Genomic DNA, 57,671 nt, shown 5'->3' with positions numbered 1-57,671 from the left:
GGTTATTATCTATCGCATAGCCAACCACTCCTGACTCATTTTGTTTTAGTCACGGTGCAGCACCATTCAACACCATTGAATTTGTGACTATCACCCCCAGATTCAAACCAGAATGCGGCGCTGTCCCCAAAAACCGACATTCAGTGGCGCTGTTACCCCTTAATTTTTCCCTCTCGTTGAGGATTCCATGAGCGAAAACATCAAATATGTAAGCGATGCTTCATTCGAAGCAGACGTATTAAAATCTAACGTACCTGTATTGGTCGATTTCTGGGCTGAATGGTGTGGTCCTTGTAAAATGATCGCCCCTATACTGGAAGAAGTTGCCAAAGAATATAGCGGCAAAATCATCGTAGCCAAGATGGACGTAGATGCAAACCAGGCAATTCCTGCCAAGTTTGGCATCCGTGGCATCCCTACCCTGATCCTGTTCAAAGATGGTGCTGCTGCAGCGCAAAAAGTTGGTGCATTGGCAAAAGGCCAATTAACCTCTTTCATTGACAGTAATATTTAAGGTATTATTGTGGTCTGAAGCTTTAAAGCTGAAAACAACAAGATTGTTTACAGCTTTAAAGTGAAGAAAATGAAGAGACAGCTGCCCCGGTTGACAACCCTCAACTGCTGCATGCAAATTCAGACCTGAATTACATAATATTAAATAAAACGAAACCAAGACAGAAATTCTTTCTATCCTGTTTAATCCGTAGTTCCTCTGCTCACTCCCCCACCCCATAATCCCATCCCGGGACACTCACCATGCATCTATCTGAACTAAAGGCCTTACACGTATCCGCTTTATTGGAAATGGCCATAGGACTCGATATCGATAACGCTGCGCGTATGCGCAAGCAGGAATTGATGTTCGCGATTCTCAAAAAACGTGCAAAATCAGGCGAACAAATTTTTGGCGATGGCGCCCTTGAAGTATTGCCTGACGGCTTTGGCTTCCTGCGCTCACCAGATGCCAGTTACATGGCCTCGACTGACGATATTTATATTTCTCCTTCGCAAATCCGCCGTTTCAATCTGCATACTGGCGATTCCATCGAAGGTGAAGTGCGCACACCAAAAGACGGTGAACGCTATTTTGCATTGGTGAAGGTGGACAAGGTCAACGGCGAATCGCCAGAAGCCTCCAAGCACCGCATCCTGTTTGAAAACCTGACGCCGCTGCACCCGAACAAGGTATTGACACTCGAACGCGAAATGCGCGGCGAAGAAAATACCACTGGCCGCATCATCGACATGATCGCCCCTATCGGCCGTGGCCAGCGTGGCTTGCTGGTAGCGTCGCCAAAATCCGGTAAATCCGTCATGCTGCAACACGTAGCACACGCGATTACCACCAATCACCCTGACGTGACCCTCATCGTTTTGCTGATCGATGAACGTCCAGAGGAAGTGACCGAGATGCAGCGTTCGGTACGCGGTGAAGTGGTGGCGTCGACTTTCGATGAACCAGCTACCCGTCACGTACAAGTTGCTGAAATGGTGCTGGAAAAAGCCAAGCGCCTGGTAGAAATGAAAAAAGACGTGGTCATCCTGCTGGATTCCATCACCCGTCTGGCACGCGCTTACAATACCGTCATCCCTGCTTCTGGCAAGGTATTGACAGGTGGTGTGGATGCAAACGCGCTGCAACGTCCAAAACGATTCTTCGGTGCGGCACGGAATGTAGAAGAAGGCGGATCACTGACCATCATCGCGACAGCCCTGATCGAAACCGGCAGCCGTATGGATGACGTGATCTATGAAGAATTCAAAGGCACAGGCAATATGGAAGTTCATCTGGAACGCCGCCTTGCTGAAAAACGCGTCTACCCAGCTATCAACCTCAACAAATCCGGCACCCGTCGTGAAGAATTACTGATCAAGCCGGATCAGTTGCAGAAGATCTGGATCTTGCGCAAATTGCTGTATAGCATGGACGAGATCGAAGCGATGGAGTTCATCCTCGACAAGATGAAAGCCACGAAAAACAACGCAGAGTTTTTTGAAATGATGCGCAGAGGCGGATAAGTTTCCGATCTTGTTTTCAGGCTATAAAGCCGTCACGTTTGTGACGGCTTTTTTTATGCCTACTCGGGCTGAATGGCTTACTAGAATGGCTTACTAAGCTACAGCTTTCAATAAAACTATCGTCACCAGAAAAGAAGTATTGCTGATCGCCAGAACTGCGTGCGGCAAACCGGCGGCAAGATACAACAAGTCACCGGCACGCATGGTCTTTGTCCCCGCCTGCAATTCGACTTGCACTTCACCAGACAGGCACTGTATGGTGAGGGGGCCATGGACGTGATGGGAAGGCAGACTCTTTCCCTGTGCCAAGTTCATGCGTATGACTTCAAGATGCTCGTCTTTAAACAAGGCGTGCGCCGGTACAGCTAGTAATTGCCCTTCAGGCACCAGCAAGTTGCTCACTTCTCCTGAGTGTAAATGTGGTGTGGCCATTTTATTCTCCTCGTATTGCAATCAGGCACAGTGGCATGAGCAGCAACAGATCAAGTTGCCACATGAAAATCAATAATGATTTCGCCTGGCTCTTGTGAAACATAGGCCACCTTCACGCCAGTGCCAAAGTGTTGTGCGATTTGTGCCAGCAATGGCAAGGGATTATGGTCATTGCAAAAACGCATGGTTTCCCCTGGTTCTAATGCCGACAAGGCACCAAAAATCGCTGCATGGCGAAAGCGCTTGGCAACGCCACGTGCATCAAATTCATACACACCTTCAGCCAATACGGGAATGGAACAATCGTGAGCCATGATGAAACTCCTTTTAATATAGATTAAATAAGCAAAAATCACAGGGAGAGCCATTTCTGCTCTCCCTTAAATAAATAACTAAGCAATGGCTAAGCCTTGTTGGGAACTTTGGCATAGCTCATATCAGTCGCGCTGGTTTGCACACGCTTTTTGCCAATGAGCAAACGCAGGGCAAATACAGCCAGGCAAACAACACCCATCGAGAACACAATGTCACCAGGAACCCGTAGCCAAACCAGGGTTTCCATGAATTGTGAGTGTATGACCTCTGATGAACGTGCAAACCACATACCTTTGGTAATGCTGGCTACGGCCTGATAAATACCCGCTGGCACAAGTGACATGAACACCATCATTGCCAGTCCAGCATTGAGCAGCCAGAACATCGCCTGCAACAATTTATCGGACCAGAGAGCACGATCAGACAAGCCTCGCAGGCAGAACAACAGCAAGCCTATGCCCAGCATGCCGTAGACACCAAACAATGCGGCATGACCATGTGCAGCAGTCATGTTCAAACCTTGCATGTAGTACAGCGCTATCGGTGTATTGATGGAAAATCCTAGCAAGCCAGCACCAACGGTGTTCCAGAACCCAACGGCAATAAAGCACAATATCGACCACTTGTAAGCCTGCACCCAGGGCGCAGCTTTTGAGCGCTGGTAGTTGCGGAAAGCCTCAACACCTATCAGTGTCAGTGGTACAACTTCAAGCGCTGAGAACATGGCACCAATCGCGATGACAAAAGTCGGTGTCCCGGTGAAATACAGGTGATGCAAAGTACCCAGGATGCCGCCAAACAGGAAGACGATGGTTTCCAGAATAATTGCGCTATTGGCAGTTGCTGCATGTATCAAACCCAGACGGGTGAACAGCAAGGCGATGACTGCGGTGGCGAACACTTCAAAGAAGCCTTCTACCCACAGATGCACCAGCCACCAGCGCCAATATTCAATCATGGAGTAATGCGTGTGTGGCCCCCAGGTCAGTGAGGTGGCATAGAAACCACCGATACACATCGCGGCCAGGAACACCATCGCAATCAAACCACGGCTCTCTGATGGTTTTTTCAGTGCGGGCAATAAGCCACGTCCCAGCAAGGTCACCCAGAACAGCAGACCGACAAATAAAAGTATTTGCCAGACCCGGCCCATGCTGGTGAATTCCAGCCCTTGATTACCTATCCAGAAACTGAATTCATTGCCTTTGTGTTGCAGGCTACCCAGCCAGCCAAATGCAGTAGAACCGACCACGATAAACAGCAAGGCATAGAACAAAAGATTCACGCCAAACTTTTGAAACTTAGGTTCATGGCCAGAAATTGCTGGCGCTATATACAGACCTGTCGCCAGCCAGGCAGTAGCAATCCACAAGACCGCAAATTGTGTGTGTATCGTGCGGCTGACAGTGAATGGCAGTATGTCTGCCAAAGGAAAACCAAAAAAACTATGCCCTTCGACAGCATAGTGGGCCGTAATTACACCCATGCCGACTTGCGCCAGTATCAATCCAATGACGACATAGAAATACTTCCTGGTTGCCCGCATCGAAGGCGTGGGCTTCAGGTCAAACAAAGGATCTGTTTTGGGTGGTACAGGATCACCCTCTTCCTTGCTGATGGAATGATAGAAAATCATACCGGCAATGGCAGCAATCATCAGTATGATACTGGCGACAGACCAGATGCCAGCACCGGCAGTCGGCGTATTGTCCACCAACGGTTCATGTGGCCAATTGCTGGTATAGCTAAGGTCAACGGCACCTGGCCTGTCCGTCGCCGCAGACCATGCAGACCAAAAGAAAAAAGCTGGCAGTGCGTGCAAATCCTTGAATTCTGGCAAAGTACCCCTGTTCATCGCATATTGCTCACGCAATTTTTCCAGTGAAGGATCATTACCAAACAAGGCAATATAATGTTGCGCAACTTGCTGGACTGCCTTGGCACGGTCTGCGCTGAGCATGATCACATTCGTAGATGCCTCGTAAGTATTGCGTCGCATTTCCAGCTTCAGGCGCGCTTTCAACTCTGCCTGATGCCCTGGCTTGAGCTGTTCAAATGATGTTTGTCCTTCCTTTTGCGCCCACACATCCAGCAACGCCAATGATTCACGGTGCAGCCAATCGGCAGACCAGTCTGGTGCAACGTAACTGCCATGCCCCCACACAGAGCCTAATTGCTGTCCACCAGCAGATAACCAGGCTTCCTGACCGAGCGGTACCTGCCCGTCTGAAAATACGACTGTACCCTCGTCACTGACGACTTGTTTGGGAATCGGCGGCGCAGTCAGATAAATTTCTGTGCCTACCCAGCCCAAGACGGCAAAAGACAAGACACAGATGACGGCGAGCCAAGTCCAGAGTTTACGCGTGGCATGCATGGCGTGTTTCCTTATTGGTGAATTGAGAAAATTAGCGGACTCAAGAGCGTGTTTCATCTGACTGAATATTGCCTGCGAAACAAGCTTGACCCATTAAAGATTCATTTTATATACATGTATTTAAAGATACAAACAAAATGAATGTTTAATGAAAATCACTTGATAAAGATCAAATTTTTGACATAATCAGGTAATGCTTCTAAACATCTATACTATATGTATCTAATAGGCTATTGAGAAACAGCGATATGCTTTGACTACGCAGTCTCACTCTCACTCTCACTCTCATTCGCAAAGACAGGCTTTTGGAACCAATATGAGATTAACCGCATTCACCGACTACACTTTGCGCACGCTGATTTATCTGGCACAACATGAAGATAAATTGGTTACCATCCAGGAAATTGCTGAGCTGCACAGTATTTCAAAGAGCCATCTGACCAAGGTTGTCCATCAACTGGGAATGTCAAATAAAGTGGAGACCGTACGCGGTCGTCACGGAGGTTTGAAACTGAATCTGCCGCCAGAAAAGATCAATATCGGAGAAATTGTCCGCAATACAGAAACTGACTTTGATATGGCCGAGTGCTTTGACAGCAACAACAATACCTGCTCTTACTCTGGTTCTTGCAATTTAAAAGGAGTGTTGAGCAATGCGACAGCAGCATACCTGTCTGTTCTTGATGCAGTGACGCTGGCAGATTTGGTGGCAAAAAATAGTACCAGAAAAGTACAAGTTTATCCTCGCAAGAAAAGACAGCAGGATTAACAAGTTCAATTATCTTCCCATAAAAAAGGGCTCCAATCAGAAGATCAGGAGCCCAGTTTTCTACTTCATCCTGCTACAGCTTTATTTACCAGCCAAAATCTCAGGCTTGCTCCAGCCACCACCCACCGCTTTGTAGATGCTGACCACGGCAGACAATTGCGCACGCTTGCTGTCAATCAGGCTTGCTTGTGCCTGGAACAAATCACGTTGTGCATTCAAGACTTCCAGATAGCTGCTATAGCCATTCTTATAGCGCAGGTCAGCCAGGCGCAATGAATCTTTCAAGGCAGTCACCCTGCGCTCGGAAGCCACATTCACCTGCTCATTGGCCGCCGTATTGTTGAGCGCGTCATGCACATCACGGAAAGCGCCCTGCACTGCCTGCACATATTGCGCCAGTGCCTGGTTCTTGCGGGCTTCAGCACCTTGCACTACCGCACCAATTGCACCTGCACGGAAAATAGGTTGCGCGAGGCTACTACCCAGGCTCCACAGCAGCGAAGCAGGATTAATCAAATCCTCAAACACCTTGGATTCATAACCAGCAGTCGTCGTCAGCTTTAGACTAGGAAAGTATTGCGACTTGGCCTGACCGATATCTGCATTGGCAGCTACCAGCGCCTGCTCTGCCGACAGGATGTCCGGACGACGGTTCAGCAAATCAGACGGCAAGTCCGCAGGCATGATCAATTGCTGATGCAAGCTATCAATCGCATTGCCTCGTGCAATCACAGGTTGTGCAATGGCGCTGGCAGAACGGCCCAGCAAGACCGCCAGTGTCGACTCTATATTCGACAAAGACTGTTTGGCCTGGGCGTAACTGATTTCAGATGCCGCAGCTTCAGATTCAGCCACATGCAAGTCGAGCTCACTGGTCGAGCCAGCTGTAAAACGACGCTTTTGCAGACGCAAGTTTTCCTGACGGGTTTTCAAGGTCGAATCAGCCAGGGCCAGTTGGGCATCGGCGGCACGCATGGCGAAATAGCTTTGCGCAACATTCGCATACAGGCTGCTTTGCACCAGGCCACGGTTGGCTTCCTGTGCCAGCAAACGCGCGCGGGCAGCTTCATCTGCGCGCGCCAGTTTGCCCCAGAAATCAACTTCATACGAAGCCGTCAGGCTTAGTTGAAAGTCTTTGCCATAAGGGCTGGCACCAGCCCCCAGCTTGCCGGCATTTTCGCTGGTGCGGGTACGGGTAGCACCCAGATTGGCGTCGACGCTGGGATAGCGATTTGAATTTGCACCTACCGCAACAGCACGCGCTTCTTCTATACGGGCCGCAGCCAGGATCAAGTCCTGATTATTCTTGCTGGCTTCATCCAGCAAGCTATCCAGCACCGGGTCTTGAAAGTTTTTCCACCAGGCGGCATAGTCCACTGCGCCCTGCTTGTTTTGTGTTGCCACTACACCCAGGCTGGCCGGGGTTTCCAGTGCAGGGCGCTGGTAATTTGGCCCTACCGAGGCACAGCCTGCCAGCACCATGCTGGCAACCAGCGTAGTTAATATGAATTTTGTACCAGACATCATTATTCCTTCACATCTGCTTGAGGCGCATTGTGCAAAATATGGACAGGATGCTCAAAATCCTGCTCTGTGGTTTTCAAGCGTCTGTCATTGATCAGCTTGAAGAACAAAGGCACAAAGAAGATCGCCAGGAAAGTCGCTGCCAGCATGCCGCCCAAAACACCAGTACCCAGGGATTGACGTGCAGCCGCACCTGCACCGCTTGAGAAAGCCAGTGGCACCACACCCAAAATAAAGGCCAGCGAAGTCATCAGAATAGGACGGAAGCGCAAGCGTGCTGCCTCCAGCGCTGCAGCCACAGGTGCATACCCCTCATTCACTTTCATGACCGCAAATTCCACAATCAGAATCGCATTCTTCGCTGACAAACCTAATAACGTCACCAGACCGATCTGGAAGTACACGTCATTGTTGAAGTGACGGAGGTACACCGCCAGCAAGGCACCAAAGATACCAAAAGGCATAGCCAGCAAGACCGAGAATGGCAGAGACCATTTTTCATACTGTGCAGCCAGTATCAGGAAAATCATCAATACACCAGCGCCCAGTGCCAGACCTGCGGCATTGCTGCTGCGTTTTTCCTGGAAGGAAGCGCCGCCCCAGTCGTAGACAACATCGGCTGGCAAGACGTTTTTCGCGGCTCTTTCCATCGCTGCAATCGCCTGACCAGAACTAAAACCTGGCTTGGCATCACCCAGCAATTTAATGGACGGCAAGGCATTAAAACGTTGTACAGAATCAGGACCAGTGATGAACTTGATGGTCGTGAATGCGCGCACCGGTATCATCTGCCCGGTATTGGAACGTACGTACATACTGCCTATATCATCCGGCTTGGCACGGTACTGGCCTTCTGCCTGCAACTGCACGGTGTAGATACGGCCGTTCTTGTTGAAGTCATTGACGTAGTAACTACCCATGGTCGCAGCCAGAGTGTTATACACATCAGCCAGGGCCACACCCATGGAGCGAGCTTTTTCATTGTCCACATCAACATACAGTTGTGGCGAATTGGCTTGCCACAGAGTTTTCACGCCAGCCAGCTCGGGCTGCTTGTTGGCTTCCGCAATCAACAAAGGCAAGATCTGAGCCAAACGCTTGACGCCACCTTCACCAGCATTTTGCAGGTAGAACTCAAAACCACCAGTCTGACCTAGACCCTGGATGGCAGGCGGAGCAAAGAATAACGGCAAACCCTCCTTGATGCGGCCGGTCTTCATATAGCTTTCACCCACCATCTGATGAGCGGATTGAGTACGCTCTTCCCAAGGCTTCAAGGGGAAGAACATGGTTGCAGCAGATGATTTCAAACCGCCACCGCCCAGGAAATCCAGACCAACCAGGGCAAAAGTCGTATCGATATTCTTGTTGGTTTTCATGATGGATTCAACGTCACGCACCATTGCATCAGTACGGTCCAGCGAAGCACCTTCAGGCATGATGGCAGCACCGATGAAATAACCCTGATCTTCATCCGGCACCAGACCACCAGGTACATTTTTCCACAACACACCAGTCAGGGCAACCATACCCAGCACCAGTGCGATACCCAGCACAGCACGCTTCATGAAAAAGGTAACGCCATCAGTGTAACGCTTGGTCAGACGCAAGAAAGCTGCATTGAACCACGTAAAGAATCGGTTGTGATTTTCAGAACCAGGCTTGAGCAAGATCGCGCACAGTGCCGGTGTCAATGTCAATGCAACGATACCGGACAAGACCACAGCAATGGAAATCGTGACCGAGAACTGACGATACAATTCACCCGCCAGACCACCGAGGAAAGCGATAGGACCAAAGGCGGCAACCAGTACCAGCACAATCGCGATCACCGGGCCAGTCACTTCATGCATGGCTTCAATTGCCGCATCTTTCGGCGACATCCCCTCTTCGTTCATCAGGCGTTCAACGTTTTCCAGCACCACAATCGCATCGTCCACCACAATACCAATCGCCAGCACCATACCGAACAATGTCAGTGTGTTGATGCTATAGCCAAGCAAATGCAAACCAGCCATGGTACCAATCAGCGATACTGGTACTGCCAGCGTAGGGATGATGGTGGCACGCCAGCTTTGCAGGAACAGATATACAACGATGAACACCAGCACCATCGCTTCGGCCAAGGTTTTCAACACCTCAGCAATCGACTCAGTCACAAACGGCGTGGTGTCATATGGCGTGGCATACTCCATGCCTTCAGGGAATTTCGCCTTCAGGTCCTGCAGCGTTTTTTCCACCGCCTTGCGGGTTTCCAGCGCATTTGCGCCGGTTTGCAAGAACACACCGATGTTGGCTGATGGGTGACCATTGACGCGACCATACAGATTGTAATCCTTGGAACCCAATTCAACCCGTGCCACGTCACTGACACGGATAGCGGCACCACCCTTGGCAGATTTGACGATGATATTGGCAAATTCAGATGGTTCCAGCAAGCGGCCCTTGGCCGTGACTGTCATCGTCAATTCTTCAGTGTTGTTTGGTGGCGCACCAACCTTACCAGCAGCATACTGTGCATTTTGCTCAGTAATCGCATTCGAGATATCGCCTACCGTCACGCCCAGCTGTGCCATGCGGTCAGGACGCATCCAGATACGCATCGCATAATCCTTGGCACCGAAAATCTGGATATTGGTGGTACCCGGCACGCGCTTCAATGCATCCAGCACATTCTGGGTTGCATAGTTGGACAGGAACAAGGCATCGTAACGATTATCTGGCGAGAACAGCGCCGCCACTACCAGGAAATTAGACGAGCTCTTCGAGACCGTCACACCCTGGCGACGTACTTCCTGTGGCAGCTTGGCGTCTGCCTGGCGCACCCGGTTATTGACGTTAACTGCGGCAATATCCAGATCGGTACCTACTTCGAATGTCACGCTGATGGACACACGGCCATCGGCAGACGAGACCGAATCCATATACAGCATGTTTTCAACACCATTGATTTGCTCTTCAATAGGTGCTGCCACTGTGCGCTCTATCACCTCGGCAGAAGCGCCGGGATAAAAAGCAGTCACGTTCACTACCGGCGGAGAAATCTCCGGGTAGCGCGAAATCGGCAGAACGCGCAAGGCGGCCAGACCGGCCAGCACGATGATCAGCGACAAGACAGTCGCGAAGATCGGCCGGTTAATAAAAAATTTTGAGAACATGAATTATTCCTTGTAGCCTTAGCTAAGTTATGCAGCGGATTTTCAGCTGGTCAGAAGCTTAGTGTTTTGCCTCTGCACTGGCCGCAGCACTTGCAGCCGGGGCCGAAGCTGCCGCTGCCGCAGGTTTATCATCAGGTTTGGCCGCTGGTGCACCTGCAGGAGCAGCCGGTGTCGATGCCGCCTTGGCCGTAATCGCGATTGGTGTCACTGTCATGCCAGGATCATGTGCTTTGATGAAGCCATCCACCAACACGCGGTCGCCACCTTGCAAACCCTTGGTCACTATCCATTCACCATGCGACCAGCCATCCAACTCAACCGGTTTCGGCACCAGCTTGTTATCAGGCGACACTGTGAACACGATTTTCCCCATAGGGCTGTCTATCACTGCACGCTGAGGTATCGCAATAGCCGCACTGCGGGTAGCACCGCTGAGTATCACGCGCACAAACTGGCCTGGGCGCAAAGTACCTTCAGGATTAGGCACCTGGGCACGGGCATCAAATCCGCCAGTTGCCGGGTTCACCTTTTCACTGACAAAATTCATCTTGCCTGTGACAGGAGCCATGCTGCCGTCAGCCAGCTTCAACTGCACATCAAACGCCAGGCTGCCGTTATTGGTTTTCTTGCCAGGCAAGGCAATCTTGCCAGCGCCTACATCCTTGCTCAGCTTCAGGTAATCTGCTTCAGGTACGCTGAAGTTGACATACACTGGATCAGTTTGCACGATGGTCGTCAACAAACTGTCCGCCGCTGTCACCAGGCTGCCGTTGGATTTGGCGGCAACTCCCGTCACACCATCGATAGGCGCCACGACACGGGTATAACCAAGATTGAGTTTGGCTTCATTGACCTGCGCCTGCACCTGCTTGTAGCTGGCTTCTGCTGTTTCCAACGCAGACTTGGCATCGTCAAACTCTTTCTGGCTGATGGCTTTCTCTGCTGCCAGTGGCGTCAGGCGGGAAAATTCGCGCTTGGCCTGGTTCAGCTTGGCTTCTGCCACACCAGCAGACGCTTCTGCAGATGCCAGTTGCGTGCGGTAAGCACCCGGGTCAATCTGGAACAGAACAGTGCCAGCCTTAACGCGCGAACCTTCTTCATACAGGCGATTTTCTAAAATACCGGCAACACGGGCGCGCACTTCTGTCTCACGTGAACCTGCGGTTTGCGCCGCATATTCAAAGTCCATGCCCAGGTTGCGCGGCTGCACGGTCACGACATTCACTTCCGGCGGTGGCATCTTGCCAGGTCCGGCAGCGTTTGCCCCACCTTTGTCGCCACAGGCAGCCAATACCAGCAAAGGTAGGCTGATGGCAGCAATACGCAAGGCAGGCAAAGCCTGAGTCATATGACTGGTTATCGAAGATAGCTTAAATACATTTGTTATTGGTTTTGCAGGGGAGCGCATAGGAGATTCTTTCTTCTAAAAGGAAAGGCGGTGTGCTATTATATACATTCACGAATGTTTGTAAATAAAGTTTTTAAACAGCCCTACTTAATTACAGGGAATTTTGGTGACATCCGGATACTTACCTGCCACGAAAAACCACCGTTGTATGGTTGAAATACAGTGAAACAGAGGTGGTTTTTTGTAAGCCGTGTTTGCAAGACTCTTCGTGAGTTGGTTTCAAATTAACAAGAATTGTTTGCAGTCATTAGCAGCATGAATGACCAGCGCGGCAATTAAATGCTTTATAAAGCAGACTGATGAAAGCCTCATGACATCCCGATCCCAAGGGTTGATAGAGACTGGCAAGTCAGACAAGAAAACAAGTATAGAGCAGACAATAAATTTCTGCTGCCAGGCAACAAGTTTGATCTGGAACAGCGCGATTTTTAAAATAAGCAGCAGTATCAATCCGTAACAGTGCAGGCTTTAAAAACATAAAAACGGTATAAACCGAAACACATGCCTTACTCACGTAGAGCGAATAGCAGAAAGCTTCTTACTTTCACAGGCACTCGCCCTACTGTGCTTACTTACAATAACGAAGAGACAGCAAAAAAATTGTACGCAGTAATAAAACGCAGCGTGCGCAAAGGAAACAACATGGTCAGAAAGACGAAAGAAGAAGCACAGGAAACTTATAATACGCTGCTAGACGCAGCAGAAAAAGTATTCGCCGAAAGAGGTGTCACCAGCACCACACTCAATGATGTTGCCACGGCAGCAGGCATGACACGCGGCGCCATTTACTGGCACTTCAAGGATAAAAATGCCCTCTTTCAGGCCATGTGCGACCGCGCCTTTCTACCCATGGAAGCCTTGCTTAATGAAATTGTTTCTGCACCGCTCAAAGACCCGCTGGCTGGCCTCAAAGAGTTAAATGTCCACTTTCTTAACCTGGTTACAGGCAACCCGCGTCAGCAAAATGTGTTTGACATCATTTTTCATCGTTGTGAGAAAAACAGCGAACTGATTTTTTTCAGTGCCGAAAGCGAAAAACGGGATGAATGCCTGGCCAAAGTACAAGCCATGATCCAGCAAGCTGTTGATCAGGGGCAATTACATCCAGACACCGACACCTGGATCGCCATGCAAGCCAGCCACGCCTATGTCATAGGCATAGTCCATGAATGGCTGGAAGACTCTTCCGCCTATTGTCTGATGCAACATGCGGAAGACATGGTAGACATATTCATGGCAGGCCTGGTAGCCCGCCCGCCATTAAAAAAATCGAAGCCTGCTGAGCAGGGATGCAATATGCGCCAGGCTTCTGGGCAAAACTAAACTGGCAACTTCCAGTCAAACCGTACTGCCATCATGCGCAGTACGAAACATATACCCACCCCAAATGCCAGGGCAACACCTTCATTGACCTCTAGCCGGTTCAGTATCAGATAAGTCCAGCAACCCGCAAAGGCGCAAGTCGCATATAAATGGCTGCGCCGGAACACCAGCGGTATTTCATTACAGATAATATCGCGCAAGACACCACCAAAAATACCGGTGATCACCCCCATCATGACACAGACAAACATCGGCATCTGCGCCTCTTGCGCCAGCGACGCCCCGGTCACGCTGAACAAACCCAGTCCCAGCGCATCTGCCAGCACGATGGCATTTTCCGTCACTGCATTACGCAAATGCCGTAAAAACGGGATGGCGACGACAGACATTACAAAGATGATGATAGGGTATTCCTGATTCTCCACCCAAAACAGAGGCCGCCGGTCCAGCAGCAAGTCACGCAGGGTGCCACCGCCAAAGGCTGTGATAAAGGCCACAGTAAACACCCCCACCACATCCATGCGCTTGCGTCGCGCCTCAATAAATCCCGAACTGGCAAAAGCCAGTATCCCGGCGACTTCAATGGTATGCAACATCGAACTCATACCCAGATAGCTCGTCGTCATGTTTCTCCTTCAGGATTTGGTGCAAAAATGGGGATTTTAGCAAGTTGAACGTGATTTTGGGTCTAGAGTTTGTGTGTGAAATTCAAAACCTCTCACCACAGAGACACGGAGGCACAGAGAACGACAAAGAGAAATGCAAAAAAACAGAAGGCTACAAGAAGAAGCCACCTCCTTAAATTCGTCGTTCCTGCGTAGGCAGGAACTCACACCGGGCTGGCGCTCCAGCGGTGTTCGAAGCAAACTAGGAGAGACCACAACAAAAAGAACGAAAACATGCACAATAAGTAACACAACCGCAAGCAGATTCACCTTATCCACCCAACATTTATCCTCAATCCCCGCCCATCCCACACGAAACCTCATCGCAAAAATCCCAATTTCCGTTGTATAATCATCGGCTTGGCATTTTGGGCGTCCAAAATCCAGACAATTATTTAAACCTTTGGCAAGTGATAATGCAATCGGGTCAAGAAGCAAGGCGACCGACGAAGTGCTTATTGGCTACCTACACTATTTTCGAGGCAAGCATGAGAGATGGCATCCACCCAAATTATCGCGAAGTTCTGTTCCACGACGTTTCTTGCGATTTCAAATTCATCACACGCTCAACAATCAACACCAAAGACAAAGGTGAGTTTGAAGGCAAAGAATACCCACTGGTAAAGATCGAGGTTTCTGCAGAATCTCATCCTTTCTACACTGGCAAACACAAAATCGTGGATACAGCCGGTCGCGTTGAAAAATTCCGCCAAAAGTTCGGCAAAGTCGGTTCCAAGACTTCTGTCGCCAACTAATTGGCCAGGGAAACACAGACGAATCTCAAGTAGCACAGTCTCATGCGTTAGCAGGGCCAGCCTTGCTAATACAAAATCGCGGAGTACGCAAGATCGTCTGTGGTTCCCAAGAATTTTTAGTAAAAAAGGCAGCTCAGGCTGCCTTTTTTACTAAAGCTTTACCCTACAATAAGCATCCTTTCCCTCCACCACCCAGATATGAAGCCAGTCCGACTTCCTGCCGCCGCAACTGTTGCGCTACCGCGCTGGGGAATCATCGCCCTCTGTCTCCTGTATATCCTGCCCGGCCTGATAGGCCGCGATCCGTGGAAAGGTGACGATGCTGCCGGCTTCGGCATCATGTGGACCATGGCACACGGCAACCTGTCTGACTGGCTGTGGCCGCACATCGTCGGCCTGCCCATGCCAGAAGAAGGCCCGCTGGCGTTTTGGCTTGGTGCCATCTGCATTAAATTATTTGGCTGGCTGGTGGGTGAACCCATGGCCGCCCGCCTGAGTACCGGTATATTCTTCCTGCTCGGCTCACTCTCGGTATGGTATGCCACCTACCTGCTGGGCCGCAGGCCAGAAGCACAGCCATTGAAGTTGGCCTTTGGCGGCCAGCCAGAAGCACGCGACTTTGGTCGCACCCTGGCCGACGGTGCATTGCTGATTTATCTTGGCTGCCTGGGCCTGCTATTGCGCAGCCATGAAACCAGCACCGAAGCACTGCAAATATCCCTGATCGCCTGCACCCTGTATTTATGTGTGCGCCTGCTGGATGAACCAGGCAAGCTCACCGCCGCCAAAATTGGCGGCACACTAGGCTTGCTGGTACTGACCCGTGGCTGGGTATTGCCCCTGGGTTTATGGATCAGCCTGCTGGCAGTGTGTACCTACCGCCAGCAACGCCAACCCCTGAAATATTTGCTCAACATCACCCTGCCGCTGACCATCGCCGTTGCAGGTCTCTGGCTATTCACTATCAGCCTGGTACACCCCTATGACAGCTCGCCTTATCAGGGCTGGATGCTGTGGAATTATCGTCAGTTCAACTTCCCCAGGTTTGAAAGCATCAGTTACCTGTTGCGCTATGGCATCTGGTATAGCTGGCCTGCATGGCCATTTGCAGCCTGGGCCATCTTTGCCTGGCGCAAGCAAGAGAAAGCCCTCCACATCTCCCTGCCTGTCAGCTTTTTAATTTGCTTCGGCGTGCTGGCCATACTCAATCACCAGTCAGAAGAAGCGATACTCTTGCCGATACTGCCACCGCTGGCAATACTCGCCGCCTTTGGCTTGCCAACCATGAAGCGCAGCGCCATCAATGCCGTTGACTGGTTCTCTGTCATCGTCTTCACCGCCGTCGCCGCCTTTATCTGGCTGTACTGGCTGGCTGACCAGACAGGCTGGCCACCCGGCATGGCGAAAAGAGCTGGCAACCTGGTGCCAGGCTACCAGTCCAGCTTCAATATTTTTGTCTTCATCATCGCACTGAGTGCAACAGTAGCCTGGTTCCGCCTTGTCTACTGGCGCATCTCCAGACAGCCTGCCGTATTGTGGCGCGCAGTAGTATTGTCCAGTGGGGGCGTTATCTTATGCTGGCTACTGGTGCAAAGTCTGGGCTTGCAGTGGCTGGACCAAAAAGTCAGCTATGCGCCACTGTCCAAAGAACTCGCGCAAAAAGTGCCACCCAATATGGGCTGCATACAAGCCCACATTGGCCCATCACAACGCGCTTCATTTGCGTATTTTGGCAAGCTGCACTTTGCCGGATTCTCTGACCATGACTGCCAGCTGTTACTGGTACAAAACAGCAAGAAATCCGCGCATGAGAGCGTGCTGCCACCTGAATACAAACCAGAGCACTGGTCTGTCATCTGGTCTGGCCACCGCGCTGCCGACAATGACGAATTGTTTACCCTGTACCAGCGCAAGCAGCAATGAAGACCGAACACCCCAGCACACTGCGCGGCAACATCAAACGCATCGCCTCACTATCATGGCCCATGATGGTGGGCCAGATGGCCGTGGTGGGCAATGGGGTGATAGACACAGCCATGACTTCGCGCTTCTCGGCGACTGACCTGGCCGCACTCTCCATCGGCATCTCAATTTATGTCAGCATCTTCGTTGGCCTCAATGGCATCTTGCAAGCCATCTCCCCTGTCGTTGGTCAATTATTCGGCGCACGCAAATTCAAAAAGATAGGCGCAGAAATCAAGCAAGGCGTATGGCTGGGCGCTTTCCTTGCCTGTATAGGCTGCCTCATCCTGCTATTCCCAAATAGTCTGCTCTCCATCGCGCAAGCCTCGCCCACCTTGAATGACAAGGCTGCGCAATACCTGCAAATACTCGCCATCGCCCTGCCCGCCACGCTAGGCTTCAGGATTTATGGCGCACTCAACAATGCGGTTGGCCGCCCCAAGATGGTCATGGCCATCCAGCTCGCTGCACTGGCGATAAAAATCCCGCTCAATACCCTCTTCATATTCGGTGGCCTTGGCATACCCGCCATGGGCGGCCCCGGCTGCGCTGCCGCCACTGCTGTCAATGCCTGGCTCATGCTCATCACTGCCTGGCTCATGCTCAAGCACGTCAAATATTATGAATTGTTTGCATTATTTGGCACAGGCTTCGTCAAACCCAACTGGAAAGCCCTGCGCAGCCTGCTGCACCTTGGCATACCCATGGGCCTGAGCTACCTCATCGAAGTCACCGCCTTTGCTTTCATGGCCCTGTTCATTGCACGACTGGGTGAAGTGGCAGTATCCGGCCACCAGCTCACCGCCAACTTTGGCACCATCCTGTACATGCTTCCCCTGGCGATTGCCAGCGCCACCGGCACCCTGGTCGCGCAAGCCATAGGCGCCAAGCAAATGCAGGCTGCCCGCGTCACTGGCAATGCAGGCATCATCCTGGCTGCCATGCTGGCTGTGCCCATCGGCATCACCATCTGGTTCAGCCGCGACCTGATTTTGCATGCCTACACATCTAACCCCATCATCATCGCAGCTGCCTTCCCGCTGTTCACCTTCATTTCGGTGTACCAGATTTTTGATGCGATACAAGTCACCACCGCCTTCATCCTGCGCGCCTACAAAATCGCCATCGTTCCCACCATCCTGTACGCCTTTGCGCTATGGGGCTGCGGCCTCGGCGGCGGCGTTATCCTCGGCCTGGACCCCTACAACATCAGCCCGGCTTTCTTGCACGGCGCAGCAGGCTTCTGGATGGCCAACAGCACCAGCCTCGCCATCGTCGCCTTCAGCCTGTGGTACTACCTGCGCATCGTCCAAAGACGCTTCCCCACCCCCGCCATGTGGCGCAGGAACGTAAATTTTGACCAGCCAGGCAGAAATCCATAAACACAGCAAACCGCAAAAACAGCAAGCCACTTGCAAAATCCTGACGGCTCTGTCATAATTTTGTTCTGCGTTGCCGAGATGGCGGAATAGGTAGACGCACGGGACTCAAAATCCCGCGCCGCAAGGCGTGCCGGTTCGATTCCGGCTCTCGGCACCAAAAGCATTTGTAAGGCTCTCCATGTGAGAGCCTTTTTGCTTGGGTGATCAGGTTTATTTTTACCAGCTACGGATTCTTTTGCAAATAATCCGCACACTCATTCAACTGCCTGAGCACAAGCTCACGCACATAATCAAAAGTTGGTGTGTAGCCGATTGTATCGATAGCGTCGAACTGCTTACGCAGTGAACTCGTATCGCCATGCAGAATTGTATTAATCGCCTTTACATGCCTGACCAAAAATTGACTCGCTGCGAGTAATTGCGCAGGCTCCTTTTCTGCCACAAGGGCAAAATCAAACATATCTCTGGCCTGCAAGCGATCACCACGATGGAAAAATTTCTTGGCAATGATTTCTGCCGAAGTCTCCACCCTCACCTGTCGCCCGAAAATTTCCTCAAAAAGAAAAGGTGCATCAGTGAGATTAGGTGAAGCGACAAAATCAATCTCACCATTCGGCAAGAAAAGTTTGACGTAATTTTCCGCTTCCGTATACTCAGTAGTAATACTCTCGGCCTGATCACTAAGACGCGGCGTGACATACTTCAAAGCCTGCGGATCAGGCACAAAAATATCAATATCCTTGCTGAACCGATGCTAATAACGACGCATCAACACCGTCCCACCACCAAAAGTCCAGTACAAATTCTTTGTGCCATGAGTCTCGATTTCATTAATCAAAGTCAGACTCTTTTTAAACAAATCCTCCCAAATCGCCAAATCCGCCATTACCAGACCTTTCTATAGATATGCAAATCGCTGGCAAACTTCGACACATTGCGCATAATGGTTCGCGTTGAGGTCTGGCTTGCAGTCGCTGCTTCATGAATCGCCTTTACGACAATAGGCAATGGCGTCTCTTCCAGGAGAGTCATGAGGTGAGGCTGATATTCAGCAGGCGCAATCCCTGTCCCCAAAATCTCTTTCAACTGAGATGAAGACAGCATCAGCCCATAACTGGTGCTGGCAGTACGCGCAGCAATATCCAGAGCCTTGCTAACGCCCTTGGCAGGTTTCGCATCCAGGTCTAGCCCCAAAATAGCCAATAGATTAAGCAGCTTGCTATAGCCAAGATCAGACAAGACGCCACTTTCAAGCTGATTGACCGTTGTACGTGACAATCCTGCAAGCTTGGCGACTTGCGCCTGCGTCAGTCCCAACGCAGCCCTTGCCTCTTTTACTTGATCGCCAATCTCGTGAAGTTTCATAAACATTTATTTGTTCAGTATATTGAACATAATTATGGAACAATATGATTAAAAATCAAGGGAATATCATCCAGAATTTGAAAAGACTGCCTAAGGCTATAGATATTTACCAATAAACAACTCTATGGATTCAAAATGCCAAACTAGCCATTCTGTGCAGGGATGCCAGAATCTGCTCGCTTGCTTACTGAGTTGTCGCTATTAGTTTGTGGTTCCCTTCTCATTCCATGCCAACGCCACCAAACACTCACGCGCAATTTCCCAATACAGAAATTATTCTCCACTTCAAAAAGGAAGAAGTGCATTAAGTTACTATCCCATCAAGTACAATCTTTACTCCTCCCGAAGCGCAACACAAACACGACACCGATGGATAAGAAAACTCTCACCGAACGTGATATTTGCACAAAGTACATTACACCAGCCGTAACAAGTGCTGGCTGGGACTTGCATACCCAAATCCGTGAAGAAGTGAGTTTTACCAAAGGCCGCATCATAGTGCGGGGCAAGTTACATACTCGCGGCGAGCAAAAACGTGCTGATTACATCCTCTACTACAAGTCGAACATCCCGCTGGCAGTCATTGAAGCCAAAGACAACACTCATAGTCTAGGCGCTGGTATGCAGCAAGCGCTCAATTATGCAGAGACCTTGGGTGTGCCATTTGTCTTTAGTTCTAATGGTGACGGCTTTCTGATGCATGACCGTACAGGGAGCGCAGAAAAGACAGAAATAGAACTAAGCCTGGATGCCTTCCCTGACCCGACTCAACTCTGGCAGCGTTATTGCCAATGGAAAGGGATAGAAACTCCCGCCGCAATCCAGACAATTGAGATGCCTTATTACGATGACGGTACTGGTCGCTCACCACGTTACTATCAAGCGAGTGCCATCAATAGCACCATTGAAGCAGTCGCTCAGGGACAACAGCGCATTCTCCTGGTGATGGCAACCGGCACTGGCAAAACTTACACCGCGTTCCAGATCATCTGGCGTTTATGGAAATCCGGTGCCAAAAAACGCATACTATTTCTGGCAGATCGCAACATCCTCGTCGATCAGACCAAGAATAATGATTTCAAGCCCTTCGGCGCGGCCATGACCAAGATCACAAAGCGCCAGGTTGATAAAAGTTACGAGATTTACCTATGTCTGTATCAAGCGGTCACCGGCACAGAAGAAGAACAAAACATCTACAAGCAATTTTCGCCTGATTTCTTTGACCTCATCGTCATTGACGAATGTCATCGTGGCAGTGCTGCTGAGGATTCTGCATGGCGTTCTATTTTGACTTACTTCTCTAATGCAACGCATATAGGCTTAACCGCTACGCCAAAAGAAACCAAAGAGGTTTCAAGCATTAACTATTTTGGTGATCCAGTTTACAGCTATACCCTCAAGCAAGGCATAGAAGATGGCTTCCTCGCTCCATACAAAGTAGTACGTATTGATATAGACAAAGACGTACAAGGCTGGCGTCCAAGCAAGGGGCAGCTTGATAAGAATGGCCAGGAAATTGAAGACCGTATCTACAATCAAATCGATATGGACAGAACCTTGGTACTTGAGAAGCGCACAGAACTCGTCGCCAAAAAGATCACACAATTTCTGACATCCACTGATCCTTACGCCAAAACCATCGTCTTCTGCGATGACATCGACCACGCCGAGCGCATGCGCCAAGCTTTAGTCAATCTCAATCCAGAACGAGTGAAAGAAAATCGCAAATACATCATGCGGATAACTGGCGATGAAAAAGAAGGTAAAGCTGAGCTTGATAATTTTATCAATCCAGAGGAGCGATACCCAGTCATTGCCACAACTTCCAAGCTCATGACCACCGGCGTTGATGCACAAACTTGCAAGCTGGTGGTATTGGATCAGCACATCAATTCCATGACCGAGTTCAAACAAATGATAGGACGTGGCACGCGCATCAACGAGGATTACGATAAATACTGGTTCACCATCATGGATTTCAAGAAGGCGACAGAACTGTTTGCTGATAAAGATTTTGATGGTGAGCCAGTTGTCATCTATGAACCCACAGCAGACGAGTCGCCAGTACCGCCAGACGAAGAAACCGACATCTTGCTGGACGAACATGGCAACCCCATCTTGCCCGAAGATGCCAATACTCAAGATCAACTCGTCTATGATGAAAGTCAAAGCGATCTAAACGGCAACGAAGTGCATCAAGGTCGGGTAAAATATATCGTCAGCGACGTAGAAGTATTTGTCACTTCAGAACGCGTGCAATACATGGGGCCGGACGGCAAGCTCATCACAGAATCTCTCAAGGATTACACGCGCCAGACTGTACGCAAAGATTACACTTCGCTAGATCAATTCCTGCTGCGCTGGAGCAAAGCCGAACGTAAAACTGCGATTCTGCAAGAGCTTGAACAGCACGGCGTATTGCTGGAAGCACTTGCACAAGACGTAGGTAAAGATTTCGACGCCTTCGATTTGATCTGCCACATCGCATTTGATCAACCGCCACTCACCCGTCGTGAACGGGCTGATCAAGTAAAAAAGCGCAACTACTTCACAAAATATGGCGAGCAAGCACGGCAGGTTCTGGAAATACTTCTGGAGAAATACGCCGACACTGGTATAGAGAATATTGAAGATATTAAAATCCTCACCCTTGATCCATTTAAAACCATGGGCACAGCTAGTGAGCTAGTCTCTGCCTTTGGTGGCAAACCCGCATATATGGCAGCACTGTATGAGCTAGAACAAAATCTGTACGCATAAACATTCAGATAAGTAGGGCGCGCCATGCGCACCGCCCAAACCAGTAACAATCAAAGATAAGTGCGTATAACGCACCCCACGTAAACATAACCCGCAACATTAAGAAATCACCATGAGCATTTCCAGCACCATCAAATCCATCCAGGACATCATGCGCAAAGACGTAGGCGTCGATGGCGACGCCCAGCGACTTAGCCAATTAGTCTGGATGTTATTCCTCAAGATATTTGATGACCGCGAATCAGAATGGGAACTGCTGCAAGATAACTACCGGTCACCACTGCCAGAAAAATACCGTTGGCGCAACTGGGCTGCCAATGCAGAGGGCATGACAGGCGATGAACTCAAGAAATTTCTTGATAATGATATGTTCCCGGCATTACAACAACTTGAAGCCAAGGGAGACGACCAGCGCGCCTACGTGATTCGCTCCGTATTCGAAGACGCCTACAACTACATGAAATCTGGTCAACTGATACGCCAGGTCATCAACAAAATTCAGGAAGGCGTCGATTTTAACAAAGCGCAAGAACGTCACCTGTTCGGCGACATGTATGAACAACTGCTGCGCGATCTGCAAGCCGCAGGCAATGCTGGTGAATTCTATACACCGCGTGCGGTCACCGCCTTTATGGTACAAATGGTCAACCCGCGCCTGGGTGAAAAAGTCATGGACCCCGCCTGCGGTACCGGTGGCTTCTTGACCTGCTCAATTGAACACATCCGCAGTCAGGACGTCAAAACCGTAGAAGACGAAGCAGAATTACAAAGAAGCATACTAGGCATAGAAAAAAAACCAATGCCGCATTTGCTTTGCACTACCAACATGATCTTGCATGGCTTGGACACGCCTATCAATATCCGCCATGACAATACCCTGTCCCACCCGCTGATCAGTTGGGGACCAAAGCAGCGCGTTGAAGTCATCGTCACCAATCCACCTTTTGGCGGCATGGAAGAAGACGGCATAGAGTCCAACTTCCCCGCAGCCTTTCGCACCCGTGAAACCGCCGATTTGTTCCTGGTACTGATCATGCAAATGCTCAAGGCTGGTGGCCGTGCAGCCCTGGTTTTGCCGGATGGCTTCTTGTTTGGCGAAGGCATCAAAACCCGCATCAAAGAAAAGCTGCTGGACGAATGCAATCTGCACACCATCGTGCGCCTGCCCAATGGCGTGTTTGCCCCCTATACAGGTATCAAGACCAATCTGCTGTTTTTCAGCAAAGGCACACCGACGCAAGACATTTGGTTTTACGAGCATCCTTACCCAGAAGGCGTCAAGAGCTATAACAAAACCAAACCCATGAAGCTAGAGGAGTTCGCCGCAGAACGCGCCTGGTGGGGTACAGAAGCGGATGGTTTCAAAACCCGCACTGAAAACAGCCAGGCATGGAAAGTGAGCCTGGAAGACATCAAGGCACGCAACTACAATCTCGATTGTAAAAATCCGCACATAGGCGAACAAGAGATCCACGACCCGGAAATATTGCTGGCGCAATACGCCGCCATGCAAGCCGACATCAGTAACTTGCGCGGTCAGCTCAAAGACATCTTACAAAATGCCTTGCAAGGAAACGCCTAATCATGACAGTGCCAGTCAATATTCAACCCCTATACGAACAAGTTCGGCTAGTTCTTGATGGCGGCCGGCAGCAAGTTCGCCACACAATTAACGACGTCATGGTGCAAAGCTATTGGCATGTCGGTCGTTTAATTGTAGAGGACGAACAAGGCGGCGCTGCCCGTGCCCAATATGGCAAGCAGACTTTGCAGCACCTATCGCAAAAACTCAGTGCTGAATATGGCAAAGGCTTTTCACCGCAAAGTTTATGGAATTTTAGACAATTTTATCTAGAGTTCCCAATTCTCTCCACGGCATGGAGAGAATTACGTTGGTCGCATTTCAAGGTCTTAATGCGGATTAAAGACCGCGCCGCCCGCGATTGGTACACCAACGAAGCAATAAGCCAAGGCTGGAGTGTCGCCGCGCTAGATCGCCAGGTGAGCACCCTATTCTATGAACGTCTGCTCTCCAGCCAAGACAAGCTCGCAGTACAAAGCGAGGCGGTCGCCCTCATTGCAGAACAAACCCCAAACGACCCACGCGACTTTATCCGCGATCCTTATATTCTAGAATTTATCGGTGCCCACCCCAGCGCCACCCTCTATGAAAAAGAACTGGAAACCAATCTCATCGGTCAGCTACAAAACTTTTTGCTAGAACTAGGCAAGGGCTTTGCCTTTGTCGCCAGGCAAAAACAATTGCGCGTAGAAGGCGATGATTTTTTTGTCGATCTGGTGTTTTATAACTACCTGCTCAAATGCTTTTTGCTGGTCGATCTCAAAGTCGGAAAACTCGCCCACCAAGACGTAGGCCAAATGGACATGTATGTGCGCGTCTTTGAAGAACAATATCGTGGCGAAGGCGACAACCCCACACTAGGCTTAATCCTCTTCTCAGAGCGCAACGAAGCCGTCGCTAAATATTCCCTGTTAGCTGACAGCCAACACCTGTTTGCCAGCCGCTACCGCGCCTTCTTACCCACCGAAGAACAATTACAAGCCGAGCTACAACGCGACCGTGCCGTGCTGGAAAACGCCCAAACCGGAGACGATGCATGAGCGCACTACAACATTTGATCACCGAACACATCCACATCTGGACTGCCGCCGATACCGGAAAAAAATCCGGCCGTGGCCGCGCTTCCAGCAATGCCGGTAGCGTGTATGGCATCAAGAAATTGCGTGAATTGATTTTGGAGTTGGCCGTGCGCGGTAAGTTGGTACCGCAGGATGCGAATGATGAACCGGCTAGTGAGTTACTAAAACGAATTCAAGCTGAGAAAGACAGATTGGTTGCTGATGGTAAGATCAAGAAGGATAAGTCGTTTGGACTGATGACAGAAGAAGAAAATCCGTTTGAATTGCCTCACGATTGGATTTGGACAAGACTAGTTGAAATTACGACAGGAATGGATTCTGGATGGAGTCCTGCTTGCCTCGAAAATCGTTCGCCGGCAGACAGTGTTTGGGGTGTACTGAAAACTACCTCTGTTCAGGCGATGCAATATCTAGATTACGAAAATAAAGAGTTACCTGAAAAATTGATTCCACGACCAGAAGCTGAAGTAAAAGTTGGTGATATTTTAGTTACCCGAGCTGGACCAACGAACCGGGTCGCCATATCATGTCTTGTTCAAAATACTCGCCCGAAATTAATGATTTCTGACAAAATTATCAGATTTCATCCAATTGAGATTGGTATTTACGGACGCTATTTAGCATTAAGTTTAAATGCGGGAGCGACTGCTGCTTTTTTAGAAAAGGCAAAATCTGGAATGGCGGCAAGTCAAGTCAATATATCTCAAGAGAAGTTACGCCTAGCACCAATTCCAATTCCTCCTCTAAAGCAACAACACCGCATAGTCGCCAAAGTAGACGAACTAATGGCGCTATGCGACCAACTAGAAGCCCAACACAACAACGCAGCCGACGCTCACGAACAACTCGTCAGCCACTTGTTAAGCACGCTCACGCAATCGCACGACGCAGCAGACTTCAAAACCAACTGGCAACTCATCGCCACGCACTTTGACACCCTGTTCACCACCGAAACCAGCATAGATGCCCTAAAACAAACCCTGCTACAACTAGCAGTCATGGGCAAACTCGTACCACAAGATCCGAAGGACGAATCGGCTAGTGAGTTGCTTATGCGGATTCAGGCTGAGAAAGCTACGTTAATTGCTGAGGGGAAGATCAAAAAAAATAATGCACTGCCTCTGATGACTGATGCAGAAAAACCATACGAATTGCCTGAGCGATGGACATGGGTTCAGTGGAACGAAATTTTGGCATTTGACGACGCCGCATTTAAACGAGGTCCTTTCGGAAGCTCACTCACAAAAGGTATGTTTGTTGAATCGGGTTACAAAGTGTATGAGCAATATTGTCCAATTAATGATGACTGCTCGTTTGAACGATATTACATAACTTCCCAGAAATTTGAAGAAATGAAAGGGTTTGCAGTTAAATCCGGCGACTACCTCGTTAGTTGCTCTGGTGTTACCTTAGGGAGAATTACTCAGGTTCCACCTGTTTTTAAGGAAGGTATCATCAATCAAGCACTTTTGAGAGTAAGAATCAATCATAAATACTATGATAGAAATTTCTTCAAGTTACTTTTTAGATCTGATTTTTTTCAAAAACAAATTTTTGACAACTCAACCGGTTCTGCGATTCCAAACGTAAAGGGTGTTAAAGATTTGAAAATCATGCCTGTACCACTACTCGACATTCAAGAACAAGTTCGTATAGTCATCAAAGTAGACGAACTAATGGCCCTATGCGAACAAATAAAATCCCGTATCACGGAAGCCAGTCTATGCCAGCAGAAGCTAGCCGACGTGATAATTGCAAATACCGCGTGAGGGAAACTTGCATCCATGGAACTGATTTTCTTTTCGGTCGATATTCATAGAAATTTACGAAATTTCAAACTTCGTAATTTGGTCAGAGGTCCACTAAGGACATGAAGTGCCCACCGAACAAGGCAGATAAATCGATTGAATTTTGTTTGAAACAAGCGAAGGATTTGTGTCAGAGTGAAGTATTGCAAATCATAGAAATACTCAAACGGGTTTAAATACTTTACCCTCATACGCTTGCAATATAAGCGACTTAGCATTTTCAAAATCATCACCGTTTGAAACAGACACTTCCAAATCGCCTGTCCCCCAGTGGCCGCTATTGCTTACGTTCCTGCAATTCGCAGGCATAACAGCAAACTGCGCTGGGTAGATATGCAAATACAGCACGATGCGATTCTTTTGCAGAACAACAGTGGCAAAATTTTTCAGGCGCTTGAATGCGACATAGAGCTTGAGCTCTTTTCGTTCTACGTCATCACCTAGAGAGGCAATGAAGTCTTCAACGGTCGTCAATAATTCGCGTAGATGAGGTGACAATTCATGTAACCATTCTGCATATGACTTGTCGCCACTCCTGGGTCGATTGACGGCACTGGTCTCGCTGATCGCTTTGTTGATGGCTTTAGGTGTGGGATTGCTGCCACCGTTGGCTTGTTCCAATAGCAGTAAGTCTTCACCAAATAAGCGATAGCGTATTAGCTCAATATTGCGATCTATCTGCTGCACTGCATGTGCATCAAACTTGGTGAAGTCAGCGGCGATGCAAACCAGGCGTGGGGCGCTCCAGTCTATGCTGGCTGCGGCAGTATCATCCAACTTTTTAGCGACTAATAGCTGGAACTCTGCCTGGTGATCCATTAACCAATCAAGATAATATAAGCCCTGATTGATAACATTTTCAGACACAGAACGCTTGTATTCCAAAATCACTGGGCAGGCGTTTTCATCCAGGCCTAGCGTATCTATACGCCCGCCATGTGTTTTTCCGGTGCTGTATTCAGATGCCAGAAAACGTATGCGCAACAGGTTTGTCAGGTTACTTTCTATCAGGGTTTGCAGAGGCCGTTCAAGGCCAGATGCATCGCCTTGCAACATGGTGGCTTTGCCATCGCTCAGGCGGAACAGGCTGATTTCACTCATTTTATTTTGTTGTCTTTTAAAGTAGCAATTGACGCATTATCAGAGCGAAGCGCCAATAACTCAATACCTATGCTCATCCACCAAATGCTTATTAAAGCTGTACTTGCTGCCACCTTGCAGCACGTCAGTCAGGCGCTTGGGGTTGGCTGATGAAATGAAGATGTCGGCGATGCCGTCCTTGACGCGGAACTTGGTAGCGGGGCTTAGGATGTTGTTGGCTTTGATCGTCAGGTGGCGGATGATTTTGGCTTTTTCGCTGCAGATGAGGAAGTGGTTTTCTTTTCTGAAGTTGGTCAGGGGGATGTTGAGCCACCAGCCTTCGTCGTTGCCGTAGCGGACGACTTGGGAGAATTGGGTGTTGCCTTCGTTGAGGACGTTGGCTTGCAGGGAATCGTTGGCGATTTGGATGGCTTCGGCTTTGTTCATTTTTTTGTCTTCTTTGGCGTTTGGGTGGGATTCATGAGCAGGGTTGCTGCCTGGGTATTCGACGGAAACCCATCCCTATCCCTGCCTTTCCCTTGAAGGGAAAGGAGTATATGGCAGTATTTTAACCGCTGGGCCTTCAATACAGACGGAATTGGTCACAGTTCTCGTTTACCCTTCATCCCACATTGCGTTAAACTGTATGCATATACAGTTATTTAAACGCTACTCCCCTGCCCCATGCTTGCCAATCTGGATAATCCTTTTTACTACTTAGAAAACTTCCAGGCCGTGCTGGACTGGGTGGGTGGGCGTTATGCGGATTTGTTGGCTGCTGATGAGCAGGCGTTTATTGCGCAGTTTGGAAGCCTGCCGCAGGCGTCGCGGGCTTTGTTTGTGCGGATGGTGATGCGCAAGGGTTGCGTGTTCAGGGCCAGCAAGCTGGTGTATGCCGAGATTGGTGAGACCAGGGCGGCCATGCAGGCACTGGTGGATGTGGGCTGGGTGCAGGCGGATCCTGTGGTCGATATTGCTGGCTTGTTTGATTTGCTGCAAAAGCCTGAGCTGGCGCTGGTGCTGGCGATGAAGCCTGCTGAAAAGAAATTGTCCAAGGCTGAGCAACTGGGTTTGTTTAGTTTGCGGCATACGGGTAGCCAGGCTTTTTCTGGCTGGTGTGCGGGTGTTTTGGGCGATGTGGCTTACCAGGTGCTGAACAAGGATTTGTGTGACCGTTTGCGGTTGCTGTTTTTTGGCAACCTGTATCAGGACTGGTCTGAGTTTGTGTTGTCTGACCTGGGTATCTTCCAGTATGAAAAGGTGGAGTTTTCTGCAGCCTCGCGCGGCTTTGGCTGTCGTGCTGATATTGATGCTTATCTGGCTTTGCATGCCTGTCGTGAGGCTTTTCATGCGGAACAGCCTGTGCCTGAGGTGCTGGCGCAACTGGCTGCGACTGGTTTGCATGCATTGGACAATGTCTGGCTGGCGAGCCGCCGTAACCGTTTGCTGTATCAGATTGGTGAGTATCTGGAAAAGCAAAAGGACTGGGCGCTGGCGCAGCAGGTGTATGCGGGTTGCACTTACCCTGGTGCGCGCTTGCGGGCCATACGTGTGCTGGAGAAATGCGAACAGACGCAGGCTGCCTATGATTTGCTGATGCTGGCACAGCAAGCACCTGAGAGTGAGGCAGAGCATCAGCAGATGTTGCGCATAGCACCGCGCCTTGCCCGCAAGCTGGGGCTGGCTAAAGCCGCCAAGGCGACCAGCAAGCCACCGACAGAACTGGCCTTGCGCCTGCCATTACCGCAAGAAGATTATGTGGTCGAGTATGTGGTGCGTGGTCATTTGCATACAGATGATGCGCCGGTGTTTTATGTGGAGAATGCGCTCATTAATTCTCTGTTTGGCTTATTGTGCTGGCCTGTGATTTTCAAGGCGATGCCAGGGGCATTTTTTCACCCCTTCCAGCGTGGGCCAGCAGATTTAATGAGTGTTGATTTTCAGGCGCGGCGGGCGGATGATTTTGCTGCCTGTTTTGCGCAGCTTGATACAGGTGCTTATCGCCAGACCATACGGCAAACTTATGCGGCCAAGTCTGGTTTGCAATCACCCTTTGTGTTTTGGAGTGCGCTGTCTGAAGACTTGCTGGAGATGGCGCTGGCTTGCATACCTGCTCAGCATTTGAAGCATAGTTTTGAGCGCATTTTGCTCGACATCCGGGCCAACCGTAATGGCTTTCCTGACTTGATACAGTTTTGGCCGCAAGAGCAACGTTATCAGATGATAGAGGTCAAAGGCCCTGGCGATAAGCTGCAGGATAACCAGAAGCGCTGGCTGGATTTTTGTGCCACGCACGATATGCCAGTGACAGTGTGCTACCTGGAATGGCAAGAGGTTGAACAGTGAGCATTGAGAGCACCGCCAGTTATACCGTGGCCGTGCGTGCCTTGTGCGAATTCACGGCCAAGCAAGGTGACCTCGATTTACGTTTTACGCCCTCGCCCACTGCCGAGCAAGGCATGGCTGGGCATGCAACTGTGGCCTTGCGCAGAAGCGGTAACTACCAGCGGGAGGTGAAGCTGGAAGGCCAGCATGGCAGCTTGCATGTGCGTGGCCGTGCTGATGGCTATGACCCCGACTTGCAGCAGATAGAAGAAATCAAGACCTACCTGGGTGACTTGCATGCCATGCCAGACAATCACCGTCATCTGCATTGGGCGCAGGCCAAGGTCTATGGACATTTGCTATGCCAGAAGCTAGGCTTGCAAAAGATCAGCGTGGCGCTGGTGTATTTCAATATACAAAGCCAGAAAGAAACGGTGTTGCAGCAAGAGTTGTTTGCTGCTGAATTGGCAGATTTTTTTGCTTTGCTATGTGGGCGCTTTATTGCCTGGGCAGAGCAGGAAGTGGTGCACCGCACAGCGCGTGATCTGGCTTTGGGTGATATGGTCTTTCCGCATGAGACTTTTCGGCCGGGGCAAAGGCAACTGGCAGAAGCGATGTACAAGGCCAGCAAGCGCGGCTGTTGCCTGCTGGCGCAAGCGCCGACAGGCATAGGCAAGACCATAGGCAGTTTGTTCCCACTGTTGAAGGCGACAGCGGAGCATAAGCTGGACAAGATTTTTTATCTGGCGGCAAAAACATCGGGGCGGCAACTGGCTTTGCATGCGCTGGGCAATATCCAGAACAGCACGCCAAAGCTAGGCTTGCGCACGCTGGAATTGGTTGCCAAGACCAAGGCATGTGAATACCCTGAAGCAGCTTGTCATGGCGATGCCTGCCCGCTTGCTAAAGGCTTTTATGATCGCCTGCCTGCTGCGCGCGCTGCAGCTGTTGAACACCAATTGCTGGATAAGGAAGGCTTGCGCAGTGTCGCCCTGGCACACCAGGTTTGCCCTTATTATCTGGGCATAGAAATGGCACGCTGGGCCGATGTCATCATAGGTGACTATAACTATTATTTTGACATCTATGCTTTGCTGCATGGTTTAACGATAGTCAACAACTGGCGTGTCGCTGTGCTGGTGGATGAGGCGCACAATATGGTGACGCGGGCGCGGCAGATGTATAGTGCAGAGCTGCAGCGCGATAGCCTGAAACGCTTGCGCAAAACACCGCCGCCAGCACTCAAAAAAACTTTGAACAGCTTGTATCGCGCCTGGTTGCAACTGGAGAAAGAACAGGAATCTGATTACCAGGCTTATGCAGAGATACCAGAAAAACTGCTGGCCGCGTTGACACGTCTGTGTACAGAAATCGGTCTTTACTTTGCTGACAACCCCAGCCAGTTAGCGCCAGATTTACAGCAGTTTTATCTGGATGCCTTGCTGTTCAACCGTCTGGCAGAAAGCTTTGCTGATCATTCGGTATTTGATATCAGCAAGGAGCATGGTGCATCAACGCTATGCATACGCAATATCGTGCCTGCTGCTTTTCTGACACCGCGTTTTGCGGCCAGCCATACAACAGCGCTGTTCTCGGCCACTCTGAGTCCATGGAATTATTATTGCGACACGCTAGGCCTGCCAGAAGGCACGGCCTGGGTAGATGTGGAATCGCCCTTCTCTGCTGATCAGTTGCAGGTGCATGTTGTGGATAGTGTCTCTACCCGCTATGCCGACCGTGCGCGTTCTGTTGCACCTATCGTCGCCTTGATGGCGCGGCAATATCATGCGCAACCTGGTAATTATCTGGCGTTCTTCAGCAGCTTTGATTATTTGGGCCAGGTCAGCGACAGCTTTATCAATGCGCATCCTGATATCCCTGTGCGTTTGCAAACCCGGCGTATGAATGAGGCCGATCGTGAAGGGTTCCTGGCTCAGTTTACCGAGGATAGCCAGGGTATCGCTTTTGCTGTGCTGGGTGGGTCATTTGGTGAAGGTATAGATTTGCCGGGTGCTCGCCTGATTGGTGCTTTCATCGCCACGCTTGGTTTGCCGCAGCTTAATCCCATCAATGAACAGATCAAGCTGCGCATGGACAAAATATTTGGGTCGGGGTATGACTATGCTTATCTTTATCCTGGTTTGCAAAAGGTGGTGCAGGCCGCGGGGCGGGTGATACGGCAGACGGATGACAGGGGTGTGGTGTATTTGATTGATGACAGGTTTGCGCGTGGAGATGTGCGGGCTTTGTTGCCGGGGTGGTGGAATTGCAAACTCTAATCTCGTAGGTTGGGCTGCGGTTTACGAGCCCAACACTCGGCGTTTAAATAACCTATACATTTTCAGAGGCCCAGTGTTGGGCTGATAAAGCGTAGCCCAACCTACCTCCCCAACCCCAATCAATACAAACCCTCCATTAAACAAGTAAACCTTGCTATTTAACGAAACAATGTATATATTAATGGAACTCAATCACCATTTTTATAGAAGTTCGTCTCGATTATGAAAACTTCCAAGTCCCAGCAAGAGCAAACCCGGCGTAACCTGATACGCACTGCGGTCGATCTGATTACGGAAAAAGGCTATGACGCCGCCACGATGAAGCAGATTGCCCGTGAAGCGGGCATAGGTGATGCGACGATTTATAAGTACTTCCCGAGCAAGGAAAAAATCCTGCTGGCTTACTATGAATTGTGTATAGAAATCACGCTGGAAGTGGCGCAAGAAACGCCGGGGTGGGACGAATTCACCCTGCAAGAGAAGCTGCAAAGACTGGTGGATGCCTTGCTGGAGCTCTTGCTGGGTGACCGTGAATTTGTAGAGATTACGCGGGATATCTTTGGCAAATCGCCACTGCTGATGATGCGTGACAATATGCCAGGCCAGCAAACCCTGAAGCAGGAAATTATCAGCCTGCTGGAAGAGGCAGAACAACGTGGCGACATCTCCCCATGCGATTTCAAGAACCTGATCGGCGGTTTGTTTGGCGATTACCTGTTTGCTGTCATCGCCTACTGGCTCAAGGATGATTCGGAAGAATTCTCTAATACCACGCAACTGGTGGACATGACGCTGGCGATACTGGTGATGGCGTTGAAGAGTGGCATCGTCAATAAGGTATCAGAGCTTGCCAGCTTCATGCTGCGCAACCAGTTGTCACGCATCATGCAAAATGGTTCTGGTTTGCTGGAAATGGTCAAGCTCGTGCAGAATGGATTAGGACGTGGCCTGGGGGATGCACGATGAACAAGGCACCGCCCGCCAGCAAGCTGGGCAGAACTGCCATCACTGGCCTGGCGCTGGCACAGGCCGGTGCCAGCAAGCTGGGGCACAAGGCGCGGCAAATGCTGCGCAGCGACGATGACAAGCAAGCAGCGCAAGAACGGCATGAAGCTGAACTGGGCCGCATACTGTTCAAGGCGCTTAACCAGCTAAAAGGCAGCGCCCTCAAGGTATCGCAACTGCTGAGCATGGAAGCCGATTTTTTACCGGAGGGCATACGCCGCGAACTGGCGAAAGGCTGCCACCAGGTCACGCCACTGAACCGTGCCCTGATCCATAAAGTTTTTCAACGTGAATTCGGCAAGGCACCAGAACATCTGTATGCACAGTTTGATGCGCATGCCTTTGCTGCAGCCAGCCTGGGCCAGGTGCATCATGCACAACTGGCCAATGGCCAGCAACTGGCGGTAAAGGTACAGTACCCTGGCATCGCATCTGCCATAGGCAGTGATTTGCGCATGCTGCGCGGCATTTTTCAAACCCTGGCCATGGGCACCACCGTCTTGCCGCGTAAAGAGGTCATAGACCGCTTCATGAGCGAGCTTGAAGTCAAGATGGGTGAAGAGCTTGATTATGAGCATGAGGCGATGCAGCTCAACTGGTTTCATGAGCATGTGAATTTACCGGGTATAGTCATCCCGAAATGCATCGACGAAATGTCGAGCAAGCGTGTCTTGACGATGGAGAGACTTGATGGCCTGCACCTGGATGCATGGCTGGCGACAGCGCCTGACCAGGCACAACGTAATCACTACGGTCAACTGTTGTTTGACTGGTTCTGGTTCAGCGTTTGTGAATTGGGCCGCATACATGCAGACCCGCATCCTGGCAATTTTTTATTCATGTCGGATGGGCGTTTGGCAGTGCTGGATTTTGGTTGCACGAATAAAATTTCGTATAATTTTTGTGATGCGATGGCGCGTAGCTGGCGTGCCTTGCTGATGACCGATGTTGCTGAGCGTAATCGCATCCTGCGGCTGGCGTATATAGATCTGGGTCTGTTTTCTGATACGGTCACGCAAGATGAATTTGATCATAGTGTCATGACCGCACTTGCCGACCTGCACGCGTGGAAGATAGAAGCATTTCAAAGTAGCCCATTTGACTTCAGCAATAAATCGCCCTACCCCAAAACCATCAATGCCGAACATAGCAGGCTGCTGTCGGGCATCCTGTCGGGCTGGCATGAAGACGTACCTTATTTTGACCGTGCCTACCTGGGGCTGATGAATATGCTCAGGAAAATGGGTGCTGTCGTCAACACTGAAATAGCCTGGATTAAACAAGGAGCAAACCATGTCAATACCAATTAAGCAACGGAAAATCTGGATAGGTAAGTATCTGATCGCCGTTGCAGCTCTGCACACGATAGCGGCCTTTCTACTCTTTGGTCCAGTTTTATTGGGCATGCTGGAGCGAGGAGTATTCAATACCGTCAATCGTGACCCTTTACGGTCGGCAGCGACATGGTTCTTGCTGTTTGGTGGTCCGTTCCTGCTATTGGGTATGGCCATCAACAGCCTGGAACGCAAACCTGATTTTACTGAAGCCCCTATGTTGGGTTTGGGTCTCCTGCTTTGCTGCATCTTTGCGGTGATACTGATGCCCACGTCCGGCTTTTGGCTGGCCATGCCTGCAGCAATTGCATTGATGAACATACGCGTAAACCAAGGGCAGGCAGCATGAAAAACAAGATCACGGAAACAGCAGTCCCGGCATCCAGCAAAATCGCTGAAGATGTGCCTGGCGCTTACTTTTATGACTGCTTTCAAACACCCTTCCCTCATGCAGATTTGAGCGCAATGCAAATCTATATGGATACCTTTGCCAAAACACCAGACTGGGTCAATGCCATGATGGGTATACGTAATCGCGTGGTGGTTTTATTTGGCTTAAAGAATGTGGGTGGGATGAAGGCACTGAACAAGAACAAGCCTGCAGAAGCCTATCAGGTCGGTGACAAGGCCGGGATATTTTCTCTGGTGTACAAGTCAGATGAAGAAGTCATACTCTGCGATTCTGACAAGCATCTGGATGTCAAGGTATCAGTCTCAAAGCAAACCAGGGATGGTCAGCCTTTTATCGCTCTCAGCACGGTGGTGCATGTACACAATAATCTGGGGCGAACATATATGTTTTTCGTCGGGCCAGCGCATAAAGTCATTGCGCCTGCCATTCTCGCCAAGGCATAAGAGAGAATTTTCCATTAAGTAGGAGATAAACCATATACGTATTTTCCCTCATCATTTTTGTCATCCATTTGTCACAAATCCTCTCTAAGATGAAATCACTACAACAAGAGAGAAAAGGAGATTAAAGACGATGCTAAGTAAATTAAAACAAAAATACCAAATGATGCGGGCCAGGAATATCACCGAACTTTCCGACTACAGGCGTCAGTTGGTTGAGATACCGAATGCAGTGTTCCTGCATTGGCAGGCAACTGCAAAAAATGAATTCCCCGGCATCCCTAGTGATGCCGTTTTTTTTACCCGCGCAGCTGAGGGGCTGATGATGTTCTTCAGTTGTGTCCAGCGCAGCAAGCAGGCTTGTGCGCTACCGTCAAAGGCGGCGGATTCTGTCTGGCATGCATGGAACGACTGGTCATCCATCCATCTGGACAAGTTTTGCTGCAAACACTTTGGCAGCACGATACCGCATGTGGAAGCAGAACACATGGCCAGCAAGATTGATCTGGCTCTGGCCAATTGCCTGGTCACGGCACAGAGAGCAGAAGGTAGCTGGCCTGGCAGCCCCTCTGTCCCTCACCTGTTTGCCCTGGATGGCAAGCTGCATATGCCACATGGTTATTCCTACTTTGCGACATCTGCCCGTATAGGTTTCCAGAATATGAACTCGCGAGGCGTAGGTGCGGGCAAATCCACCTACCCGGAAAGCTTTGGAGCAGCCCAGTTGCTGGCGGCAGGCTTGCTCTCTACCCTGAGTTATGAAGAAATGGTGAAGAAGCAAGCACAGGCGGCCAATAATGGCTCATCTTGCGGAAGCAGTGGTAGCAGCAGTGGTGACAATGGCAGTTGTGACTCCGGCGGCGGTAGCTGCGATGGGGGAGGATCAAGTTGCGGCGGTGGCTGTGGCGGGGGTTGTGGTAGCTAAACATAGTCCTGGCACACATCCCTGTAGCAAATCGATACAAAGCCCATTCCACCGGCATCTCGCCAACAAGGTACACTGGCATTTTTATCTAGCCTGCGCCGCTATTTATGCCAAACACCGTAAAAACCTTAGCCACAAAATCATCAACACCAGGCAAAGGCCTGGCAACCACGCTGTTCTTGCTGTTCGTCAGTTTGCCTATCAGTCTGCCAGCATTGGCAGAGATACGCTTGAATGACCCCATCCCCATCAATCCTGATTTGAAACGGGGCAAGCTCGAAAACGGCCTGACTTACTATATCCAGAAAAACGATACGCCACGCAAGAAGGTGGAGTTGCGTCTGGTCGTCAAAGCGGGGTCTGTGCTGGAGGATGATGACCAGCAAGGGTTGGCGCATTTTACTGAGCATATGGCTTTCAATGGTTCCAAACATTTCAAGAAGCATCAACTGATTTCTTACCTGCAATCCATAGGGGTGAAATTTGGTGCTGACCTGAATGCCTATACCAGCTTTGATGAAACGGTATACATCCTGCCCATCCCTACCGACAAGCCTGCTTACCTGAAGACCGGTTTCCAGGTATTGGCTGACTGGGCACAAGGCGTGGAGATGAAGGCCGCCGACATAGACAAGGAGCGCGGGATCATCCTGGAAGAGGCGCGCCAGGGCAAAGGTGCAAGTGACCGCATGACACGTCAGTTGCTGCCCGAGGTATTCAATGGATCAAAATATGCCGAGCGCCTGCCCATAGGTAAAGAAGACGTCATCAGGCAATTCAAGCATGATGCCCTGCGCCGTTTTTACAAGGACTGGTATAGGCCAGATTTGATGGCTGTGGTCGTCATTGGCGATATACAGCCTGATGAAGCCGAGAAGATGGTACACAAGTATTTTTCAGGTTTGAAAAACCCCGTGCCTGCGCGCGCCAGGCCTGAAATCAGCATCCCCAAAAATACTGCCTCCAAAGCCTTGGTGATTACCGATAAGGAAGCCACCAATAATTTGCTGATGTTGCGCTATCCGCTGGAAAAACAGTCGCCGCATAATGTGATTGCCGACTACCGCCAGGATATTGTCCGAGGTTTGTACAAGGCCATGTTAAACCGCCGTCTGGGCGCATTGACCGAGCAGGCCAAACCACCTTTCCTCGGGGCTTCTGCTGGTAGTGAGCCTGTGGTATCCGGTTATGATTCTTTCATATCGACTGCCATGCTGTCGCAAGCAGGCATACAGCCAGCACTGGATGCATTGATGCAGGAAAAAAACAGTGTGCGCCAGTTTGGTTTTACGGCTGCCGAACTTGACAGGGCCAAGAAGATCGAAGCGCGTGAATATGAAAGCATGTTCAACGAGCGCAGCAAATCCAACTCGGCCAGCTTTGCGGCAGAATATATACGCAATTTCCTGACCAATGAACCTATACCTGGCATCAAGAACGAATACCTGTATTTCAAGGAATTTGCCGATGGTATTTCGCTGGAAGAAATGAATCGCTTTGCCAAGCAAGCGACGCCGGATGATAGCGTCAAACTGATGTTTTACGTAGGATCAAACAAGGCGGGCGAAATCATACCGAGCGAAGCAGATTTGCTGTGTATGGCTGCCAAGGCTGAACAAAAGCCAGTGGAGGCGAAGGCGGAAAAAGTCGCCAATGCCAGCCTGATGGCGACACCACCGCTACCTGGCCAGATCGTTTCTGAAAAAGAAAACAAATTGCTGGGTCTGGTAGAAATGACTTTATCGAATGGCGTCAAGGTCACACTGAAAAAAACTGATTTCAAGAATGATCAAGTCTTGTTGAGCGCGCGTCGGGCTGGTGGCATGTCTTTGTTTCCTGACGCTGATTATTACAATACTTTTTATAGCAATCCTGTGGTCTGGGGCATGGGCATGGGCAAGTTCAGTCAAAAAGATTTGCAGGAAACACTGGCAGGCAAATCAGCCAATGTCAGGACCAGCATGGATAATTATTCCGAGAGCATAGGTGGCGCATCGAGCAGCAATGATATAGAAACCATGCTGCAATTGCTGTACCTGCGCCTGACCAGCCCGCGCAAGGATGAGGTGATGTTCCAGACACTGATCAGCGCGCAAAAAGAACTTGCCAGAAACACCTGGGCACGTCCTGAAGCTATTTTTTCAGATGCAATTACAACGACTATCTATAAAGATCATCCACGCGTCTCGCGTTTGGCCAGGGTAGAAGATTTTGACAAAATCTCACTGGACCGCAGCATGGAAATTTATCAGTCACGCTACGGCAGTGCCAAGGACATGCATTTCATTTTTGTCGGCAGTTTTGAACTGGATAAAATCAAACCCCTGATTGCGACTTATCTGGCCAGCTTGCCTAATGCTGATATCAAGACGGAGTATCAGGATTTGCAGATTAATCCGGTACAAGGTGTGGTCAAGAAAGACGTGTATATCGGTGGTGAAGAGAAAAGTACCGTGGTCTTGAGTTTTAATGGCCCGTCGACCTACTCAAGAGAAGAAAATGGCCGCTTCCATGCCATGGTGGATATCCTGAACTTGAAGATCATCGACGTGCTGCGTGAAAAGCAGGGTCTGATCTACAGCGGCGGCATGAATGGATCGTTTGAACGCATTCCACAGAGCAAGTACAGCATAGATGCAGAGTTGCCGTGCAGCCCTGAGAATGTGGACAAGGTCATTGCGGCCCTGTTTGCCGAAATCAAAAAACTGCAGCAATCTGGCCCGCAAGTGGAAGACTTGAACAAGGTGAAGCAGTCATGGCTGAAAGAACACCAGCAAGAATTGCGCAGCAATGAGAACTGGCTGAATCACTTGCAAAATACGGTGTTCTACAAAACCGACGCTGAATCCATATTGACGGCGGAAAAACGCATACGTGCGATTACGCCAGCACAAATCAAGGAAGCCGCCAAGCGTTATTTCAACTTTCAGAATTATGCGCAGATCGTGATGTATCCTGAGCAGAAAAAGGCGAGCAAGTAAGATCCAATTGGCTCAAGGCTATACAGCAAGGGCAATCAGGAGGGGCAATCTTCATGGATTGCCCCTTATTTTTTGTATGCCTTAATTGAAGGAGAAAGTGTAATTCACATCCACCGCAGATTCATTGCCAGCGCGGCCAATGATGCTGATCCGCCTGGTCAATTGCCAGCTCAGCTTGACGCCACCACTGGCGTCAGACAAGCCACGTTCAACTGATAGTACCAGGCCAGGCATGAGGCGCTTGCCTACGCTGACGACCTGGTCTGTCGTGGCATTGCTGGTGCCTGTGGAACCGGCAATGGTTTGCCCTGGCAAACGGCTGGATGATCCATTTGAAGAAGAGCCTATCGAAAACTCATCAAAACCCAGGCCTTGCACGATGTCGCGCGGCACATTGCGGCTGCCATCGCCCCCGAAGATTGCCGTTGCTGCCGACATCAGCAGCGAGGCATCGCCGCTGGCGAGCTGATCAGAGCCACGCCCCAACACCAGCCATGAGAGTTTTTCTGCATCGGGTACGTCAGGTTCAGACACCAGCCTGACTTGTGGCGCGCTGACTGTGCCGAACACTTCCACGCCAGCTTCGACTGGCAAGCCCTTGCGCAGGGCGCGGATGTTCAAGCCAGGATTGGATGGTGGCCCCTGGAAATTCAGTATCCCGCGCTCTATTTCCAATTGCTGTCCATAGCCTTCATAAACGCCCTTCAGGGTACGTATCGAGCCATTTGCCTGCAAGGGGCTGCCATCGATGGAACGCAGGCGCAACCTGCCTTCCAGCCCGGTATCGAGGCCACGACCAACGAAGACAAAGCGCGGCCCCATATCGAAACTGACATCGACACGGGTTTTCAAGCTTTTGCGATTGCTGTCCGCCTCAGCCGCCTTGGCCACTGCCTTGTCGGTCTTGCGTATCACCACGACATCGCTGGACAGACTTGGCGGGGGTAATTTTGGCAGCCTGAAGTAAGCACCATCAGCCAGCACTTTGCCGGTCAGGCTCCAGATATTATTGGTTTCAACGATGTTCGCCTCACCGGAGACGACCAGCCACCTGTCTTTGCGTTGCAGGAGCGGGAACTGGGTCCATTGCGCCTGTATGCTGCCGGTTTCCTTGCCGATGTCGATATCGCCACTGGCTTTGAATTCGCCTTTTCTTCCTATCCAGTTCACGCCCTGGAATTGCGCATGACGTGGCATGTTCGTGACGGTGTTGGAAAATTGCAGGTTCGTCACTTTCAGGTGTTTGTCTTCTATCTGCGCATCAAAGCTGCCATTTGGCAACAGCAAACCTTCGGATGCAAAGGCGATTTCCATTTCACGCCCGGCCAGATTGGCACGGTAGCCTGGTTTGCCTATGCTGCCTGACAGGCGTGCATCGGCATTCAGTTTACCTTTAAGCACCACGCCAGGATTGATGAAAGGCCCCAGCCATTGCAGATCAGGCACGGCTGCAGTAATTTGCCCGCTGAGTGGCGCGCTTGCCAGAATTGTCCAGGCATCGTTTTGTTTGCTCAACTGCGTATTTGCCTTGACTTGCCATTGTCCCAGGCGACTACCATCAGCAACTAAATCCAGGCTCACATTTTCGCCCGCACTACCTGCTACCAGGCCACCCAGCTTCATCTGCAATTGCACTGCCCTTATCCCGAGGGCCACTGAAGTACCGGTTCCTTCAGGATCATTGAAGCGTAAATCACCACTCTGGCGCTGCAATTTGATTTCGCCTTGAGCACTCTCTTTTAATTGCAATTTCCATTGCGCATTCAACTTCAGGTTGCCGCTGACTGCGTGCTGAGGATAAAACAGGTTGGCAATTTCCACTACCTGGACATCGCTGACCTGGCCACTGGTCTTGAGTGCGGCCGGAGTCCATTCCAGTTCGTCCAGTTGCAGCTTACCCATGGCACTTTGCAGCGACAGGCTACCCAGACGCACAGCCTGTGCAGATACTTGCAGGGACGCTGAACTTTGCAAGCGCAGGTCAGGCTGGCCGTTTAAATTCAATGCCTGCAATTGACCATTCCATGACCAGGCAGCGTCATTTTTTGCGTCAGCCTGCATACTTCCACTGGCAGCCAGGCTGAGGGTTTGTTTATTGGGGAAAATGGTTTCCAGACTCAGCTTATGGGCATCGCGCCTGCCCTGCAGTTTCAAAATCACTTGTTCGATTTTGTCTGGCTTGTGGTTGACGGCAGCGCTGACGGACGTGTTAGTTGCATTGCTTGAAGTGGGCGCCTCACTAGCAATATGACTGGCAACAATCTCCCCTTCAAATTGTCCCTTGATACCATTTGCCAAATTCAGGCGCGACTTTAACTCGGCGATGCTGATTTGCTGATTGCCGCGCTTGATGATGACTTGTTTTGCCAGGGCGTCAAGACTGCCGGCAGGTTCATTGAAGCGGCCACGCAAAGTGGCATCGGCTTTCAGATTACCTCCCAGGGCCAATTGCCAATTGCTGAGCAAGGGGTTCAGGTGGCTTAAATCCTGGGCGTCAATATTGAGCTTCAAGACATCATCTGCACTACCCCAGTTGCCTTGCCCGGTCAGGGTATTTTTACCAAAGCGCAGATCCAGTTGTTTGACTTGTAGCTGTTGATCTTGCAGCCAGCGCATGTCCATACCTGCCTGCACAGCCTGACCTGCATATTGCCCTTGCAATTGCTGCAGATTCGCTTGTACATCCAGCCGTGGCAAAAGCTGACCGTGAGCACTGAAATCGGCCTGCAAACGACCTGCAGGTGTTGCCACCCAGCGTGCCGGATCAAAGTCCTTGAGGCTGGCTTTGAGATTGAATACCTGCTTGCCAGCGAAGCTGATATCGCCTGTGCCTTGCAAGTGAGCGTCTTCTGCCTGCAAATCAATTTTATCCAGTTTCAAGAGCAGTTTTTCATGCTGGTAACTGGCTTCTGCATTCAGGCTGGCGCGGGCGTCCTGTAACTTTGCCTGCAGCTTGATGCTGTTATCTTTTGCAGTCTGGGCAGAAAACTTGCCCTGTATGTTGCTGGCATGCAGACGCTGGTCGATTTGATTGAGGTCGATGTTAACCAGGTTTAGCTTCAAGTCAGCTTGTAGGTCAGCCGCTTGCCAGTTGATATCGGCTTCACCGTGTAACTTGCCCTTGCCTGCCAGTTGCACAGCCAGGTCTTTCAAACTCAGGTGCTGGCCTTGCCAAAATAATTTGGTACTGAGCGACTGCACAGGCAAGCCTTGCTTATTGATACTGGCAGCCTGGGCATTGTGCATAGTGATGGGGCCAGTCAAACCAAATTCAGGATTCTTTTTCTTGTCTGCGCTGACTGGTTTCAGTTGCGTCAATATGCGCAAGTCTGCTTGCGGTGCACCTGCTTGCCAGGCAGATGGGTCAAGATGCTGAACATCGATATCCAGCTCGCGTACATAAGGTGCAGTGAATGCGCTGATGCGTGCTTTGGCATGGCCTTGCAGGTGCTGATTTTTGATGGTCTTATCAGTTGCACTATCCAAAGCCGCCTCCAGCGCAACTTGCATGTCATGCAGGCTGCCTGTAACCACGCCCTTTAAGATGACAGGCGGTATGCCTTCTTGAAGTTTTCCTTGCAGGCTCAGGCGACTATGCAATTTGAAAGGCGCGAGACTGCCAAGGTCCGCGTCACCTGTTACCTTGCCCCAAGGGCTGGTCAGTATCGTTTGCGCCTTGAATTGATTGTCCTGATAAGAAAAACTGCCAGTCAAGCCGCTGAGTAGCAGGGTTTCCATCTGCTTGTCGCCATCAATCAAGCTGGCGATATGCAAACGCCCCAATGCGAGCCTCGGTGCATTCAGGCTAAATGGCAGGCCGATATCAACAGGTACGCTGGCCGCACTTTCACTTGAGCGAGTGGCGACAGTCAATGCACTTAACTGCAGGCTGGTGATATCGATGTGACGTCGCCACAAGGCAGTTGGCCGCCACTGCAATATGACAGCGCTTCCCTTGACATGCAAATCCTGGGAAATGAAACTGAATTCATCAAGCTTGAGTTCATCATCCAGTGTGCCTTGCACACCACTGAATTTAAGGCTACCGACACTCAGCTTTTCAAGCATGGACAGCGCAGTTTTCGTGCCACTTTCAGTTTTGTACATCCAGGTCAGAACCAGGCCCGATACAAGCATCAATAGCAGCAACAACTTGACCGTGAACCAGCTCCATCGACGCAAAGGTCGTCGCTGTTTTTTTGTGGGCAGTTTTTGCTCTACCTGGTCTTTTTCGTTTGCACTCATATCAGAAAGCAATTGCGATAGAAAAATCCAGTCGCACTTTTTTGGCCTGGCGACCATAAGCCAGATCAAGTGCTATCGGGCCTGCGGGGGTTTTGTAACGCGCACCAACACCCATGCCTTGCTTTAAGTTCAACTCACGCCAGTTGTCGGCAGCATTGCCCACATCCAGAAAAGTGGCAGCGCCCCAGGATGAATTTAACCAATGCACATATTCTGCACTGGCCGTTGCCATGACGCGACCACCACGGGTGCTGCCTATATGTTGTATGCCCAGGGTTTGATACCCATAGCCGCGCACTGTGGTGCTGCCACCGGTGCGGAACAGATAGTCTTCCGGGATACCCTCTTCATCTTTGGAAAAAACAGCACCAAGTTCAGCGCGCAAGATCACAGTGTCGGTTTTGCGTACTGGTATCCAGCGCTGGTATTTCGCATAACTGCGTATGAAGCGCTGATCAGACAGCAATGCTTTTTCGGAGGCAGCAAGATCAAATTGCAAAATCTGCCCTTTGCGCGGATCAAAGGGCTGATCGACATCGCGCCAGGTCCAGCCTATGCTGGCAACCAGGGCTTTGTTGACTTCTTCTGCCTCACCATCAGGAGAAATTTTTTCCCTGACGATATTCAAGCCCAGGCGCTGTTCCAGATGCCCGCGTGTACTGGTGCGTTTTACACCCAGGGCGCTGCGGCTGGAACGTACGCCAGCAATATTCTCACGCTCTACCAGCACACCAAAAGAATCGAGGAATTTGCTCTCCCGGGGCGGGAGATAAATATCGACATAGCCAAGTTGGCGGCGTTGCTCCAGCCTGACGGCACTGCGTAAATCCCAAGCCTGGTCAAGGATGTTGCGATCACGATAAGCCACCTCGCTGCGGTAGCCAGTATTGGTGCTGTAACCCAAACCAAAACTCAGATCGCGAGCCTGGCGTTCCACGACAGTAACATCAACTGGCACAGCGTCGGCTTTTTCAGGATCAGGATCTATACCCACCGCCACGGTCGCAAAGTAAGGCGAGTTTTGCAAAGCGCGCTGAAAATCCAACAAGCGCGAACGAGAATACACTTCTCCCTTTCGAGGCGCCTGATAGCGCTCTATCAGCCAGGATGGGTAACGCTGCAAACCAGTGACGCGCATTTCACCCAAAGTGAAAACCGGCCCGCTATCAACGTCAACCTTTAGGACTGCACTATGCTGATCAGCATCAATTTTTGCTTCACTGTAGGTCATGCCGGCTGCGGCATAGGTGTCAGACCTCAGACTCTCCAGCAATTGGTTCTTCGAGTCTGACCAGTCATTTTCACGAAACGGCTGGCCCACTGCCAGGCCCCAGTCTTCCTGCAGGGCGCGCCGTCTTTTAGTAACGGCTTTGTCGCCTGCATCAATGGCATCGGCCATGGGCCCCAGCACTTTTAGTGATACGTTCTCGATGACTGTGCGTGGCCCCGCCTCGACTGTGACACGGATGATTTTATTTGCTGTGCCAGGGGCTGCGGCCTGATCGGGGTTGTCAAACTGGATTTGCGGCGAAAAATAGCCTTCTGTGGAGAGGATATTGCTGATATCCAGGCGCAATCTCTTGATCAGTGCGGGGGTGATATTTTGTGCTTCGGCATTGTTGGCAAATTCCGGGATATGCTCCCTCAGTAAATCTGCCCAACGTGATTTGGCAGCCACCAGTTGCAAGCGGCCGCTGCTGGCCGTGCTGATCGTGCTGCCAGACGCTTCGCTATCGCCATCAGGTGCAGGCAAGCCAGCGGCTGGAGCTTCAGTTGGCACAGTCTGCTGCGCCCTGACCGTGCCTGCACTGCAAAAGCCAACAGCACAGAAGAATATCAGTAGCGGGCGCAGGTTTATCTGCATCTAAGAAAACTCACTTGGTCGCCAGACCAACGCGATTGATACCGAGTTTTTTTGCTTCTGAAATCACTTGTATGACCTCGTCATAAATCATGCCTTTATCAGCAGATACCAGTACAGACAACTCAGGTTTGGCATCATGATACTCGCGCAGTTTTTGCATCAGCTGCTTGCGGTCTTTTGCTTCTTCCTTGTTTTCCTGGCGGTTATTGCCATTGCTACCTGTTTTGCTATTGATGCTGATGGTGGAAGGCGCGTCGGGTCGCAAAGTGATTTCTATGTAATCAGATGGCGGCTGGGTAGATTGTCCGGCAGTGGGCAGGTTGATGACGCTGGGATTGGTCATCGGCGCGCACACCATGAAAATCACCAGCAACACCAGCATCACGTCGATATACGGAACGACATTGATCTCTGCCTTGAATTTGCGTTTACGTTCGCCACGCAGGGTACTCATGCTATTTCATTCGTCCTTAGCGTGACTGACGCTGGAGAATATTCGAGAATTCCTCGATAAAAGTTTCAAAGCGTATCGCCAGCCTGTCGATATCGTGGGAATAACGGTTATAGGCTAGCACGGCAGGAATAGCCGCAAACAAGCCAATTGCCGTCGCAATCAGGGCCTCAGCAATGCCGGGGGCCACGGCTGCGAGTGTCGCCTGCTGTACATTGGCCAGGCCACGGAAAGAATTCATGATGCCCCAGACTGTACCGAACAAACCAATGTATGGGGAGACAGAGCCGACGGAAGCCAGGAAGGACAGGTGCGACTCCAGCAAATCCATTTCACGCTGATAAGAAGCGCGCATGGCACGACGCGCACCGTCCAGCATGGCACCAGCATCCAGCGCCGCCTTGTTGGCGGTCTTGACCTTATGATATTCGCTCATGCCTGCTTCGAAGATACGTTCGAGAGCGCCACTGGTATCGCGGCCAGCACGACGGCTATTCGTTGCAGCAGCATACAAATCAACCAAATTACCACCGGACCAGAAGTTGCGTTCAAATTCTTCTGTTTGTCCGCGTGCTTTTTTGATAGCGAACATTTTGCTGAAGATGTAAGTCCAGCTGGTCAGCGACACGCCTAACAACAGTGCCATGACCAATTGCACCAGAATCGAGGCATTTGCGATCAGACTTAAAAATGAGAGGTCTTGGGTAACAGTCATATTGAATCAATTCAAAAACAAAACAGCGGGCATTGTTACCGCCCTAAAATATAAAATAATCTCAGCCTATCTTCGCCAACACTTCAGCAGGAATCGCCGCTGGCCTGACTTCAGCCTTGCTGACACAGCCCACCTTGATTTTGCCGCTGGCGAGCAAACGCTGACCACACCAGGCCTCTTGCACAAACTGTACAGACGCGCGGCCCAGCTTTTCGACCACAACTGTCAGTCTTAGTTCATCATCAAGCCTGGCGGGTGCATGATACTCGACTGCGGTAGCTTTGACGACAAACATCAAACCATGTTCATCGGCCATTTGCTGCTGATTGACGCCCGAAGCCCGGAGCCATTCAGTACGGGCACGCTCAAAAAACTTCAGGTAGTTCGCGTAAAAAACGATGCCGCCAGCATCCGTGTCTTCATAGTAGACCCTGACTGGCCATACAAATTCTGTTTTCATAGTATAAACTTTACCAGCTATTCAGTGCGTATATTTACTCTTTGTCACTCATGCTCAAGGGGATATATGCCATGCGGGAGGCGAGTACTGGCTACTGCCGTCATCGTTGACGGCAGTAGCACATCTCAGAAACTACTGGAGGATCACGCTGTAGCGCGCTTGATCACAAGTGGTCCATAACCCTGGCAAGTTGGCATCATCTCTATGTGGTTGATATTCACATGCGCAGGCAAGGCAGCGATCCACCAGGCTGTTTCAGCGATATCGACAGCCGTCAGCGGTACTGTGCCTTCATAGACCTTGGCTGCCGCATCATCATTGCCACGGAAGCGTACATTGGAAAATTCAGTGCCACCACACAGGCCGGGAGCAATATTGGTGGCACGCACCCCTGTACCCACCAGGTCAGCACGCAAATTGCGGGTGAATTGATCGACAAAAGCCTTGGTTGCGCCGTAAACATTGCCGCCTGGATAAGGTGTTTCACCAGCCACAGAGCCTATATTGATGACCAGGCCAGTGCCACGTGCCACCATGTCTGGCAGAATTGCCCTGGTGACTGTGACCAGACCCTTGGTATTGGTGTCTATCATGGTATCCCATTCATCCTGGGAAGCCAGGTGTGCTGGCTCAGTGCCCAGTGCCAGGCCGGCATTATTGACCAGTACGTCTATGTTTTTCCATTCTGCACTCAAACCTGCCAGCGCGTGCTGGATGGAGTCCTTGCTGGTGACATCCAGTGTCACTGGCAACAAGGCTGCGCCGAGTTCAGCTTTCAAGGCATCCAGTCTGTCAGTGCGGCGGGCTGCTGCGATGACTTTATGCCCTTCCCGGACAAATTTGCGCGCCATTTCTTCACCAAAACCTGAGCTTGCGCCTGTAATCAATACGATCATGCTGAATTCCTTCAATTTTTGTAGGTAACCTGCCTAGCTGACATATGCAGCTCTAAAGCATACTATTTTAAGTGCTTTTGCCATCCAATACTTGAGCGTCGAAAATTTCGAGATACATACTTGTGCGAAAATTAATTTTTCAATAGCGATGCTGGCACTTGCCCATTCAAACGTCATCACGTAAAATCCTTGCACCATTTCATCTCACGTGACTGGCGAAGTGGCCATATCTACCCTGTCAGACGGGTATGCATCCTGGCACAAGATGGAGATCCATCGGGAAGCGTGAGATTTCGGAGTCAAACTGACTCCAGCCGTGCGCCTGGGTAGCCTGATGGTAAAAGCAATGAGGCTGCCCCCTATCCGTTTCAGACACCTCATTAACAACAATCATTGTTTATTAACAGGAATAATCAGGAACCGCCATGTTTGCAAAAAATCATACCCTCGCCAACGTAGATCCAGAACTGTTTGCTACGATACAAAAAGAAAACGTCCGTCAACAAGAGCATATCGAGTTAATCGCCTCTGAAAACTATTGTTCCCCAGCAGTCATGGAAGCCCAGGGCTCCCAGTTGACCAACAAATATGCGGAAGGTTATCCAGGCAAACGCTACTACGGTGGTTGCGAGCATGTAGACGTGGTTGAACAACTGGCCATCGACCGTCTGAAGCAATTGTTCAATGCCAATTTTGCCAATGTACAGCCTAACTCTGGCTCACAAGCCAACCAGGGCGTATTCTTTGCCTTGCTGAATCCAGGCGACACCATCATGGGCATGAGCCTGGCTGAAGGTGGCCACCTGACCCACGGCATGCCTTTGAATATGTCAGGCAAATGGTTCAATGTCGTGTCTTATGGCCTCAATGCGCAAGAAGATATCGATTACGATGCCATGGAAAAACTGGCGCGCGAAACCAAGCCTAAACTGATCATTGCCGGAGCTTCTGCATTTGCCTTGCGCATAGACTTTGAACGCTTCTCCAAAATCGCCAAAGAAATCGGCGCTTATTTCATGGTTGACATGGCCCACTATGCTGGCCTGATCGCTGCGGGTGTTTACCCTAACCCTGTGCCTTTCGCTGATGTAGTCACATCCACGACTCATAAGAGCCTGCGTGGCCCACGTGGCGGTATCATTTTGACGAATGATGAAGCGATCGCCAAGAAGATCAATTCTGCGATCTTCCCAGGCATCCAGGGTGGCCCGTTAATGCACGTTATCGCTGGTAAAGCAGTTGCGTTCAAAGAGGCACTGACGCCAGAATTCAAGGCTTACCAGGAACAAGTCGTCAAGAATGCTGCTGCATTGGCAAACACCTTGACTGAACGTGGCCTGCGTATCGTTTCTGGCCGTACCGAATCCCACGTTATGCTGGTCGACCTGCGTCCTAAAGGTTTGACAGGCAAGGAAGCCGAAGCCATACTGGGTTCTGCCCATATGACTTGCAACAAGAACGGCATCCCTAACGACCCGCAAAAACCTATGGTCACTTCCGGTATCCGACTGGGCAGCCCTGCCTTTACCACCCGTGGCTTCAAGGAAGAACAAGCAGTTAAAGTAGGTAATCTGATTGCCGACGTACTCGACAATCCGCATGATGCAGCGACGATAGAACGCGTGAAGGCCGAAGTCAAACAATTGACAGATGCTTTCCCAGTGTATCAAGCTTAAGAGATTCGACTGAAGCAAGGCTTAAGTATCAGACAGCACAATAAAAGCCACTCGCTTGAGTGGCTTTTTTGTATCATCAAAATATAAAAAACAATTATAAAAACCAACGGAGCACCATACGCCATGAAATGCCCTTTTTGCCACCTCGATGACACCCAGGTCATCGACACCCGCGTTTCAGAAGAAGGCAATGTCATACGCCGCCGCCGCCGCTGTGCCGACTGCGACAAGCGCTTTACGACCTATGAGCGTATAGAACTGGTGATGCCCGTCATCGTCAAGAAAAACGGCAGCCGTACAGAATATGAAACCAACAAGCTGCGCGCCAGCCTGATGCTCGCATTACGCAAGAGACCCGTATCAGCCGAAGCAGTCGAGACCGCCATACAAAGAATAGAAGAAAAATTATTGTCCAGCGGAGAGCGCGAAGTCATTTCCGGCCACCTGGGTGAACTGGTCATGCGCGAATTGAAACGCCTCGACAAAATCGCCTACATCCGCTTCGCTTCTGTCTACAAAAGCTTTGAGGATGTGTCCGAATTTGCCGAGGCGATACAAGAGGTCAGGAAAAACTAAGGTACAAAAATACCGCTTATTTGTACCAGCAGTCTGCCATGCTAAGCGAGCCTGATACGGTACGCGCGCCAGCATTGTTGATTGTGAAAGTCCCGCAGGCATCTCCAGCCATCTTGTTGACTGGAACAGCCTGGATCGTATACGTTACCGCCGTGGTCGGTGCAGAAAAACTAATGTTGTAGTCTACATTACCCCCTGTTGCTCCGGCGGGACTAACCAGAATTGGCAACGCGACGTTCGTCCCTCCTTTATCGCGATCGTATCTTTCATTAATTGACAGAAAAGCTTCCATAAACTGCACATTCTCTGTCAGTTTGGCCTTTGCATCATTACGACGCCCCTTCCTCACATTATCAAGGTAGGACGGCACGACAATTGCTGCCAATATACCCATTATGGCAACAACAATCATGAGCTCTATCAGGGTAAAACCCTTTTCACGTTTACGTAGCAACACTTAACACCTCTACTTAATTATCTGTTGGACTTCTTAATCTGTGCGCAGCAATTGTTTCCACACGCGGACTGCTGGCACGTCACCTTGCGATACAGTCGTTTTGGAGGGCAATGGTCCATTCACATCCGTAGACCCAGATGAAGGTGGTTGATAAATAATCGACTTATTACCCTTTTTCAGGATTGTAGTACCAAAAGTCAAAGTACCCTGTTTCCCGGCTATCAAGGTATCAGAAGAATCGACCTTGCCATCACCTGTAGTATCAAATACCGGGAAAGGAAACACCCCTCCTGTCAAGGCTCGCAAGATGAATGTCGTTGATTTACCATCTGAAGAACAAGTATCGGTCGCACCTGCAGGAATAATAGACGTAAAGATGACTTCGTCAAAATAAACCTGCGGTTGTATCGTAATACGTTCCCCAGTAGAAAGTACGGTATCAAGGTCCATATACCAGCCACGTTTTACGTTATAGTTCATGGGTTTGTTATCAACAGTATAACCACCACTTACCGCTGTCAGCGTTTGCTTTTGCAGTGAAGACTGGCTTCCAGTAATTGCACTCGCTGTGACACCCGTTACCTCTGTATTATCCCACACACCATAGATGGATTGAACATCCGTATTCAAGGCATCGTCTGTTTCATATACCTTTCCTGTACCAAACAATACCACCACGCCGCCCTTGGGATGGGGAGTTAAGTCAGGTGCAGCAGTAATTGGCTGCACTTTGGATGAACGCACAGCCTTGAACAACGGGGAACCTGAAAAGGCAACAGTCGCACCACTATTTGTGACATTGAATTTCCATAAATTACCCTGGATATCGCCAGCGTAAATCGCCTTAATGGTTGAATCTCCATTGAATAGCAAGGTAGGCGTAGACAAGCCATTTGGCGCTCCCAGACTCCCTATACCAGTGTCAACTTTGGTAACCAAACCATCTTTTAGTCGGATCAAAAACAAGACTGCACGCTTGTTCGTACTCTCGTAGCCATTTCCTACTACTGCAACCCAGTCACCATTGGGCATGCGGCCAGTTTGCGCATTGCCTATGGTATATCCAAGATCAGGATGGTCAACTGAGGTAATTTCCCACAAGACATTGCTTTGAGTAAAGGTATTTGGATTTGTCACATCAAGTGCAAACACTGAGCGACCACCGGCACCAGTCGTGCCTACCAGTGCCGTTTTCCAGCCTGAATTCCAGTAATCACCCAAGGTTGGCGTACCATCCACATAAAATTTATGACCGTAAGACGTTCTGGAAAGCTGCGGCAAAGTGCTCATAATACCCTTGGGTACGTAAGCAAATTTCTCGACACCAGTTGCTCCGTCAAGGGCATGCAACATACCGTCATTACCACCGATGTAGACCATGGAGGCACGTCCAGCCTTGTATGTCAGGAAATCAGTGTACGAATTTGCTTTTTCTGGTGCAGTAGCAGGCAAGAATTCATAATCATCATCTTCACCTTCTTTCAGATACTGCGGCGCAGAATTCACGAAATCCCCGAAACCCTGAGTGCGTGGGCGCAAATATCCCAGGTCAGGCCCCCCCTTGATATAGTCAACTATATTCGCACCTGTCACAGCGTTAGCAGGAGTATAAGTGGCAGCTTCGGCTGTGAAATAAGCCTGATCTGCAGGGGTCAGATTCGCCAGTTCGAATTTTCGCCCTTTTGTAGCTGCATCCACATAAGTGAATACCTTGTCTTTCCTGGTAGCGAATGCAGGAACAGAAGCAACCCAACCTGCAGCGGTCAGATTACCATTGGCATCCAGCGGCCTTTGCACAACCTGGCCAGACCAGTCTGATGTACGGTAACTGGACGTGTATAAACTAGTGCCGCTACGAACTGTGTTACTGGATGTGCCTACCGCAGCCGCATCACCTATGCGCTCAGAAATCGTATTCAATGACGATTCAAGCGCAGCAGAAAACTCTGTAGGATTGGATGCACTGAAGAATTTGCCGCGTGAATTTACAGCGGCGTGCCACAGATCATCAATTTGATTTGACGCGCCATTTGGCCATAGCTTGGTTCCGGCAGTCAAAGCTGGCAAATCAGCAGGATAATTCAAATTACCGGCTACCCCCAGGCCAACTGTAAAATGCACCAAATGCTGCCAGAAAGCTGGATCTGAACCAGATACTGGGACATTTTTCTTTTCAGGCCCCCAGTCATCACGCAAATCACGCGACCAATAGTAAAACGCGATATCTGCCAGTGTATTATCAAAGGTATCTGCGTATGGTCCGACTGGATTCGCCGGATTGTAGGTAAAAGTTGATGCATTTGGCCCTGTGATAGTGGGACCAGCCGTGCCATCGTAATTGAGAGTGCGACCACCGCCAGCGGCAGCATCATTCCAATAGCCATCCGTCATCAAAATATTATAATTCTGGCGGCATGTCAGTTGTGTCGTGGTTGCACCAACGCCATATTGTGTTTGCCATGGGCCTGTGGCGGTCCTATTCCTGAAATACTGCCCTACTTCATCAACTGCCTTGCGCAAAGGTGTGCTTGATGCTGGCATTCTATGCTTGTACAGGGTGTTCAAGAAGGCGGTCTTGTTGGGATCACTAAAATCGTCGGAAATCCTCCTAATCACAGTGCCAGCGGTATTGATCGTACCAAAGCCTACCCGCAAGGTTGCACTTTGCTTGGAGAATGCCTGCCCTGTACCAGCACGCGCTGCAAGAATACGTGAGCGGTAGTATTGAAACCAGTTAGCAAAATTTTGCTGTTCTTGAGCAATGGTACAAGAGCTGCCTGGGCAATCTGTACGCGTAGCAGCTTTGGCTGGCAAGCTTGTGCCAGTCTTGATTTCCACCCTGGTATAACAAGACAAGGTACTCTTGTTGCAGCTACCGCCCGGGTTATAAATGTAGTACAAAGCTGGAAATATGGTACGGCCCGCAGTATCATAAGCAGTTGCCGCATTATTCAGCCATGCTACATAGCCATCGGCAAAGGTTTGATTCTGCGTCAAATTCATCACAGTGGTATTCGTACCACCGTCAGGAGCAACGGGATTCAATAGGGCAGCCTGGGGGTTGGCTGGTGCCATTAGACCACCTGAAGGGCTCGCCCAAGGCTGATACAAAACCTTGGGGTCATAATACGCTTTATTGACATCCGACGAGCGCCAGCGCGCTACTGTAATATTGTGATTAAAACCAACAACCACACGATTCTGCAGAGCGTAGTCACCAGCAATATTATAAATATTCGCAGGCCTTGGGAACATACTGGTAACCCAGCAACCGCCAGCATTAGTACAGTAATTACTATACCCAGTGCCACTTGCGTCATTATTGCCAGTTCTTGCAATATTGTCAGGCAACATCTCAAACATCATGGAGCCAGAATCATCCAGCGTGTAAAAAATGTTTGGTGGCACATTAGGCTTCACCAGTGGTGGCATTTGTGAAATGCCTGCATGTGCGTAAGCAGACCAGCCAAACTGTGCAGCCAGTGCGCAGATCAAATAGTAGCTGATTGGTTTTCTTGAATTAATCGTCATGATGCCCTCATTATTTTACTTAACTTACCTTGAATAACTCTCAGCGAGAACTTACTAACTACCAGCGGGATACCATATCTGTTGCAACCAGACCACCGACTTTTCATTAATCCCTTGAGCTCGTACAGTAGTTACGAATGCCGAAATTGTTCCTTTGCCCGCGTTATCTCTCTTAACTTTCCTATTTGCAAGTGGCTTCCTCCACTCTTCAATCATACATTCTGGCTGTGCCGAAACTTTCTCTACGGTATTGGCTGGCAACCTGAATCCTTGCGCCACCCAATTAGTTCTGTTCCTCCAAATTTCTGGAAGTGGAAAAACCGGGTACGTTCCTTGGTATCTAAGAATAGGTATCCCATGAATCGTTTGCACAGTACCTAGTGGCAACTGGTTATCACCTGCAAGAGTTAGTTCGATTTCTTTTTGGCAGTAGCGCAACGCAGTCTCAGCAGCCTGAAAGGCAATATTTTGCTCCCCCAAGTTCTTTGCAATATTTTCTCCCTGTGTTGCCCTGCGTACAGCGGTCAGCGCCAGAATTGTCAAAACCAATAGAAATACCATGGCTGTCAACATAACAAAGCCACGTTGAGTGTTGTGTAGTTTTTTCATAATGATCTTCCCGAAGTGCGGCCGCGTACGCCGACTACAGTTGTAAATGTCGAATACAAACGTTTGTCCGGCGCAGTAACAACTGTGCCAGAACAATTTGTGTAGCTCATCGGCTTTGGTGTCAAGCCATCATTGGCAGAACGCATTACCAAGCATATTTTGGCAGAAAGAATACCGCTCCACTTGGTTGGATCTGGGTCTCCATCCATCCAACTAGACTTTTTTGCGGGAGTTGGTACCGTTGGTGCCGCCAAATCAGCTGCATTAAAAAAACCGCTTACCGACTGCTGATTCATTGGATCATAACCATAAACAACCTTCATATCGACCACATTTTCAACAATGGGCTTTCCTGCCAAAAAAGCGGTGCCAATTGGCACTCCACCATTTCCAGCACAATACAACTCACTTCGATTTGTTGCGGGATTGACCGCGATGTAATAACGATTTTCAACCGTATAATTTGAATCCCATGGATTGTCTTTAATAGTCTGAGGCACAATTTGCCCCAAACAATCAGTCACTGCTGCGGCTGATGCGGCGGCCGCGTTGGAATTATCCAAATCTACAACATACCGTAATGCAATGCTATCCGGACCAGTAGTAGATAAATTACAGGGAACAGGACTAGCTGGGACAACAGGTGAAATAAAACCGCCACTGCACCCAGATATTGCCTCTCCAGCACCTTGATCATACTCTGACTTTCCAGCACCAACGGCACCTTGAGTAGTAGTGTTTTGTGGAGGCCCAGTTTCTGCCATCCTAATCTGGTAAGCAATCGTATTCAGAGCCATCCGGCCATCCTCTTCCATGACGGATTTATCATCGAAGGTTTTATACGTTTTTGAATTATTGACAAACAATGAAGTCACAGCCAGTGAAATGATGAGTCCAATAGTCATGGCTATCATCAACTCAACCAGGGATCGCCCTTGGGAATATCTTAAATTAATACCGCTCACATTCGCCTCGCTTAAGGTGTAATACTTAATTTTATGCAACGCACGCCTGCACCCGGTGATGGCGGAGTGCCATTCGGACATGAGGGATCAAGTGCTGTAAAATTGACTTCTTTCCACATCACATAGATGTCATAACCGCCGCTGGCATTCTGAGTGATATTGCCTGCACCACCATTCATGCGCGTCCCAAGGTTTCTTAGCCACTCTGCGACATCTTTATCTGCGACCTCCTTGGGAGTACAGTTAATAGGCACCGCGCAGACTGGTACGGTCGGCAAACTTGCAATAGTCGTACTATAGGCGGTTTGATAGCTATAGAAGTTGGGCGCAAAGCCTGTGTCTTTATCCTTGATCGCTTGGGCATTAGCACGCATGCGGTCTGCGATCTCATAGATAGCCTGGCTCGCCTCGGAGCGATAATTTGAGGCTTTCAAATATTTCAAGGTATTCGCCTGCAAGCTGGCCACACCCAAAAGCCCTATCGACAGAATGACCATCGCCACGACGATTTCCACCATCGAGACGCCTTTTTGTTTATTGAAGTTAAACTGTTTCATGACAGCCTCAAGCAGGGCAAGGTAAAGTTTTTACAACACTGACTTTTCTTATCGTAGAAAGGCAGACATATCGATCGTAGGTAGGACCTACATATGAATTAGGTGGCTTGACATAAAAATACATGGCAGCGCCGGCAATCGTAGTACCGCCTATGCCTCCAAGGGTAACGGACTGTGTGGCTGGAACCGGAATGATAGAACCTGCGGCCACATCAAGGAACAAGGCTGGCTGCACCTTCACCAGAGTATCTGCGGCATCATATTGACCATTCGCATTTCTATCTTGAAAAAGAATCCAGCCGCTACCCCATCCTGTGTTGGCGGCACCATTGCTGACCACATTGGAACAAGTCGGTGTGGGAGCGTCAGGATTCTCGCTTTTGCAGATGGTGACCGCACCGCTAATTCCAGCCAATGTTTTTGCATGTGTGATCGCGCCATGCAAAAGTGCTGTATTTGTTGCACTACGACTACTGACAAGGAACGACCTGTAGTTTGGCAATGCGATAGCTGTAACGATGCCAACGATGGCTACCACGACTAATAGTTCTAGCAAGGTAAAGCCATGTTGTGAGTGCAGCAGTTTATATTTTTGCATGTTCGTACTCTTTCGCCTTATGTTTGTACATCATATATTTGATTGCCTGCATGCATCAATGCTTTCGCGATTAACGGTAAGCTTCTACTGATGAGTGGAAAATATACAGCTGTTACCCTACAAAATCATTGTGACCTTGAATGGCAATATAAACAAGTCTGGCATCCTCTTGACCGTGCAGGAGCGATTTGAAGGTTTTACGCTGAAATGCCGGCCTCTGCACACAAAGCCCAGGTCGTGCATTAAAGAGCACTATTCAGCAAACAATCCTGGTTGCAAGGGAGCTAAGCCCAGCATCCTCTCGCCGACAATGGCTGGTGCTCTCTAACTGGAGCTCCAGTCTCGTTGGTTGTAATGATCCCGGAGATGTGCAAAGTACACAAGTGGTGCGCACGGCGCAACCTACTGCGACAAATCGCTCTCTGCGACATAAGAATAGAGAGTGAAGTGAAGAGCCAAAGACCCGGAGTAAAAGCAGAGCTTTCGCTTGTTCTTGCTGTTCTTGCTTTTCTCGGAGCGACTCTGTGTCTGGGTGCCTCATTGTTGAGAGGTCTTGACCTTGTTTTTGATCTTGTTTTTGTTTGTTATTTTTGTTTTTTTTGTTGCG

43 protein-coding genes, 1 tRNA gene, 1 pseudogene and 1 riboswitch are annotated in these 57,671 nt (G+C 50.0%); of the genes and pseudogenes, 22 read left to right on the top strand and 23 right to left on the bottom strand.

The features are described from left to right. The first annotated feature begins 187 nt into the window (after window positions 1–187). Window positions 188–514, top strand: coding sequence for a thioredoxin TrxA (trxA, locus tag Q8K39_RS07720; protein ID WP_305259196.1), 327 nt, complete (start codon window positions 188–190; stop codon window positions 512–514). Window positions 515–756: 242 nt separating this feature from the next. Next, window positions 757–2,019, top strand: a complete 1,263-nt coding sequence (rho, locus tag Q8K39_RS07715; protein WP_110257254.1) for a transcription termination factor Rho — start codon at window positions 757–759, stop codon at window positions 2,017–2,019. A gap of 93 nt (window positions 2,020–2,112) precedes the next feature. Here the strand turns inward: rho and Q8K39_RS07710 are convergent, their stop codons facing one another. The 3 genes from Q8K39_RS07710 to Q8K39_RS07700 form a co-directional block, all read right to left on the bottom strand. Then, window positions 2,113–2,451 (bottom strand): cupin domain-containing protein, encoded by a 339-nt coding sequence (locus tag Q8K39_RS07710; RefSeq protein WP_186955287.1) that lies wholly within the window; start codon window positions 2,449–2,451, stop codon window positions 2,113–2,115. A gap of 50 nt (window positions 2,452–2,501) precedes the next feature. Further along, complete coding sequence (locus Q8K39_RS07705) at window positions 2,502–2,765, bottom strand: DUF2249 domain-containing protein (protein ID WP_186955286.1); 264 nt, start codon at window positions 2,763–2,765, stop codon at window positions 2,502–2,504. A gap of 89 nt (window positions 2,766–2,854) precedes the next feature. Beyond that, window positions 2,855–5,143, bottom strand: a complete 2,289-nt coding sequence (locus tag Q8K39_RS07700) for a nitric-oxide reductase large subunit (RefSeq protein ID WP_305259191.1) — start codon at window positions 5,141–5,143, stop codon at window positions 2,855–2,857. Window positions 5,144–5,459: 316 nt separating this feature from the next. Between Q8K39_RS07700 and Q8K39_RS07695 the strand changes: the two genes are divergently transcribed. Continuing rightward, window positions 5,460–5,912 (top strand): Rrf2 family transcriptional regulator, encoded by a 453-nt coding sequence (locus Q8K39_RS07695; protein WP_305259189.1) that lies wholly within the window; start codon window positions 5,460–5,462, stop codon window positions 5,910–5,912. A gap of 81 nt (window positions 5,913–5,993) precedes the next feature. Here the strand turns inward: Q8K39_RS07695 and Q8K39_RS07690 are convergent, their stop codons facing one another. The 3 genes from Q8K39_RS07690 to Q8K39_RS07680 are packed head-to-tail and all read right to left on the bottom strand — an operon-like array spanning window position 5,994 to window position 11,942. Next, the gene (locus Q8K39_RS07690; RefSeq protein ID WP_305259188.1) at window positions 5,994–7,436 is read right to left on the bottom strand and encodes an efflux transporter outer membrane subunit; all 1,443 of its coding nucleotides are present in this window, start codon (window positions 7,434–7,436) and stop codon (window positions 5,994–5,996) included. A 2-nt stretch (window positions 7,437–7,438) separates the two neighbouring features. Then, window positions 7,439–10,594, bottom strand: a complete 3,156-nt coding sequence (locus tag Q8K39_RS07685) for an efflux RND transporter permease subunit (RefSeq protein WP_186955282.1) — start codon at window positions 10,592–10,594, stop codon at window positions 7,439–7,441. Between the two features lie 58 nt (window positions 10,595–10,652). Then, window positions 10,653–11,942: an efflux RND transporter periplasmic adaptor subunit gene (locus tag Q8K39_RS07680; protein WP_305259186.1), complete on the bottom strand. Its 1,290-nt coding sequence runs from the start codon at window positions 11,940–11,942 to the stop codon at window positions 10,653–10,655. 702 nt (window positions 11,943–12,644) lie between these two features. Here Q8K39_RS07680 and Q8K39_RS07675 point away from each other — a divergent pair. Then, window positions 12,645–13,325, top strand: coding sequence for a TetR family transcriptional regulator (locus tag Q8K39_RS07675; protein WP_186955280.1), 681 nt, complete (start codon window positions 12,645–12,647; stop codon window positions 13,323–13,325). Here the strand turns inward: Q8K39_RS07675 and Q8K39_RS07670 are convergent. Further along, a complete protein-coding gene (locus Q8K39_RS07670) occupies window positions 13,322–13,951 on the bottom strand; it encodes a trimeric intracellular cation channel family protein (protein WP_230413825.1) in 630 nt (209 codons plus the stop codon). The genes Q8K39_RS07675 and Q8K39_RS07670 overlap by 4 nt on opposite strands. Window positions 13,952–14,478: 527 nt before the next feature. Between Q8K39_RS07670 and Q8K39_RS07665 the strand changes: the two genes are divergently transcribed. The 4 genes from Q8K39_RS07665 to Q8K39_RS07650 all read left to right on the top strand — a co-directional run bounded on the left by Q8K39_RS07665 (window position 14,479) and on the right by Q8K39_RS07650 (window position 18,246). Then, window positions 14,479–14,745, top strand: a complete 267-nt coding sequence (locus Q8K39_RS07665; protein WP_186955279.1) for a type B 50S ribosomal protein L31 — start codon at window positions 14,479–14,481, stop codon at window positions 14,743–14,745. A 198-nt stretch (window positions 14,746–14,943) separates the two neighbouring features. Next, window positions 14,944–16,668, top strand: coding sequence for a glycosyltransferase family 39 protein (locus Q8K39_RS07660; RefSeq protein ID WP_305259179.1), 1,725 nt, complete (start codon window positions 14,944–14,946; stop codon window positions 16,666–16,668). Further along, window positions 16,665–18,089, top strand: a complete 1,425-nt coding sequence (locus Q8K39_RS07655; protein ID WP_305259177.1) for an MATE family efflux transporter — start codon at window positions 16,665–16,667, stop codon at window positions 18,087–18,089. The genes Q8K39_RS07660 and Q8K39_RS07655 overlap by 4 nt, the downstream gene beginning before the upstream one ends. 72 nt (window positions 18,090–18,161) lie before the next feature. Further along, window positions 18,162–18,246: transfer RNA gene (locus Q8K39_RS07650), tRNA-Leu, on the top strand. Between the two features lie 66 nt (window positions 18,247–18,312). On the opposite strand, the pseudogene Q8K39_RS07645 reads toward Q8K39_RS07650, so the two are convergent. Together Q8K39_RS07645 and Q8K39_RS07640 are read right to left on the bottom strand one after the other, a co-directional pair. Continuing rightward, window positions 18,313–18,831, bottom strand: a pseudogene (locus Q8K39_RS07645) (nucleotidyl transferase AbiEii/AbiGii toxin family protein); the annotation flags it as partial. A gap of 143 nt (window positions 18,832–18,974) precedes the next feature. Next, the gene (locus tag Q8K39_RS07640; protein WP_305259175.1) at window positions 18,975–19,460 is read right to left on the bottom strand and encodes a helix-turn-helix transcriptional regulator; all 486 of its coding nucleotides are present in this window, start codon (window positions 19,458–19,460) and stop codon (window positions 18,975–18,977) included. Between the two features lie 363 nt (window positions 19,461–19,823). On the opposite strand from Q8K39_RS07640, the gene hsdR reads away from it, so the two are divergent. The 4 genes from hsdR to Q8K39_RS07620 all read left to right on the top strand — a co-directional run bounded on the left by hsdR (window position 19,824) and on the right by Q8K39_RS07620 (window position 26,644). Continuing rightward, window positions 19,824–22,214, top strand: coding sequence for an EcoAI/FtnUII family type I restriction enzme subunit R (gene hsdR, locus Q8K39_RS07635; RefSeq protein ID WP_305259212.1), 2,391 nt, complete (start codon window positions 19,824–19,826; stop codon window positions 22,212–22,214). Window positions 22,215–22,326: 112 nt separating this feature from the next. Beyond that, window positions 22,327–23,796 carry a class I SAM-dependent DNA methyltransferase gene (locus tag Q8K39_RS07630; protein ID WP_305259173.1) on the top strand — a complete coding sequence of 490 codons (1,470 nt, stop codon included), beginning with the start codon at window positions 22,327–22,329 and terminating at the stop codon, window positions 23,794–23,796. 2 nt (window positions 23,797–23,798) lie between these two features. Further along, window positions 23,799–24,836 (top strand): YhcG family protein, encoded by a 1,038-nt coding sequence (locus Q8K39_RS07625; protein ID WP_305259171.1) that lies wholly within the window; start codon window positions 23,799–23,801, stop codon window positions 24,834–24,836. Next, window positions 24,833–26,644 (top strand): restriction endonuclease subunit S, encoded by a 1,812-nt coding sequence (locus Q8K39_RS07620; RefSeq protein ID WP_305259169.1) that lies wholly within the window; start codon window positions 24,833–24,835, stop codon window positions 26,642–26,644. The genes Q8K39_RS07625 and Q8K39_RS07620 overlap by 4 nt, the downstream gene beginning before the upstream one ends. Before the next feature lie 201 nt (window positions 26,645–26,845). Here Q8K39_RS07620 and Q8K39_RS07615 read toward each other — a convergent pair whose 3' ends face one another. Both Q8K39_RS07615 and Q8K39_RS07610 read right to left on the bottom strand, forming a co-directional pair. Next, a complete protein-coding gene (locus Q8K39_RS07615; RefSeq protein ID WP_305259168.1) occupies window positions 26,846–27,784 on the bottom strand; it encodes a DUF5655 domain-containing protein in 939 nt (312 codons plus the stop codon). A 60-nt stretch (window positions 27,785–27,844) separates the two neighbouring features. After that, a complete protein-coding gene (locus tag Q8K39_RS07610) occupies window positions 27,845–28,210 on the bottom strand; it encodes a hypothetical protein (protein WP_305259166.1) in 366 nt (121 codons plus the stop codon). A gap of 237 nt (window positions 28,211–28,447) precedes the next feature. Between Q8K39_RS07610 and Q8K39_RS07605 the strand changes: the two genes are divergently transcribed. The 8 genes from Q8K39_RS07605 to Q8K39_RS07570 all read left to right on the top strand — a co-directional run bounded on the left by Q8K39_RS07605 (window position 28,448) and on the right by Q8K39_RS07570 (window position 39,464). Continuing rightward, window positions 28,448–30,109 (top strand): VRR-NUC domain-containing protein, encoded by a 1,662-nt coding sequence (locus Q8K39_RS07605; protein WP_305259163.1) that lies wholly within the window; start codon window positions 28,448–28,450, stop codon window positions 30,107–30,109. Then, the gene (locus tag Q8K39_RS07600; RefSeq protein WP_305259161.1) at window positions 30,106–32,367 is read left to right on the top strand and encodes an ATP-dependent DNA helicase; all 2,262 of its coding nucleotides are present in this window, start codon (window positions 30,106–30,108) and stop codon (window positions 32,365–32,367) included. The genes Q8K39_RS07605 and Q8K39_RS07600 overlap by 4 nt, the downstream gene beginning before the upstream one ends. Window positions 32,368–32,589: 222 nt before the next feature. Then, window positions 32,590–33,333 (top strand): TetR/AcrR family transcriptional regulator, encoded by a 744-nt coding sequence (locus tag Q8K39_RS07595; RefSeq protein WP_305259160.1) that lies wholly within the window; start codon window positions 32,590–32,592, stop codon window positions 33,331–33,333. Then, window positions 33,330–34,682: an AarF/ABC1/UbiB kinase family protein gene (locus tag Q8K39_RS07590; RefSeq protein WP_305259158.1), complete on the top strand. Its 1,353-nt coding sequence runs from the start codon at window positions 33,330–33,332 to the stop codon at window positions 34,680–34,682. The genes Q8K39_RS07595 and Q8K39_RS07590 overlap by 4 nt, the downstream gene beginning before the upstream one ends. Next, a complete protein-coding gene (locus Q8K39_RS07585) occupies window positions 34,666–35,055 on the top strand; it encodes a DUF6463 family protein (RefSeq protein WP_305259156.1) in 390 nt (129 codons plus the stop codon). The genes Q8K39_RS07590 and Q8K39_RS07585 overlap by 17 nt, the downstream gene beginning before the upstream one ends. Beyond that, complete coding sequence (locus Q8K39_RS07580) at window positions 35,052–35,561, top strand: DUF2867 domain-containing protein (protein WP_305259154.1); 510 nt, start codon at window positions 35,052–35,054, stop codon at window positions 35,559–35,561. The genes Q8K39_RS07585 and Q8K39_RS07580 overlap by 4 nt, the downstream gene beginning before the upstream one ends. 130 nt (window positions 35,562–35,691) lie before the next feature. After that, complete coding sequence (locus Q8K39_RS07575) at window positions 35,692–36,483, top strand: hypothetical protein (protein WP_305259153.1); 792 nt, start codon at window positions 35,692–35,694, stop codon at window positions 36,481–36,483. Between the two features lie 107 nt (window positions 36,484–36,590). Further along, window positions 36,591–39,464: a pitrilysin family protein gene (locus Q8K39_RS07570; RefSeq protein ID WP_305259151.1), complete on the top strand. Its 2,874-nt coding sequence runs from the start codon at window positions 36,591–36,593 to the stop codon at window positions 39,462–39,464. 81 nt (window positions 39,465–39,545) lie between these two features. Here Q8K39_RS07570 and Q8K39_RS07565 read toward each other — a convergent pair whose 3' ends face one another. From Q8K39_RS07565 to Q8K39_RS07540, 6 genes are all read right to left on the bottom strand, one after another. Beyond that, the gene (locus Q8K39_RS07565) at window positions 39,546–43,709 is read right to left on the bottom strand and encodes a translocation/assembly module TamB domain-containing protein (protein WP_305259150.1); all 4,164 of its coding nucleotides are present in this window, start codon (window positions 43,707–43,709) and stop codon (window positions 39,546–39,548) included. A gap of 1 nt (window position 43,710) precedes the next feature. Further along, window positions 43,711–45,573, bottom strand: coding sequence for an autotransporter assembly complex family protein (locus Q8K39_RS07560; RefSeq protein ID WP_305259149.1), 1,863 nt, complete (start codon window positions 45,571–45,573; stop codon window positions 43,711–43,713). A gap of 10 nt (window positions 45,574–45,583) precedes the next feature. Next, a complete protein-coding gene (locus tag Q8K39_RS07555; protein WP_305259147.1) occupies window positions 45,584–46,027 on the bottom strand; it encodes an ExbD/TolR family protein in 444 nt (147 codons plus the stop codon). A 16-nt stretch (window positions 46,028–46,043) separates the two neighbouring features. Then, window positions 46,044–46,739 (bottom strand): protein TolQ, encoded by a 696-nt coding sequence (gene tolQ / locus Q8K39_RS07550; RefSeq protein ID WP_186957071.1) that lies wholly within the window; start codon window positions 46,737–46,739, stop codon window positions 46,044–46,046. Window positions 46,740–46,800: 61 nt separating this feature from the next. Beyond that, window positions 46,801–47,199: a tol-pal system-associated acyl-CoA thioesterase gene (ybgC, locus tag Q8K39_RS07545; RefSeq protein WP_305259146.1), complete on the bottom strand. Its 399-nt coding sequence runs from the start codon at window positions 47,197–47,199 to the stop codon at window positions 46,801–46,803. Window positions 47,200–47,342: 143 nt separating this feature from the next. Then, window positions 47,343–48,095: an SDR family NAD(P)-dependent oxidoreductase gene (locus Q8K39_RS07540; RefSeq protein ID WP_305259145.1), complete on the bottom strand. Its 753-nt coding sequence runs from the start codon at window positions 48,093–48,095 to the stop codon at window positions 47,343–47,345. A 198-nt stretch (window positions 48,096–48,293) separates the two neighbouring features. Next, window positions 48,294–48,430: riboswitch (ZMP/ZTP riboswitch) on the top strand. Window positions 48,431–48,520: 90 nt separating this feature from the next. On the opposite strand from Q8K39_RS07540, the gene glyA reads away from it, so the two are divergent. Further along, complete coding sequence (gene glyA, locus Q8K39_RS07535) at window positions 48,521–49,771, top strand: serine hydroxymethyltransferase (protein WP_305259144.1); 1,251 nt, start codon at window positions 48,521–48,523, stop codon at window positions 49,769–49,771. Window positions 49,772–49,894: 123 nt separating this feature from the next. Continuing rightward, complete coding sequence (nrdR, locus tag Q8K39_RS07530) at window positions 49,895–50,347, top strand: transcriptional regulator NrdR (RefSeq protein ID WP_305259143.1); 453 nt, start codon at window positions 49,895–49,897, stop codon at window positions 50,345–50,347. A 16-nt stretch (window positions 50,348–50,363) separates the two neighbouring features. On the opposite strand, the gene Q8K39_RS07525 is transcribed toward nrdR, so the two are convergent. Genes Q8K39_RS07525 through Q8K39_RS07500 form a run of 6 tightly spaced genes read right to left on the bottom strand, consistent with a single transcriptional unit; the run spans window position 50,364 to window position 57,064 of the window. Next, window positions 50,364–50,801 carry a type IV pilin protein gene (locus tag Q8K39_RS07525; RefSeq protein WP_186957076.1) on the bottom strand — a complete coding sequence of 146 codons (438 nt, stop codon included), beginning with the start codon at window positions 50,799–50,801 and terminating at the stop codon, window positions 50,364–50,366. 36 nt (window positions 50,802–50,837) lie between these two features. Beyond that, window positions 50,838–54,335 carry a pilus assembly protein gene (locus tag Q8K39_RS07520; RefSeq protein ID WP_305259142.1) on the bottom strand — a complete coding sequence of 1,166 codons (3,498 nt, stop codon included), beginning with the start codon at window positions 54,333–54,335 and terminating at the stop codon, window positions 50,838–50,840. A 54-nt stretch (window positions 54,336–54,389) separates the two neighbouring features. After that, complete coding sequence (locus Q8K39_RS07515) at window positions 54,390–54,944, bottom strand: PilX N-terminal domain-containing pilus assembly protein (protein ID WP_305259141.1); 555 nt, start codon at window positions 54,942–54,944, stop codon at window positions 54,390–54,392. Further along, window positions 54,941–55,948, bottom strand: a complete 1,008-nt coding sequence (locus tag Q8K39_RS07510; RefSeq protein ID WP_305259140.1) for a PilW family protein — start codon at window positions 55,946–55,948, stop codon at window positions 54,941–54,943. The genes Q8K39_RS07515 and Q8K39_RS07510 overlap by 4 nt, the downstream gene beginning before the upstream one ends. Continuing rightward, on the bottom strand, window positions 55,921–56,466 hold the full coding sequence (gene pilV / locus Q8K39_RS07505) for a type IV pilus modification protein PilV (RefSeq protein WP_305259139.1): 546 nt from the start codon (window positions 56,464–56,466) through the stop codon (window positions 55,921–55,923). The genes Q8K39_RS07510 and pilV overlap by 28 nt, the downstream gene beginning before the upstream one ends. Window positions 56,467–56,473: 7 nt before the next feature. After that, window positions 56,474–57,064, bottom strand: a complete 591-nt coding sequence (locus Q8K39_RS07500; protein WP_305259138.1) for a GspH/FimT family pseudopilin — start codon at window positions 57,062–57,064, stop codon at window positions 56,474–56,476. Window positions 57,065–57,671: the final 607 nt, after the last annotated feature.

Source organism: Undibacterium sp. (assembly GCF_030683615.1).
In the GTDB taxonomy this organism is placed as follows: domain Bacteria; phylum Pseudomonadota; class Gammaproteobacteria; order Burkholderiales; family Burkholderiaceae_D; genus Undibacterium; species Undibacterium umbellatum.
Note: the sequence above shows the minus strand (reverse complement) of the source record. Positions and strands in the feature narration are given on the sequence as shown.

What these genes read in the sequence shown, in the direction of transcription:
- Q8K39_RS07515 (WP_305259141.1), bottom strand. Translation starts at nt 54,944, where the DNA reads ATGAAAAAACTACACAACACTCAACGTGGCTTTGTTATGTTGACAGCC.
- Q8K39_RS07595 (WP_305259160.1), top strand. Translation starts at nt 32,590, where the DNA reads ATGAAAACTTCCAAGTCCCAGCAAGAGCAAACCCGGCGTAACCTGATA.
- Q8K39_RS07685 (WP_186955282.1), bottom strand. Translation starts at nt 10,594, where the DNA reads ATGTTCTCAAAATTTTTTATTAACCGGCCGATCTTCGCGACTGTCTTG.
- Q8K39_RS07560 (WP_305259149.1), bottom strand. Translation starts at nt 45,573, where the DNA reads ATGCAGATAAACCTGCGCCCGCTACTGATATTCTTCTGTGCTGTTGGC.
- nrdR (WP_305259143.1), top strand. Translation starts at nt 49,895, where the DNA reads ATGAAATGCCCTTTTTGCCACCTCGATGACACCCAGGTCATCGACACC.
- Q8K39_RS07580 (WP_305259154.1), top strand. Translation starts at nt 35,052, where the DNA reads ATGAAAAACAAGATCACGGAAACAGCAGTCCCGGCATCCAGCAAAATC.
- Q8K39_RS07695 (WP_305259189.1), top strand. Translation starts at nt 5,460, where the DNA reads ATGAGATTAACCGCATTCACCGACTACACTTTGCGCACGCTGATTTAT.
- Q8K39_RS07710 (WP_186955287.1), bottom strand. Translation starts at nt 2,451, where the DNA reads ATGGCCACACCACATTTACACTCAGGAGAAGTGAGCAACTTGCTGGTG.
- Q8K39_RS07690 (WP_305259188.1), bottom strand. Translation starts at nt 7,436, where the DNA reads ATGTCTGGTACAAAATTCATATTAACTACGCTGGTTGCCAGCATGGTG.
- Q8K39_RS07615 (WP_305259168.1), bottom strand. Translation starts at nt 27,784, where the DNA reads ATGAGTGAAATCAGCCTGTTCCGCCTGAGCGATGGCAAAGCCACCATG.
- Q8K39_RS07665 (WP_186955279.1), top strand. Translation starts at nt 14,479, where the DNA reads ATGAGAGATGGCATCCACCCAAATTATCGCGAAGTTCTGTTCCACGAC.
- glyA (WP_305259144.1), top strand. Translation starts at nt 48,521, where the DNA reads ATGTTTGCAAAAAATCATACCCTCGCCAACGTAGATCCAGAACTGTTT.
- Q8K39_RS07655 (WP_305259177.1), top strand. Translation starts at nt 16,665, where the DNA reads ATGAAGACCGAACACCCCAGCACACTGCGCGGCAACATCAAACGCATC.
- trxA (WP_305259196.1), top strand. Translation starts at nt 188, where the DNA reads ATGAGCGAAAACATCAAATATGTAAGCGATGCTTCATTCGAAGCAGAC.
- Q8K39_RS07540 (WP_305259145.1), bottom strand. Translation starts at nt 48,095, where the DNA reads ATGATCGTATTGATTACAGGCGCAAGCTCAGGTTTTGGTGAAGAAATG.
- Q8K39_RS07585 (WP_305259156.1), top strand. Translation starts at nt 34,666, where the DNA reads ATGTCAATACCAATTAAGCAACGGAAAATCTGGATAGGTAAGTATCTG.
- pilV (WP_305259139.1), bottom strand. Translation starts at nt 56,466, where the DNA reads ATGAAACAGTTTAACTTCAATAAACAAAAAGGCGTCTCGATGGTGGAA.
- Q8K39_RS07660 (WP_305259179.1), top strand. Translation starts at nt 14,944, where the DNA reads ATGAAGCCAGTCCGACTTCCTGCCGCCGCAACTGTTGCGCTACCGCGC.
- Q8K39_RS07610 (WP_305259166.1), bottom strand. Translation starts at nt 28,210, where the DNA reads ATGAACAAAGCCGAAGCCATCCAAATCGCCAACGATTCCCTGCAAGCC.
- Q8K39_RS07640 (WP_305259175.1), bottom strand. Translation starts at nt 19,460, where the DNA reads ATGTTTATGAAACTTCACGAGATTGGCGATCAAGTAAAAGAGGCAAGG.
- Q8K39_RS07680 (WP_305259186.1), bottom strand. Translation starts at nt 11,942, where the DNA reads ATGACTCAGGCTTTGCCTGCCTTGCGTATTGCTGCCATCAGCCTACCT.
- Q8K39_RS07555 (WP_305259147.1), bottom strand. Translation starts at nt 46,027, where the DNA reads ATGAGTACCCTGCGTGGCGAACGTAAACGCAAATTCAAGGCAGAGATC.
- Q8K39_RS07670 (WP_230413825.1), bottom strand. Translation starts at nt 13,951, where the DNA reads ATGACGACGAGCTATCTGGGTATGAGTTCGATGTTGCATACCATTGAA.
- Q8K39_RS07630 (WP_305259173.1), top strand. Translation starts at nt 22,327, where the DNA reads ATGAGCATTTCCAGCACCATCAAATCCATCCAGGACATCATGCGCAAA.
- Q8K39_RS07565 (WP_305259150.1), bottom strand. Translation starts at nt 43,709, where the DNA reads ATGAGTGCAAACGAAAAAGACCAGGTAGAGCAAAAACTGCCCACAAAA.
- Q8K39_RS07625 (WP_305259171.1), top strand. Translation starts at nt 23,799, where the DNA reads ATGACAGTGCCAGTCAATATTCAACCCCTATACGAACAAGTTCGGCTA.
- ybgC (WP_305259146.1), bottom strand. Translation starts at nt 47,199, where the DNA reads ATGAAAACAGAATTTGTATGGCCAGTCAGGGTCTACTATGAAGACACG.
- Q8K39_RS07500 (WP_305259138.1), bottom strand. Translation starts at nt 57,064, where the DNA reads ATGCAAAAATATAAACTGCTGCACTCACAACATGGCTTTACCTTGCTA.
- Q8K39_RS07705 (WP_186955286.1), bottom strand. Translation starts at nt 2,765, where the DNA reads ATGGCTCACGATTGTTCCATTCCCGTATTGGCTGAAGGTGTGTATGAA.
- Q8K39_RS07675 (WP_186955280.1), top strand. Translation starts at nt 12,645, where the DNA reads ATGGTCAGAAAGACGAAAGAAGAAGCACAGGAAACTTATAATACGCTG.
- Q8K39_RS07590 (WP_305259158.1), top strand. Translation starts at nt 33,330, where the DNA reads ATGAACAAGGCACCGCCCGCCAGCAAGCTGGGCAGAACTGCCATCACT.
- Q8K39_RS07570 (WP_305259151.1), top strand. Translation starts at nt 36,591, where the DNA reads ATGCCAAACACCGTAAAAACCTTAGCCACAAAATCATCAACACCAGGC.
- Q8K39_RS07520 (WP_305259142.1), bottom strand. Translation starts at nt 54,335, where the DNA reads ATGACGATTAATTCAAGAAAACCAATCAGCTACTATTTGATCTGCGCA.
- Q8K39_RS07620 (WP_305259169.1), top strand. Translation starts at nt 24,833, where the DNA reads ATGAGCGCACTACAACATTTGATCACCGAACACATCCACATCTGGACT.
- Q8K39_RS07700 (WP_305259191.1), bottom strand. Translation starts at nt 5,143, where the DNA reads ATGCATGCCACGCGTAAACTCTGGACTTGGCTCGCCGTCATCTGTGTC.
- Q8K39_RS07605 (WP_305259163.1), top strand. Translation starts at nt 28,448, where the DNA reads ATGCTTGCCAATCTGGATAATCCTTTTTACTACTTAGAAAACTTCCAG.
- Q8K39_RS07575 (WP_305259153.1), top strand. Translation starts at nt 35,692, where the DNA reads ATGCTAAGTAAATTAAAACAAAAATACCAAATGATGCGGGCCAGGAAT.
- hsdR (WP_305259212.1), top strand. Translation starts at nt 19,824, where the DNA reads ATGGATAAGAAAACTCTCACCGAACGTGATATTTGCACAAAGTACATT.
- rho (WP_110257254.1), top strand. Translation starts at nt 757, where the DNA reads ATGCATCTATCTGAACTAAAGGCCTTACACGTATCCGCTTTATTGGAA.
- tolQ (WP_186957071.1), bottom strand. Translation starts at nt 46,739, where the DNA reads ATGACTGTTACCCAAGACCTCTCATTTTTAAGTCTGATCGCAAATGCC.